This is a genomic window from Novosphingobium rosa NBRC 15208 (assembly GCF_001598555.1).
GTDB lineage: Bacteria > Pseudomonadota > Alphaproteobacteria > Sphingomonadales > Sphingomonadaceae > Novosphingobium > Novosphingobium rosa.
Genome location: NZ_BCZE01000063.1, coordinates 1 through 47,750, shown reverse-complemented (window position 1 = coordinate 47,750; position 47,750 = coordinate 1). Strand labels below are relative to the sequence as shown.

At 65.9% G+C, this 47,750-nt stretch carries 42 protein-coding genes; 20 read left to right on the top strand and 22 right to left on the bottom strand.

All coding sequences use genetic code 11. The features are described from left to right. Positions 1-42: 42 nt before the first annotated feature. Positions 43-870 (bottom strand): type I methionyl aminopeptidase, encoded by an 828-nt coding sequence (map, locus tag SR3_RS21735; protein WP_068090641.1) that lies wholly within the window; start codon positions 868-870, stop codon positions 43-45. A 49-nt stretch (positions 871-919) separates the two neighbouring features. Continuing rightward, the gene (locus SR3_RS21730; RefSeq protein ID WP_245654044.1) at positions 920-1,678 is read right to left on the bottom strand and encodes a DUF4163 domain-containing protein; all 759 of its coding nucleotides are present in this window, start codon (positions 1,676-1,678) and stop codon (positions 920-922) included. Between the two features lie 61 nt (positions 1,679-1,739). Here SR3_RS21730 and SR3_RS21725 point away from each other — a divergent pair, with 61 nt between their 5' ends. The 7 genes from SR3_RS21725 to SR3_RS21700 all read left to right on the top strand — a co-directional run bounded on the left by SR3_RS21725 (position 1,740) and on the right by SR3_RS21700 (position 7,880). Then, positions 1,740-3,170 (top strand): leucyl aminopeptidase family protein, encoded by a 1,431-nt coding sequence (locus SR3_RS21725; RefSeq protein WP_068090639.1) that lies wholly within the window; start codon positions 1,740-1,742, stop codon positions 3,168-3,170. Between the two features lie 84 nt (positions 3,171-3,254). After that, positions 3,255-3,590 (top strand): hypothetical protein, encoded by a 336-nt coding sequence (locus SR3_RS21720; protein WP_068090637.1) that lies wholly within the window; start codon positions 3,255-3,257, stop codon positions 3,588-3,590. Beyond that, positions 3,587-4,513: an N-acetyl-gamma-glutamyl-phosphate reductase gene (gene argC / locus SR3_RS21715; RefSeq protein ID WP_068090635.1), complete on the top strand. Its 927-nt coding sequence runs from the start codon at positions 3,587-3,589 to the stop codon at positions 4,511-4,513. Before SR3_RS21720 ends, argC begins: the two co-directional genes overlap by 4 nt. A 535-nt stretch (positions 4,514-5,048) precedes the next feature. Beyond that, positions 5,049-5,387: a P-II family nitrogen regulator gene (locus tag SR3_RS21710; RefSeq protein WP_068090633.1), complete on the top strand. Its 339-nt coding sequence runs from the start codon at positions 5,049-5,051 to the stop codon at positions 5,385-5,387. Between the two features lie 156 nt (positions 5,388-5,543). After that, a complete protein-coding gene (gene glnA, locus SR3_RS21705; protein ID WP_068090631.1) occupies positions 5,544-6,953 on the top strand; it encodes a type I glutamate--ammonia ligase in 1,410 nt (469 codons plus the stop codon). Positions 6,954-7,121: 168 nt separating this feature from the next. Then, the gene (locus SR3_RS31920; protein ID WP_169805685.1) at positions 7,122-7,280 is read left to right on the top strand and encodes a DUF5670 family protein; all 159 of its coding nucleotides are present in this window, start codon (positions 7,122-7,124) and stop codon (positions 7,278-7,280) included. A 90-nt stretch (positions 7,281-7,370) separates the two neighbouring features. Beyond that, positions 7,371-7,880, top strand: a complete 510-nt coding sequence (locus SR3_RS21700) for a lysozyme (protein ID WP_068090629.1) — start codon at positions 7,371-7,373, stop codon at positions 7,878-7,880. Positions 7,881-8,083: 203 nt separating this feature from the next. Here the strand turns inward: SR3_RS21700 and SR3_RS21695 are convergent, their stop codons facing one another. The 4 genes from SR3_RS21695 to SR3_RS21680 all read right to left on the bottom strand — a co-directional run bounded on the left by SR3_RS21695 (position 8,084) and on the right by SR3_RS21680 (position 17,257). Beyond that, a complete protein-coding gene (locus SR3_RS21695) occupies positions 8,084-12,361 on the bottom strand; it encodes a translocation/assembly module TamB domain-containing protein (RefSeq protein WP_068090626.1) in 4,278 nt (1,425 codons plus the stop codon). Then, positions 12,361-14,670, bottom strand: a complete 2,310-nt coding sequence (locus SR3_RS21690; protein WP_068090625.1) for an autotransporter assembly complex protein TamA — start codon at positions 14,668-14,670, stop codon at positions 12,361-12,363. The genes SR3_RS21695 and SR3_RS21690 overlap by 1 nt, the downstream gene beginning before the upstream one ends. Before the next feature lie 58 nt (positions 14,671-14,728). After that, the gene (locus SR3_RS21685; RefSeq protein WP_084455805.1) at positions 14,729-15,631 is read right to left on the bottom strand and encodes an arginyltransferase; all 903 of its coding nucleotides are present in this window, start codon (positions 15,629-15,631) and stop codon (positions 14,729-14,731) included. Positions 15,632-16,045: 414 nt separating this feature from the next. Next, complete coding sequence (locus SR3_RS21680) at positions 16,046-17,257, bottom strand: threonine ammonia-lyase (RefSeq protein ID WP_068090645.1); 1,212 nt, start codon at positions 17,255-17,257, stop codon at positions 16,046-16,048. A 213-nt stretch (positions 17,258-17,470) separates the two neighbouring features. Here SR3_RS21680 and SR3_RS21675 point away from each other — a divergent pair, with 213 nt between their 5' ends. Both SR3_RS21675 and SR3_RS21670 read left to right on the top strand, forming a co-directional pair. Further along, positions 17,471-18,412 carry an NAD(P)-dependent oxidoreductase gene (locus tag SR3_RS21675; RefSeq protein ID WP_068090624.1) on the top strand — a complete coding sequence of 314 codons (942 nt, stop codon included), beginning with the start codon at positions 17,471-17,473 and terminating at the stop codon, positions 18,410-18,412. Between the two features lies 1 nt (position 18,413). After that, positions 18,414-20,156 (top strand): amidohydrolase, encoded by a 1,743-nt coding sequence (locus SR3_RS21670; protein ID WP_068090622.1) that lies wholly within the window; start codon positions 18,414-18,416, stop codon positions 20,154-20,156. A 244-nt stretch (positions 20,157-20,400) separates the two neighbouring features. Here the strand turns inward: SR3_RS21670 and tatC are convergent, their stop codons facing one another. From tatC to SR3_RS21625, 9 genes are all read right to left on the bottom strand, one after another. Then, positions 20,401-21,207: a twin-arginine translocase subunit TatC gene (gene tatC / locus SR3_RS21665; protein WP_068090620.1), complete on the bottom strand. Its 807-nt coding sequence runs from the start codon at positions 21,205-21,207 to the stop codon at positions 20,401-20,403. 36 nt (positions 21,208-21,243) lie between these two features. Continuing rightward, the gene (gene tatB / locus SR3_RS30770) at positions 21,244-21,663 is read right to left on the bottom strand and encodes a Sec-independent protein translocase protein TatB (protein ID WP_084455804.1); all 420 of its coding nucleotides are present in this window, start codon (positions 21,661-21,663) and stop codon (positions 21,244-21,246) included. A gap of 13 nt (positions 21,664-21,676) precedes the next feature. Further along, complete coding sequence (tatA, locus tag SR3_RS21655) at positions 21,677-21,928, bottom strand: twin-arginine translocase TatA/TatE family subunit (protein ID WP_068090617.1); 252 nt, start codon at positions 21,926-21,928, stop codon at positions 21,677-21,679. 134 nt (positions 21,929-22,062) lie between these two features. Then, entirely contained in the window at positions 22,063-22,668 is a 606-nt protein-coding gene (gene scpB, locus SR3_RS21650) for an SMC-Scp complex subunit ScpB (protein ID WP_068090615.1), read from the bottom strand. Further along, complete coding sequence (locus SR3_RS21645; protein ID WP_068090613.1) at positions 22,661-23,461, bottom strand: segregation and condensation protein A; 801 nt, start codon at positions 23,459-23,461, stop codon at positions 22,661-22,663. The genes scpB and SR3_RS21645 overlap by 8 nt, the downstream gene beginning before the upstream one ends. Further along, positions 23,458-24,516: a beta-N-acetylhexosaminidase gene (gene nagZ / locus SR3_RS21640; protein WP_068090611.1), complete on the bottom strand. Its 1,059-nt coding sequence runs from the start codon at positions 24,514-24,516 to the stop codon at positions 23,458-23,460. Before nagZ ends, SR3_RS21645 begins: the two co-directional genes overlap by 4 nt. A gap of 304 nt (positions 24,517-24,820) precedes the next feature. Beyond that, positions 24,821-25,786: an SPOR domain-containing protein gene (locus SR3_RS21635; protein WP_068090608.1), complete on the bottom strand. Its 966-nt coding sequence runs from the start codon at positions 25,784-25,786 to the stop codon at positions 24,821-24,823. A gap of 3 nt (positions 25,787-25,789) precedes the next feature. After that, a complete protein-coding gene (gene argS / locus SR3_RS21630) occupies positions 25,790-27,532 on the bottom strand; it encodes an arginine--tRNA ligase (RefSeq protein ID WP_068090606.1) in 1,743 nt (580 codons plus the stop codon). Between the two features lie 238 nt (positions 27,533-27,770). Then, positions 27,771-28,430, bottom strand: a complete 660-nt coding sequence (locus SR3_RS21625; RefSeq protein WP_068090604.1) for a hypothetical protein — start codon at positions 28,428-28,430, stop codon at positions 27,771-27,773. A gap of 97 nt (positions 28,431-28,527) precedes the next feature. On the opposite strand from SR3_RS21625, the gene ispH reads away from it, so the two are divergent. Genes ispH through rnhA form a run of 3 tightly spaced genes read left to right on the top strand, consistent with a single transcriptional unit; the run spans position 28,528 to position 30,968 of the window. Next, a complete protein-coding gene (gene ispH / locus SR3_RS21620) occupies positions 28,528-29,502 on the top strand; it encodes a 4-hydroxy-3-methylbut-2-enyl diphosphate reductase (RefSeq protein ID WP_068090602.1) in 975 nt (324 codons plus the stop codon). Between the two features lie 18 nt (positions 29,503-29,520). After that, positions 29,521-30,528 (top strand): homoserine kinase, encoded by a 1,008-nt coding sequence (gene thrB, locus SR3_RS21615; RefSeq protein ID WP_068090601.1) that lies wholly within the window; start codon positions 29,521-29,523, stop codon positions 30,526-30,528. Further along, the gene (rnhA, locus tag SR3_RS21610) at positions 30,525-30,968 is read left to right on the top strand and encodes a ribonuclease HI (RefSeq protein ID WP_068090600.1); all 444 of its coding nucleotides are present in this window, start codon (positions 30,525-30,527) and stop codon (positions 30,966-30,968) included. Before thrB ends, rnhA begins: the two co-directional genes overlap by 4 nt. 239 nt (positions 30,969-31,207) lie before the next feature. Here the strand turns inward: rnhA and SR3_RS21605 are convergent, their stop codons facing one another. Both SR3_RS21605 and SR3_RS21600 read right to left on the bottom strand, forming a co-directional pair. Then, the gene (locus SR3_RS21605) at positions 31,208-32,308 is read right to left on the bottom strand and encodes an NAD(P)/FAD-dependent oxidoreductase (RefSeq protein ID WP_068090597.1); all 1,101 of its coding nucleotides are present in this window, start codon (positions 32,306-32,308) and stop codon (positions 31,208-31,210) included. 31 nt (positions 32,309-32,339) lie between these two features. After that, positions 32,340-33,326 (bottom strand): alpha/beta fold hydrolase, encoded by a 987-nt coding sequence (locus SR3_RS21600; protein WP_068090595.1) that lies wholly within the window; start codon positions 33,324-33,326, stop codon positions 32,340-32,342. Positions 33,327-33,447: 121 nt separating this feature from the next. Here SR3_RS21600 and SR3_RS21595 point away from each other — a divergent pair, with 121 nt between their 5' ends. The 7 genes from SR3_RS21595 (at position 33,448) to SR3_RS21565 (ending at position 40,937) form a co-directional block, all read left to right on the top strand. Beyond that, positions 33,448-33,933 (top strand): A24 family peptidase, encoded by a 486-nt coding sequence (locus SR3_RS21595; protein WP_068090593.1) that lies wholly within the window; start codon positions 33,448-33,450, stop codon positions 33,931-33,933. A gap of 74 nt (positions 33,934-34,007) precedes the next feature. After that, positions 34,008-35,162: a Flp pilus assembly protein CpaB gene (cpaB, locus tag SR3_RS21590; RefSeq protein ID WP_084455803.1), complete on the top strand. Its 1,155-nt coding sequence runs from the start codon at positions 34,008-34,010 to the stop codon at positions 35,160-35,162. Between the two features lie 17 nt (positions 35,163-35,179). After that, positions 35,180-36,925 carry a type II and III secretion system protein family protein gene (locus SR3_RS21585; RefSeq protein WP_068090592.1) on the top strand — a complete coding sequence of 582 codons (1,746 nt, stop codon included), beginning with the start codon at positions 35,180-35,182 and terminating at the stop codon, positions 36,923-36,925. 11 nt (positions 36,926-36,936) lie between these two features. After that, on the top strand, positions 36,937-37,593 hold the full coding sequence (locus SR3_RS21580; protein WP_068090644.1) for a CpaD family pilus assembly protein: 657 nt from the start codon (positions 36,937-36,939) through the stop codon (positions 37,591-37,593). A gap of 3 nt (positions 37,594-37,596) precedes the next feature. Beyond that, a complete protein-coding gene (locus tag SR3_RS21575) occupies positions 37,597-38,889 on the top strand; it encodes an AAA family ATPase (protein ID WP_068090591.1) in 1,293 nt (430 codons plus the stop codon). Between the two features lie 55 nt (positions 38,890-38,944). Continuing rightward, positions 38,945-39,916 carry a type II secretion system F family protein gene (locus SR3_RS21570; RefSeq protein WP_068090587.1) on the top strand — a complete coding sequence of 324 codons (972 nt, stop codon included), beginning with the start codon at positions 38,945-38,947 and terminating at the stop codon, positions 39,914-39,916. Between the two features lie 7 nt (positions 39,917-39,923). Beyond that, complete coding sequence (locus SR3_RS21565) at positions 39,924-40,937, top strand: type II secretion system F family protein (protein WP_068090584.1); 1,014 nt, start codon at positions 39,924-39,926, stop codon at positions 40,935-40,937. A gap of 263 nt (positions 40,938-41,200) precedes the next feature. Here SR3_RS21565 and SR3_RS21560 read toward each other — a convergent pair whose 3' ends face one another. The 5 genes from SR3_RS21560 to SR3_RS31515 form a co-directional block, all read right to left on the bottom strand. Next, positions 41,201-41,944, bottom strand: coding sequence for a peptidase (locus SR3_RS21560; RefSeq protein ID WP_068090583.1), 744 nt, complete (start codon positions 41,942-41,944; stop codon positions 41,201-41,203). A 163-nt stretch (positions 41,945-42,107) separates the two neighbouring features. Continuing rightward, positions 42,108-42,923 (bottom strand): transglutaminase family protein, encoded by an 816-nt coding sequence (locus SR3_RS21555; RefSeq protein ID WP_068090581.1) that lies wholly within the window; start codon positions 42,921-42,923, stop codon positions 42,108-42,110. A 15-nt stretch (positions 42,924-42,938) separates the two neighbouring features. Then, positions 42,939-43,883 (bottom strand): alpha-E domain-containing protein, encoded by a 945-nt coding sequence (locus SR3_RS21550; RefSeq protein WP_068090580.1) that lies wholly within the window; start codon positions 43,881-43,883, stop codon positions 42,939-42,941. Between the two features lie 16 nt (positions 43,884-43,899). Next, positions 43,900-45,333 carry a circularly permuted type 2 ATP-grasp protein gene (locus SR3_RS21545; protein WP_068090643.1) on the bottom strand — a complete coding sequence of 478 codons (1,434 nt, stop codon included), beginning with the start codon at positions 45,331-45,333 and terminating at the stop codon, positions 43,900-43,902. 10 nt (positions 45,334-45,343) lie between these two features. Then, entirely contained in the window at positions 45,344-45,571 is a 228-nt protein-coding gene (locus SR3_RS31515) for a hypothetical protein (RefSeq protein ID WP_157099025.1), read from the bottom strand. On the opposite strand from SR3_RS31515, the gene uvrB reads away from it, so the two are divergent. Continuing rightward, positions 45,555-47,741, top strand: coding sequence for an excinuclease ABC subunit UvrB (gene uvrB, locus SR3_RS21540; protein ID WP_068090579.1), 2,187 nt, complete (start codon positions 45,555-45,557; stop codon positions 47,739-47,741). The genes SR3_RS31515 and uvrB overlap by 17 nt on opposite strands. Positions 47,742-47,750 lie beyond the last annotated feature (9 nt).

Sequence of the window (47,750 nt, the reverse complement as noted above, 5' to 3'; positions counted from 1 at the left end):
CGAGGGCGATGGCCCTCGCATCTTGTCTTCCTTCAAAACCCCTTACGAATAAGGCGGCTTATGCAACCCCTTCGGCGACTGCGTGAAAATCTCGCATCCATCCGCCGTAATCCCGATCGAATGCTCGAACTGCGCCGACAGCGAGCGATCCCGCGTCACCGCCGTCCAGCCGTCGTCCATCATCTTCACGCCGGGTTTACCCAGGTTGATCATGGGCTCGATGGTGAAAAACATGCCCTCGCGCAGTTCCGGGCCGGTGCCGGGCGTGCCGACATGCACCACCTCGGGCGAATCATGGAACAGGCGGCCCACGCCGTGGCCGCAGAAGTCGCGCACCACACCATAGCGATGCGCTTCGGCGTGGCGCTGGATGGCGTAGCCGATGTCGCCCAGAGTGACGCCCGGCTTGGCCATGTTGACGCCGATCATCAGGCATTCGTAGGTCACATCGACAAGGCGGCGCGCCTTCAGCGGCACATCGCCGACAAGATACATGCGGCTGGTGTCGCCGTGCCAGCCGTCGAGCAGCGGGGTCACATCGATGTTGATGATGTCACCGTCTTTCAGCACGCGGTCGCCGGGAATGCCGTGGCAGATCACATTGTTGATCGAGGTGCAGCAGCTATGCGCGTAACCGCGATAACCCAGCGTGGCAGGGACCGCGCCGGCGTCCAGAGTCATCTGGCGCACCACATCGTCGAGTTGGCCGGTGGTGACGCCGGGCACCACCATCGGCGCCAGCGCATCAAGGATCTCCGCCGCGAGGCGTCCGGCCTTGCGCATCCCCTCAAAGCCTTCGGGGCCGTGCAGCTTGATGGTGCCGTCACGCAGAGGGGTCGTGGCGGCGTCGACATATTGGTAGCGGTTCATGAGAGGCGCTTTACCAAAAGCTGTGTTAAAAAGCGAGTACCACGAAAGCCTACCGGCTTACGGCAAAGGCGGAGCGCCAGGCCGGTTTCACCGCCGCCAGCACGTCCGGCGTAACCTTGAGGGTTATATCATAGTCGCCCTCCGCGTAGGGACCGGCCTCATAGGGGCCGATCAGGATGCCGATGCGGGTGAAATGGACGTGGTCGGCGCTGCCGAGGATCAGCACCTCTTTCAGCGGATCGATGCATTCATCGAAGGGATCGGTGCTGCCGGGCGTGATGGGATCGCCACGCCGTTCCTCGCGCTCCTTGTCAAGCGCCGCGCAGAAAGGCGCCTGAATGGCCGCCGAGAGGGCTGCCGTGTCGAACATGTCGAGCGCCTTGACCTGACGGCCCGCCTTCTTGTTCCACAGCAGCGCGGTGGGGCCGTGGTTCGGGTGCGCCCCGCCGGTGAACTCCTCCTCCGTGCCCGACAGGCTGAGCCAGCCCGGCAGATCGGCCACCACCTGCCAGCCGGTGCTGGAATCATAGCTGATGTAGGTGGACTTGTCCTTGCGGGCCTCATCGCGCGCGTCCCTGGCCTGCCCCGCGATGTTGCTGCGGTGATCGGCGGCATCCTTGTCCAGCCATGCCTTCAGGGCCGGGATGCGTCCGGCTGCAGCGGGATAGTCGTAATCGAAGCTGTAGAGCGGATTGGCGATGCTGATCGAACGCCCTGGCGGCAGGATTTTCGCAGGAGCCGCAACGCCCGTGGATGCTGTCAGACAGGCCGTGACCGCGCCCATTGCCAGTGCCTGCCAGACCCGCATCGTCAATCTCCTGATCCGCATGGCTGGACTTGGCCGCCTCTGCCCGGATAGAATGCGATACATGAGCAAACATGCCCCCGCCAGCCCCGCCGAGTCCGCCGCGCCCGAACTGGTCCAGCCGGACCGTGGACAAGCCGCGATCACAATTCATCTGATTGATCAGGCCGGCTTCGATGGCTGGCAGAAAGCCCTGAATGCCGCCCAGCGCGCGGCTCTGACCGGCGCGAAATTCAAGGGCGAGGCCGGGGCGCAGGCGATCATCCCCGATGGCGACAGCTGGGCCGTTGCGGCGGGGGTGTCTTCGCTGAAGGCGCTGAAAAGCTGGTGCCTCGCGCGGCTGGCCGAAACGCTGCCCGCGGGCTGCTATCGGCTGGCGCTGCCCAAGGGGGCGGAAACCCGGGCCGCACCGGCCTTGATCGGCTGGGCGCTGGGGCAATATCGCTTCGATCGCTACCGCAGCGATGCCAAGGCCGAAGGCCCGCGCATCCTGCTGACGGGCGAGGTGAAGCCCATTGCCGCCGCTCTGGCGCAGGCCGATGCGGTGTCGCTGGTGCGCGACCTGGTCAACACCGGCCCCGAACATATGGGCCCCGCCGAGCTGGAGCATGAGGTCGAGTTGCTGGCCAAGCAGTTCCGCGCTCAGGTTCGCGTCACACGCGGCGAGGCGCTGGAGCATGAATACCCCTGCGTCCATATGGTGGGCCGCGCCGCCGCGCGCAGCCACGCCCCGCGCCTGATCGAGCTGGAATGGGGCGATGAGAAAGCCCCGCGTCTGGCCATTGTCGGCAAGGGCGTGTGTTTCGATTCGGGCGGGCTGGACATCAAGCCTGCCTCGGGCATGCTGCTGATGAAGAAGGATATGGGGGGGGCGGCGCATGCCATCGCTCTGGCGCAGCTGGTGATGCAGGCGGGGTTGAAAGTGCGGCTGCATCTGCTGATCCCGGCGGTGGAAAATGCCATTGCCGGCAATGCCTTCCGCCCCGGTGACGTGCTGAAAAGCCGCAAGGGCCTGACCATCGAAATCGGCAACACCGATGCCGAAGGCCGCCTGATCCTGGCCGACGCCCTCCACCGCGCCAGCGAATTCAGCCCCGAGCTGATCGTCGATTTCGCCACGCTGACCGGCGCGGCGCGTGTCGCCTTGGGCCCCGATCTGCCCGCGTTGATGACCCGGCAGGACGCAACCGCTCAGGCGCTGATCGATGGCGGTCTGGCCAGCGACGATCCGCTCTGGCGCCTGCCTTTGCATGACGGTTATCGCGAATGGCTGAAATCGGATGTGGCCGATCTGAACAACTCGCCCGCCAACGGCTTTGCCGGGGCCAGCGTGGCCGGGCTGTTCCTCGACCGCTTTGTGGGTGACGGCATCGACTGGGCCCATTTCGACACCTTCGCATGGCGCCCCGCCGCCAAGCCCGGCCGCCCCAAGGGCGGCGAGGCGCTGGGCCTGCGCGCGGCATGGGCGATGCTTCAGGCGCGCTTTAAAGGCTGATTCCTCACCGCCAACTTGCGAAAACTCCATGTTAGCGCTATGCGCCCGCGCTTTGACGGATCGGGGTTGGGTTCAGGCGTGTTGATGAAGACGGACGGCATTTATCTGGGCGCAAGCTTCGCCCTCTCGGGCCCGGTGGAGAAGCTGGACGCCACGCGCCTGCCGGTGCGCGGCGATCTGGCGCATATCCGTCTGGCCGGGACTGTCTTCGTTCCGCATTATGTTGCGCCTATCACCTATCGCAGCGGGGCGCAGGGCGCCACGCTGCTGAAGACGCCCGGCGGCGAGACGCTGGCCACGCTGGAGCCGGGCGCCGGTTTCGACGTGCTGGACATCGCGGGCACCCATGCCTGGGGTGAGGTGACGGGCGGCGGCATCGTAGGGTATATCACGCTGACTCAATTGGAGGCTTCGGTTTGACGCAGACTGTTTTCATCGACGGTGCCGCTGGCACCACCGGCCTGGAAATCGCCGACCGGCTGGGCGGACGCAGCGAATTTTCGCTGATCATCCTCGATGATGCACGACGCAAGGATTCCGCCGCGCGCAAGGAGGCGCTGCAGGCCGCCGATTTCGCGGTGCTCTGCCTGCATGACGATGCCGCGATCGAGGCGGTCGCCATGGCGCAGGGCAGCAAGGTGCGCATCATCGACGCCTCCACCGCCCACCGCGTGGCTGATGGCTGGACCTATGGCTTCCCCGAGATCGTCGGGCGCGATGCCGTGGCCAATGCCGCGCGCGTCGCCAACCCCGGCTGCTATCCCACGGGCTTCATTGGCCTGATCGCGCCGCTGGTGCGCGCCGGGCTGCTGCCGGCCGACTTCCCCTACACCGTCAATGCCGTTTCGGGCTATTCGGGCGGCGGCAAGGGTCTGATCGAGCGCTTCGAGGACGACACCGACATCGCCTTCCGCACCTATGGCCTGGCGCTTGGCCACAAGCATGTGCCTGAAATGACGCGCTATGCCGGGCTGACCCATCCGCCGGTCTTCGCGCCCAGCGTGATCCCGGCGCATCGCGGCATGGTGGTCGAGGTGCCGCTGCCGCTTTACGCCATGAAGGACGCGGGCAGCCCCGAGGCCCTGCGCGCCGCTCTGGTGGATTTCTACGCCGGTAGCCCGGTGGTCTCGGTCAACACCGATGACACCCCGGCCGAACTGCTGCTGCGCCGCTCCACCGCCCCTAGCGACAAACTTGAGCTCTTCGTCTTCGGCGGGATGAAAGGCACGCAGGCGCGTCTGGTCGCCGTGCTGGACAATCTGGGCAAGGGCGCCAGCGGCGCCGCCGTGCAGAGCCTGAACCTGATGGCCGGTCTGGATGAGAGCGCCAGCCTGGCGTTGTAAGATTGGGCAATGTGCTGACGCACATTGCCCGTGCGGCACCAAATCCGGCCTCCCCGGATTTGTCACAAGACGTAACGCAATTTACCATCTTTATGCATCATAAGGGGCCGGCGAAGTGATTCGCCGGCCTTTTGCATGCGAAAGGTGCAATAAGGCATGTGTTCACCCCTTATGGCGCCTTGAAAGGCGGCATGCACAAAATTGCGGCACGCCTTGCCTGAAATTTGAACAGACCTGCCCAAAGCGTGTCACCTGACCGCCTCATCATCCCCAGCAATTCGCGGTGAAGTGCCGATTCACCCCGATTATCCGGTTTTCCTCAGCGCCGCTTTGCCCTATCCATTTGTTACCGGCCTTGGCACGAAACTTGATAGATCGTTACCGATAGATCAGGTGCCGGGGTGTAAGGGAGTAACGGCCAGTTGCTCTCCTGCCCTTCCCCGGGCCGCAAACCGGGTAAGGGTCGCTACCCATGGGGAAGCGCGGCGGGGCTGATGCCTTGCTGTCGCTTCGCTGAACAAAGGAAGTTTCAGGCGTGAAAAAGATCGAGGCGATCATCAAGCCCTTCAAGCTCGACGAGGTGAAGGAAGCGCTTCACGAAGTCGGCGTTTCGGGCATCACCGTGACCGAGGCCAAGGGCTTTGGCCGCCAGAAGGGCCACACGGAACTGTATCGCGGCGCCGAATATGTCGTGGACTTCCTGCCCAAGGTGAAGCTGGAGGTCGTGGTGGCCGACGCGCTGGCCGAACGCGTGGTGGAAGCCATCGCGGGCGCCGCGCAGACCGGCCGCATCGGCGACGGCAAGATCTTCGTCATGACCGTGGACAGCGCCCTGCGCATCCGCACCGGTGAGCGCGACGACGCCGCCATCTAACGCTTTTGCCGCCCCGCGCCCGGCTCAGGGGGCGTAAGGGTGGCTCTCCCGGCGCAGCAACCCGTCCCGGGGTCCGGGCTGGTGCGCCATGCATTATGATTACCCCTTCATCCGCCGGGCCCCGCGCCTGCGGATCATCTTCGGAGAACAACGGTAATGGCTACTGCATCGGACATCCTTCAGCAGATCAAGGATGAGGAAATCGAGTGGGTCGATCTTCGCTTCACCGACCCCAAGGGCAAGTGGCAGCACCTGACCATGGTCGCCTCGGTCCTGGGTGAGGATGAGCTGGAAAACGGCCTGATGTTCGACGGTTCCTCGATCGAGGGCTGGAAGGCCATCAACGAGTCGGACATGATCCTCAAGCCCGACCTCGACGCCGTTTACGTCGATCCCTTCTCGGCCACCCCGATGCTGATCGTGGTCTGCGACATCGTCGAGCCCTCGACCGGCGAGCTCTACGCCCGTGACCCGCGTTCGACCGCCAAGCGCGCCGAAGCCTTCGTGAAGACCACCGGCATCGGCGACACCGTCTATGTCGGCCCCGAAGCCGAATTCTTCGTCTTCGACGACGTGCGCTTCTACGACGGCTACAACGGCAACGGCTTCTCGATCGACGACATCGAGCTGCCCACCAACTCGAACAAGGCCTATGAAGGCGGCAACATGGCGCACCGTCCGCGCGCCAAGGGCGGCTACTTCCCCGTCGCCCCCGTCGACAGCCTGGTCGACGTGCGCGGCGAAATGGTCTCGACCATGCTGGCCATGGGCCTGCCCTGCGACAAGCACCACCACGAAGTGGCCTCGGCTCAGCACGAGCTGGGTCTGACCTTCGGCACGCTGACGCAGACCGCCGACCGCATGCAGGTCTACAAGTATGTCGTGCATCAGGTCGCCCATGCCTATGGCAAGACGGCCACCTTCATGCCCAAGCCCATCAAGGCCGACAACGGCAGCGGCATGCACACCCACATCTCGATCTGGGACAAGGGCAACCCGCTGTTCGCCGGCAACGGCTATGCCGGCCTGTCGGAAATGTGCCTGTACTTCATCGGCGGCGTCATCAAGCACGCCAAGGCCCTGAACGCCTTCACCAACCCCACCACCAACAGCTACAAGCGCCTGGTGCCCGGTTATGAAGCCCCCGTGCTGCTGGCCTATTCGGCCCGCAACCGTTCGGCTTCGTGCCGCATCCCCTATGGTGCCGGTTCGAAGGCCAAGCGCGTGGAATTCCGCTTCCCCGACGCGATGGCCAACCCCTACCTGTGCTACTCGGCGCTGCTGATGGCCGGTCTGGACGGCATCAAGAACAAGATCCACCCCGGCGACGCCATGGACAAGAACCTGTACGACCTGCCCCCCGAGGAGCTGGCCGAGGTTCCCACCGTGTGCGGTTCGCTGCGTGAGGCTCTCGATGCCCTGAACGCCGACCATGACTTCCTGCTGGAAGGCGGCGTGTTCACCAAGGACCAGATCGAATCCTACGTCGAGCTGAAGTGGCCCGAAGTGTACCGTTGGGAAACGACCCCTTCGGCCGTCGAATTCGACATGTACTACAGCGCCTGATCAGGCTCGCCGGGTGGCGTAACGCCGCCCGGCACTCTGAATCAACGCAGGATCGGCCCGGTGGAAGCAACGCTTCCGCCGGGCTTTTCTTTGTCGACAATCCGCAATGAAACATTTCCCGCTCCCGCGCATTCCTCATCACACAGGTTTTCAAACAGGAGCATTCCCATGTTTCTCGGTCTTTTCGGTCTCCTCCTGCTGGCGTGGCTGATCTCCTTCGTGGTGCTGCACGTCTCCAGCGCGCTCATCCACCTGCTGCTGCTTTTCGCGGTGGCCTCCTTCATCATCCACCTCTTCTCCGGCAGCAAACGCGACGCTTCGGCCTGACACATGACGCGCGGAGGCTGACGGACACGCTGTCCTACGCCCCGCGTCTTGCGATAGATGGTGCTCTCCCATCCCTCAGGGAGACACCCTATGGCTTTGGTTCACACCGACCAGTCCGTTTCCGGGGCCCGCACGCTTGGCGCTGCGGGCCTTGCCTTGATCAAACGCTTCGAAGGCTGCGCCCGCCGCCGCGCGGACGGATCGTTTGCCGCCTACCCCGACCCCGCCACCGGCGGCGCCCCATGGACCATCGGCTGGGGCTCGACCGGGCCGGATATCGCGCAAGGCACCATCTGGACCCAGGCGCAATGCGACGCCCGCTTTGTACGCGACGCGACGGGTTTCGCGACACGTATCGCCGGGCTGCTGGGCCTTGGGGCGACCAGCCAGAACCAGTTCGATGCTCTGGTGGCGCTGGGCTATAACATCGGCATCCGCAATCTGGCAGGCTCGACGCTGCTGGCAAAGCATATCGCGGGCGATCATGCTGCCGCTCAGGTGCAGTTCGCGCGGTGGAACAAGGCTGCAGGTCAGGTCATGGCCGGGCTGACCAGGCGCCGGGCTGCGGAAGCCTTGCTCTATGGGCAGAAAGAAAAGTGATAAAGCAGGGGGCCATCGCCCCCTGCACCCCCTTTACGTCTCCCGACGAAAAGGGAGTCTATGCCGAAACCTTACGCCCAACCTCTCCGCCCCGCAGGGAATGAATGCCTGCGGCGCCGCGACGTTGCTCTACGGCCGAACCCGATGCGCCACATAGACATTCATGGGAGCGCGAGGGGGTAACCCCCTCGCATCTTCCCTTCTTAATAATCCTTGCTCGCCCGGGCATTCACACTCTGCCGCCCGATGGTCGAAGCACTGCCCAACAGCGCCAGCCAGTTTGTGATGCGGAACTCCAGATTGGTGGCAGAATAGCCCTTCCCGTCAGAAACCAGCTCGGCATAGACGTGATGCGTCAGATATTTGCCCGCCGCCACGCCGGTCTGCTGCCCGGTTGTCACATCCGCCGAAACGATGCGCAGGCGATCCAGACCGATCGCCCGGCGCAACTTGTTGATCGGGTCCACGCCGCCGCCGCCATGCAGCGCCGCCAGCGCCGCGCCCAGCTGCACCGCTTCGGGCGCGGAAATCTGCGTGATCGAATTGCCGAACAGCAGGCGGGAGAGCACTTCCTCTTCCGGCAGCGCGGGCACCGAGGAAAAGGCGATGTCCGGATGGTTCGCCGTGCCGCGCACGTTCACGCTGGCGGTGATGCCCGACACCGAGGAACTGGCCACCATATCGAGATGCGGATCGGGCGGCGCGGAGCCATCGAAGGTGATCAGCCCGCGCGACAGCTCGAAACGCTTGCCCGCGAACTCATAGATGCCTTCGACCATGCGCGCCTCGCCCGCGATGGCGGGGTTGTCGAGCATGCCGCGCAGGCGGATGTTCGCGCCCCAGCGGCTGTCGAGCCCCATGCCGACCATGCGGATGTTGCCGGGCCCGGCGGCGTCCACCAGCAGGCGCCAGGGCATGTCGCGGTTGGTGGCCGGGGCGACATCGGCGCGGCGGTTGATCTCCTTGGTGGCGATTTGCGGCAGGCCCGAGGCGGCAGTCGCCTGACCCAGTCGCCAGCGCGCGCCGTCAATGGTCAGGCGACCGGCCAGCGTGCCGCTCAGCCCATCGGACAGGATGCGCAAGGGGCCGGTGGCGACCAGCGCCAGATCGCTGCGGTTGATGAATTGCGCGTGGTTGCCCGCCAGCTTGATGTCGAGCGAGACGCCGCGCGTGCCGCCGCCCGCCACCGGCCCCATGGAGGTGAAATCCACCGCGCCGCTGCCCACCACGCTGCCGCCATTGGCGGTCTGGCCGGAGAGGTTGGCCAGCGTCAGGCGCGATCCGGAAAAGCTGCCGCGCGCCACGATCTGGCGAATATCGGTGCCGGTCACCGCGCTTTGCAGGCGCAGATTGTTGCCCGCCAGCGAACCACGGATGCGCGGATCGGAGAGGTTGCCGGTGATGTCGGCGGCGATATCGATGGGACCAGTCAGATCGAAGGCATCGAGCGCCATCAGCCGCCACAGCGCATCGGCGGGGCCGCCATAGCGCATCTGCCCCACCAGCCGCCCATGGAGCAGGCGGGTTTCCAGATCGCCATCGGGGCTCATCTGGTCGATGCGGATCTGGAGGCGGCCACGCACCTGTCCCTCTTCGCTGGCGACGGCGCGGGCTTCCAGCACATCGCCGCGCAGCGCCCCCGCCACCGCCAGATCGATGGGCCGCGAGGTGAGCGACAGGCCCGAGCGCGTCAGCCCCTTGATGGCCAGCGTGCCTTCCGCGCCGGGCAGGCCCTCGCGCGCGCGATGCCACGCCAGATTGCCCGAAACCTTCCCCCCCAGCCCCAGATCGGCGATCACGATATCGCCCAGCGAGAGCGGCATATCGGCCATGGCGACCTTCATCTCGGAGGCGCCATTGCCGAAGGTGCCCTGCGCCACCACGCGGCCCCCGGCATAGTCGATCTGGCTGGGGGCCAGCTGCCAGCCATTGCCGGTGCCGTCCGGGCGGCTCTGCGAGGTGAAGACGGCGCGACGCGGCATGGCGATGCGCTGCCCGGCAAAGGTGCCGCCCGCAATCAGCGCCACCTTCCCCGGCCCCACATCGGCCAGCAGGTTGAGATCGAAGCTGCTGCCGCGCCGCCCGCCGATGCTGGCCGTCACCCGGCCCGAGCCATCGGTCAGTTTCGCATGGGCATCCAGCTTGCCAACGAACAGCCGCCCCTTGCCGATGCCCTGCGCCGCAACATCCACGCCGATGGTGGTATGGCCGCGCAGCACCAGACCGTTCGCCGTAACCCTGCCATTGGCGATGGAGAGCGGCTGATCCTGCCCGAAGCGCGCATTCTTCAACGTCAGCGCCAGATCGACGCCCTGCCCATTGGCCTGCGCATCCTTCGGCGCCAATTTCAGCGTGCCGCTCACGCCGCCGCCATTGAGCGCGATCTCGCCCTGCGCGCCCGCATCGCCCAGCGCCAGATCGCCGCTCAGCGTGGTCTGCGAGATGGTCATGCGCCTTAGCGACAGCTTCGATCCCTGCCCCGCCGAGTCCAGCGCCAGCAGGCCCGAAAACGGCCCCAGCGCCGACTGGCCGTTCACATCGATGGCATATTGCTCCTCGCCCTGCTGACGCAGCGCCAGTTGCACATCCCTCACCCCGGCATCGGGATAGGGGTCGGCCAGATGGAGTTGCACGGCCAGACCGCTCTCCGCCGCCACGCCCGGCTTGCCGCCAAACTGGACCTGCGCGGTGAAGGAGCCATATTGCTCATGGCTGCCCTGCCCGGTCAGCGCCAGACGGCCATCCTCGCCGCGCTGGCCGGTGAAGCTGGCGGTGGCCAGCGGCGCGGTCAGCGTGCCGCGCGTCAGCACCAGATGGTGATGCGGACCGGCCTCCACCTGCCCGGCAAAATTGGCGCTTTCGCCGAAAATCTTGCGCAAGGCGCTGCCGGTCAGATGCGGCACCACGCCCTTCACCGGCCCGGTCAAACGCCATGGCGGCGCGCCGGGCGGGATCACCACCTTCAGATTGCCGGTGGCATCCGCCGCGCCGATGCCCTGCACCGGCCAGCCATGCAGACGCGCCTGCCCCGTCAGCGTGATGCCCGCGACGGGGCGGCGATCCAGCGCAAAGCGCAGGGCGGCATGGGGGAAGCGCATCTCCAGCCCCTGCCCTTGCAGCACCTTGCCTTGCAGGGTCAGCACGCCCGCTGCCCGGCCCCGCACCAGCTGCGCATTGAGATCGGCATCATCGGTGACAATGCGCGAGGCCGCCAGATCGACCGGGCTGCGCCAGCCCTTCGCGCCCTCGCGCTTCGCCTTGCCCTGCGCGGCGAGGCCGGCGATCAGCACATCGTCGATCGTCAGCCCTTGCGTCACCAGCTTCCACTCGGCGGACAGCGTGGGCGCCTCGCCATCGAGCAACAGATCGAGATGGGCGCCCTTCAGCCCGACATCCTTGTCGATCTGCAAGGGCGCGCGGCCCGTCACCTCGATGGCCATATGGCGGAAGGCCCGCCCGGCGATGTCCGCGCCGCCCTTGGCGTTGATCGTCAGCCTGGCGCTTTGGGCGAAAGCGGTGCCGGTCAGCATGCGCTCGTCCAGACGGGTCTGCACCTTGAGCGCCACCTCGGGCCCGATGCGGGTGCGGTCCTCGGGCGAGAGCAGCGGATCGGTCCACAACCTGCCGCCCAGCGTGTAAAGCCCCTGCCGCGCGGACAGGTTCAGCGCCGCAATGCGCTTGGTCCCTTGCGTGGCGGTCAGATCGCCGTCCCAGCTGCTCCATGTGCCGCGCCCGCGAATATGCGCGCTGCGGTCCATCGTCGAATCGGTGAGCGCCGCCAGCAGCCCGCCGCGCGGCGCGGCATAATCCAGCGCCAGATCGAGCCGATTGCGGTTCTTGTCGATGTCCACCAGCGCATCGAGCCGGTCGCCGCCGCCCAGCCGTCCCTTGATCGCCAGATAGGCCGAAGCGCGCGACAGCCTTGCCGAGGCCCGCAGATCGACGCGCCTTTCGCTGCCCAGCACCTCCTTGGCCACGGTCATGCGTTCGATGGTCAGTTGGTCGATGCGCAGATCGCGGTCGGGCCAGCGCGGGTTGCTGGGGCCGGTGTCGATAAAATGCGGCACGCGGCTGAGCGTGCCGCGCCGGATCGCCAGACGGCGGATGTCGAGCCCGCTCTTCCACCAGTCGAGCGGGCGCCAGTCCAGCTCCACCGCAGGAATGCGCAGAAAGACCCCGCGCGGATCGCGCAACACCACGCCGGAAAGCCGCGCATTGCCATAGACCGAGCCCTCGATCCTTGCGATCTCCACTTTCAGGCCATTGTCGAAGGTGATTTGGGCCAGCAGATCGGCGAGCAGGCGGTGGCCGATGGAGGAATCCAGCACCATCACCGCCAGCGCCAGCGCCGCCACAAAGCCCAGCGGCAGGCCCAGCAGATATTTCAGCCAGATGCGCAGCGGGATTGGCCACCACTTGCGGCGGGGCTTGGCCGCCACGGCGCTGTCCTCCGCCGGAACCTCTGGAACCTCATCCGCCATCAGAAGGCCTGCCCCAGCGCCACGGCGATCGCCACCGGCCCATCGCCCTGCCGCCGGTTGAGCGGCGTGCCGATGTCGAGGCGGATCGGCCCGAAGCTGGTCTTGTAGCGCACGCCCATGCCCGCGCCGTAACGCATGTCACGGAAGCCGGGCAAGACCTGTGGGTCCACGCCGCCGCCATCGAGAAAGGGCACCAGTTGGAAGCCGCCGCCAAACCATGGCGTATCGACGCGCGCCTCCAGCGAGACCTCATAGAGCCCGCGCCCGCCCTTGGGCTCGCCCAGATCGTTGCGCGGGCCGACCAGTTCGTAGCCATAGCCACGGATCGAGGCGCCGCCGCCCGCATAGAAGCGCCGCGAGGGCGCCACATCGTTGAGATCGCCCGCCGTGATCGAGCCAAGGCGGATGCGCCCGGCCAGCACCACGCTCTTGCTCACGCGCTTGTAGGCGCTGGCATCGCCCTGGATCACCCCATAGGTCGCCCTGTCGCCCCGCGCGAAGGAGATTTCCGGCGAGAAGCGCAGCGAGGCCCGCCAGCCCCGATGTGGATCGAGCAGATTGTCGGTGGCGTCAAAGGCCGCGCGCAAGGGCAGCGCGGTGGTGATGTATTGCGTGCGCCCGGTGGTGATGCCGCTGGGCACGCCCTCGCGCTCGTCCGAGATTTCCGATTGCAGCCCCAGCGACCATACCCAGGGCTTCTGGAACAGCAGGGTCGTCTGCCGCTCATAGGTGGCGGCGAAGGCCACCTTGCGCGCGGCATAGGCGGTCAGCGTGGCGTTGTCGGCATAGAGGTCGACGGTCAGCAGCCGGTCGCGACCAAGGAAATTGGAGCGGCGGAAGGTGACGCCCGCCATCTGCTCATGCGTGCCCGCGATGCCGCGCAGGCGCAGCATGCCCTCGGGCGGAAACAGATTGCGATGCTCCCAGCTGGTGGCGAGACGGAAACCTTCGGCCGTGTCATAGCCGATCTCGCCCGAAATGGTGTGCAGCGGGGCGGGCGTCATCGCCACCTGCGTGTTGACGATACCGATGGCGTCGGGCTGCGGCCTGGCCTCCACCTGCGGCGTGACGGTGACGCTGGAGACAAGGCCCGTGGCCAGCACGGCGCGGCGGAAATCCTCCACCTCGCTGCGGCGCCACAGCTGGCCGGGCTTGAAGCGGGCGATGTCCTGCAAATGGCCCGCCGAGAGGAAGCGCGGGCTGCCGCTGATGATCCTGCCGAAGTGGTACTGGCCATCGGGGGTGACCTCCAGCGCCAGATCGCCCGCCTCGCGCGTGTGGTCCACCGTCAGTTCGGGGGCGCCGATTTTCGCGAAGGGATAGCCCATCTCGCCCAGCGCGGTCTGCAGGCTGTTGATGCCTTCGGGAATGGCGTCGGCATGCAGCGGATCACCGGTCTTGATCCCCAGCGACTGGCGCAGGCCGGGGAAATCCTTGCCCGTATCGGCGAGATGACCGGTCGAGACCTCGCCGAAATGATAACGCGTGCCGGGGATGATGTTGAACGCCACCATCGGCACCACGCCCGCCGCCGCCTCGCCGGGGGTGATGGCGCCGATGCTCTGGATCACCTCGCCATCGTAATAGCCATAGACCTGCAGCAGGCGTTCGAGCAGCGCGCGGTCGGTGGTGGCGCGCACGGCGATCTGCGGCAGTTCCTGATCGGGGTTCTTGGGATCGGGCTTCTTGCCCTTTTCCGGCTTGGGATCGGGGGTGGCCAGCGCGGACAGTTCATGGAAGCGGACCTCCAGCGCGGCCCGCTCGGGGATCGCGGCGGCCCATGTCAGCGTGTAATGCGCCTGTTCGGCGCGGCGCAGACTGCGGGCATCCCGCTCCACCGGAACGGGGGGCGGGATGACCTCCTCTTCCTTCTTCGTCAGCTCGGCGAGGGCGGACACGGCTTCCGTTTCCTGCTGCAGGCTGTCGAGCGGCGGCAATTGGAGATCGGGCTTGGGCCAGTCGAGCGAAAAGCCCGGCAGATCGGCCAGAGGCGATGTCGCGCTGAGCGGCGCATTGTCCTGCGGCGATACATCGCTGCCCATCCCGGCGGAAGGCGGACTTTCGGCAGGCGCGGCGGGAGGCTGGCGGGCCCAATCCTCGGGCTTGGCGCGGGCGCTGTCGGGGATCAGGGCGCGCAGTTCAGCATCGGATGAATCGGCAGCGGCAGGGGCGGCACTAGCCGGTTGCGGTGCGGGCTGCGTGGGCGCCGGGGCGGCAGGCTTCACCGGCACGGCGGCGGGGGGCTCTCCGGTCGGAGCCTGATCCTGAGCGAAGGCCGGGCGCGCCGCGCCAGCCAGCAACAGCAGCACGATCCCGCCCGTCAGCGCACCCTGCAGCAGCCATCCACGCGGACTGATTCGCCCCGCGTCAGAACGAATCGAAGGAGGAAGAAAACCCTGACTGGTCGAGCGAGGGCATGGATTCGGCCCGCAGCGCTTCAGCGGTTCTGGGCTCGACACTGCCATCCTTGGCAGGCAGGCCGCCATCGCGCTTGCCGCCCTGCCCGGCCGTATCGGAGATAAGCCGGTCCTGCTCTTCGGCAGACATGCGGCGCCAGCCATCGCGGCCCAATCGCTCAAGCGGGCGATAGCGCACCTTGTACTGCATCCGCTCCGACCCTTCGACCCAATAGCCCAGATACACGAAGGGCAGGTCGTCCTGGGCGGCCCGGCGGATGTGATCGAGGATAATATAATTGCCAAGCCCGGTCCGTGTCGCATGTTCCGGGTCGTAGAAGGAATAGATCATCGACAACCCGTCGCCCTGCCGATCCGTAAGGCACGCGCCGACCAAACGACCCGTTCCCCCGTCCTCGCAAGGCTCCCTGTATTCGATCACATAGCTGGTGACCGGCGTATGTTCCACCATATCGGCAAAATCGACTTCATCCATCGTCGCCATGCCGCCGCCGGGGTGTCGCGCGGCCAAATAGCGCTGGAGTAAGGCGAATTGCTCAGCGGTGGACCAGGGATGGCACACGGTGGCCACCAGATCGGAATTACGCTTGAGATTGCGCTTCTGCGTGGAGGAAGGCTGGAACTCCTGCGAGACGACCCGCACCGAAACGCAAGCCGCGCAATCGGCGCAACTGGGCCGGTAAGCCACCGTCTGACTGCGGCGAAACCCGATTCGGCCCAGCGCGTCATTCAGCGCATCGGCGCTCGGGCCCTTCAGCTCGGTGAAGACCTTGCGCTCCTGCCGCCCGGCCAGATACGGACACGGCGCCGGGCTGGTGACGAAAAATCGGGGGAAACGCACGGGTGCCGTCACGGTTGCTCGCTCGCGATCCTGTTGTTCTGGGGCAATGCTCCCCTCCAAGTCGCGAGTATGCCCAATCGCGCAGATCTGTGAAAGACCCTTAACCACGCTTTCGGAAAGAACGCCCGCAAATGGGACATATCCGCTCCGTTTCAGAACGGTTGAGGCGGGAGAAAGTTAACGGGTGGAGCTTGGGTATTTTTACTGGGCCGGAGACAGTTCAGAAAAGAGAAGATGCGAGGGTCATCACCCTCGCGCTCCCTTTAAGTGTCAGCGCTTGCGCTTCCGGTTCGGCCACAGAGCAACGGCGCCCCAAGGTCACGCAGGTGAAGATCCAAGGCGCAACATTTCGGCGCCACTGCCGCCTCGCCGGAAGACGTCATGGGAGCGCGAGGGGGTAACCCCCTCGCACTTTCCCTTCATTCCTTAATTCGGCTCAGCCTGATTCACCTCATACCCCTTGGCCCGCAGCGCCGCGATCAGCGCCGCGATCTGCCCGCCATCGCGTGCCTCGCATTCGATGTCGGCGGTCAGGCCCTTGGCGGGCAGGTGGGTGAAGATGCGCTGGTGATAGACTTCGAGGATGTTGACCTGATGGCGGTCGAACTCCTCCATCACCTTGAACAGCGCGCCGGGGCGGTCCTGCAGCACCAGACGCAGGCGGGCCAGACGGCCCGAACGCGCCAGATCGCGCAGCAGCACATTGGCCAGCAGGCGCTGATCGATGTTGCCACCGGTCAGCACGATGCCCACATTGCGCCCGGCGAACATCTCGCGGTTCTCAAGGACAGCGGCGAGACCGGCGGCACCGGCGCCCTCCACCACGGTCTTCTCGATCTGCAGCAGCAGCGCGAGGGCATGCTCCATCGCCGATTCGTTCACCAGCACGAAGTCATCGAGCAGCCCGGCCAGCACCTTCTGGGTGAAATGGCCCGGTTCCTTGACGGCGATGCCCTCGGCCAGCGTGTCGCCGCCGATGGGCAGGCTGGCGCCCTTCAGCAGATTGTACATGGAGGGGAACAGCTCCGCCTCCACGCCGATCAGCCCGATGTCGGGCTTGATGGCGCGCGCCGCCGTGCCCATGCCGCTGGCCAGGCCGCCGCCGCCGACGGGCAGCACCAGCATGTCCAGCTCGGGCACATCTTCCAGCATTTCCAGCGCCACCGTGCCTTGTCCGGCAGCCACGGCGGGCTCGTCGAAGGGATGGACGAAGGTCAGGCCCAGCTGCTTTTCCATGCTGCGGGCGAAGGCATAGGCCTCGTCGAAGGTCTCGCCTTCCAGCACCACCTTGCCGCCCACGCTCTCGGTCTGCATCACCTTCACCGTGGGGGTGGTGCGCGGCATCACGATGGTCACGGGCACGCCAAGGCGCGTGCCGTGATACGACAGGCCTTGCGCATGATTACCGGCGCTGGCGGCGATCACGCCGCGATCGCGCTGTTCCTGAGTCAGAAGCAGAAGGGCATTGAGGGCGCCGCGTTCCTTGTAGGCGGCGGTGAATTGCAGGTTTTCGAACTTCAGCCACACATTGCAGCCGCAGATTTCCGACAGTGTGCGCGAATGATCCATGTCGGTGCGCACGACGTGACCGCTAATTCGCATCTGCGCCGCGCGGATGTCCTCGATCGTCAGGCGCATGTCCTGATGAGCGATGGTGCGAGGAGCCTCGGGCGATTGCGTAACGGTGTCGTTCATAACCGCCGGGCCCTACGCCTCTGCGCGGCGCGCTTCAAGCACTTCCGCATGTGCAAAACATGCAAGAAAGCCCCTATTTTGGTGCAGCCGAGGTTCCCATTCCGCCAAAAGCCGCTATCAGAACCTCCACCCCGAACTTCCAGAAGGGACATTGCCATGAGCGGGATCGAGGACATCACGCCCGAGCCGCAGCCCGCAGCCTCTCCGCGCCGCATTTCCGTGGTGGGGCTGGGCGTGATGGGATCGCCCATCGCCCGCCATCTGGCGCAGGCCGGCCATACGCTGACGATCTACAACCGGTCGCCCGACAAGATCTCCGCCTGGCGCGAGAAAAACCCCGATCTGCAGGTCATCACCGCACGCAGCCCGGGGCAGGCCGCCGTGGGCGCCGATGTGGTCATCACCTGCGTGGGCAATGACGACGATCTGGCGGATGTGGTGCTGGGGCCTCAGGGCCTGCTGCGCTCGATGCGGCCGGGCGCGCTGTTCATCGACCACACCACCGCCTCGGCGCGCATCGCCCGCCAGATCGCGGTGGAAGCGCGCGACCGCGAGGTCCACTGCGTCGACGCGCCCATGACCGGCGCCCAGCCCGGCGCAGAGGCGGGCACGCTCACGCTGATGTGCGGCGGCAAGCCCGCCGCCGTGGAGGAAGCCCGCGCGGTGATGAGCGCCTATGCGCGGCGCATCGTCCATGTCGGCAAGCCGGGCACGGGTCAGGTCACCAAGATGATCAACCAGATCTGCATGACCGGCGTGCTGGCGGGGCTTTCCGAAGCCTTGCGTCTGGCGCAGGCCGAGCATCTCGACCTCGACCGCGTGCTGGAAGCGATCAGCGGCGGCGCGGCGCAGAGCTGGCAGATGGACAATCACTGGACCTCCATGGCGCAGGATGAGTTCGATTTCGGCCTCACCGTCGATCTGATGCGCAAGGATCTCGGTCTGGCGCTGGATGAGGGGCGCGGGCTTGGCCTGTCCTTGCCGATCACCGCGCTGATCGACCAGTTCTACGCCGATCTTCAGGCGATGGGCGCTGGCCGCCAGGACATCACCGCGCTGGTGCGCCGCCTGCCCCGCCGGGGCGTGCAGAAGGGATAATATGCGTTTTCGGGTTCTGACTGCCGCCCTGCTTGCCACGGTTCTGCCGGTTCAGGCCCACGCCGACGCGCTGATCGACCATGTGCGCGGCTTCACGCTGGATGACCATGGCGAGATCCAGCACTTCAGCGGTCTGGTCATCGACAAGGACGGGCGCGTCAAGCAACTGCTGCGCGATGGCGACACCCGCCCCACCAAGCTGGATTTCCTCACCGACGGCCATGACGCGGTGATGATGCCCGGCCTGATCGACGCCCACGCCCATGTGATGGGCATCGGCTTCAACGCCCTGACGCTGGACCTGTCGGACACGCGCTCGCTGGCCGACGCCCAGACCAAGATCGCCGCCTATGCCGCCAAATATCCGGGCCGCCCCTGGATCATCGGCAGCGGCTGGAATCAGGAGACCTGGGGGCTGGGCCGCTTCCCCACCGCCGCCGAACTGGACGCCGCCGTCAGCGACCGCCCCGTCTGGCTGGAACGCGTCGATGGCCACGCCGGCTGGGCCAACTCCAGGGCGCTGGCGCTGGCGGGCATCACGGCAGCCACCAAAGACCCGGCAGGCGGCCATATCGAGCGCCTCGCCGCGCCCGCCCCTGCCCCCTCGCGCCCTGCCCGGCCCGGCGCTAAGCCCGCGCCCCGCGCCGCTTTGGCTGCCCCCGCCGGTGTGCTGGTCGATGCCGCCACCGCGCTGATGGCCAAGGCCGTGCCCCCGCCCCGCCCCGAGGACCGCGATCTGGCGCTCTCCACCGCGCAGACCATCCTGCTGCGCCACGGCGTCACCGCCGCCGCCGATATGGGCACCTCCGTCGAGGACTGGCAGACCTTCCGCCGTGCGGGCGATCTTGGCCGCCTGCGCATCCGCATCATGGCCTATGCGCTGGGCACCGATGCCATGGCGCTGATCGGCGGCCCCGGCCCCACGCCATGGCTCTATGACGACCGCCTGCGCATGAATGGCGTAAAACTGTTCCTCGATGGCGCGCTGGGCTCACGCGGCGCATGGCTGAAAGCGCCCTATGCCGATGCCCCGAACACCACCGGCCTGCCCCAGTTGAACGACGCCGCGCTCAAAAACCTGATGAGCCGCGCCGCGATGGACCACTTTCAGGTCGCCGTCCACGCCATCGGCGACGCCGCCAACAGCGAGGTGCTCGACGCCATCACCGAAATGGCCGACACCTACAAGGGCGACCGCCGCTGGCGCATCGAGCACGCCCAGATCATCGCCCCGGAGGACTTCCCCCGCATCGCCGATCTGGACAAGCGCGCCGGCCACATCATCCTGAGCATGCAGCCCACCCACGAAACCAGCGACCGCCTGATGGCCGAAGCGCGCCTGGGCCCTGCACGCCTTGCCGGCGCCTATGCGTGGAAAAGCGCGGCGGCGACGGGGGCGACTCTGGCCTTCGGCTCTGACGCCCCGGTGGAGGTGAGCGATCCCTTCGCTGGCATGGCCGCCGCGATCAGCCGCGTTGGCGCGGATGGTCAGCCCGCTGGCGGGTGGCAGCCGCAGGAGGTAGTATCCCGTACGCAGGCGCTGGCGGGATACACCGTGAAGGCCGCCTATGCCGGTTTTGCCGAGGATCACTTCGGGCGCCTGACGCCGGGCCAGCACGCCGACTTCCTGCTGGTAGACCGGGATGTGATGACCGTTCCACCAGCCGAGATTCGCGGGACGAAGGTGTTGCAGGTCTGGGTCGGCGGATTACCGGTGTTCAAGGCGGATGAAGAGAAGAAATAAGGAGAAGTTGCGAGGGCCATCGCCCTCGCGCTCCCTTTAATGTCTGCGTCGTGCTTCGGGTTCGGCGGCAGAGCAACGTCGCTGCGCCGCAGGCAATTTTCCCTGCGCTGCGCTATTAGATTGAAGGCCTGCGGCGCCTCAGGTGGTGCAGGTGGAGAGCCTAGGCGCCACAATCGGGAACCCCGGCCCTATCGTCGGAAGACGTTATGGGAGCGCGAGGGGGTAACCCCCTCGCTTTTTCCCTTTAACCTTCAGAAGAAACTTCAATCACCGCTTCTTCGGCAGCCTTGGCCTTGGCATCCCGCTTTTCGGTGAACCACATAAACACCATGGTCCCCTCGAACAGGATCAGCAGCGGCACGGCCAGCATCAGCTGCGAGCCAACGTCAGGCGGCGTGAGCAAAGCCGCCGCCGCCACGATCGCCACGATCACATAGCGCCGCGCGCCCGAAAGCTGGGTGCGCGTCACCAGACCGGCGCGGTTCAGCAGCATCAGCAGCACGGGCAGCAGGAAGCTGATCCCGAAGGCAAAGATGAACTGCATCACCAGGCCAAGGTAGTCCCCGGTGGAGGGCAGCGCTTCCAGCTTCAACCCGCCCGTCTGGCCGCCGAAGCTCAGCAGCCAGCGGAAGGCTTGCGGCATCACGACGTAATAGGCCAGCGCGGCGCCCATCAGGAACAGGATCGGCGTGGCGATCAGGAAAGGCAGGAAAGCCTTCTTTTCCTTGGCGTAGAGGCCCGGCGCCACGAAGGCCCAGAGCTGGTTGGCCAGCACCGGAAAAGACAGGATGAAGGCCGCGAACAGCGCCACCTTCAGCTCGACGAAGAAGGCTTCGTAAAGCTTGGTGTAGACAAGGCGGCCCTGCCCGGCGGGGAAAGCAGCGGCCAGCGGCGCCACGAGGAAGGCGAAGATCGGCTTCACGAAGTAGAAGCACACGCAGAAGGACACCGCCAGCGCGGCGATGCAGCGCATCAGCCGCGAGCGCAATTCCACCAGATGTTCGAGCAGCGGCGCCTGCGACTCGTCGATATCCTTGATTTCAAAGGCCATGCTGCGGGGAACTCACCGAGGAATTTGGAGCAAAACTCAGGACAGGATTTCAGGCTGCGAGGGGCTTTTCGCCTCGCCATGCGGCGCCTGATGGTGAGCAACATCCGTGGAAGGCACGTCGCTATGCGCGGCGCCATGGCCTTCATAGCCCACCTCGCCCACATGCAGCGGCTCGGTGGGGGCGTGAACGGTCACTTCGGACGGAAGGGCGGCCACGGGGGCCTGCGCCTTCATGATCGCCTCATTCTGCTCGCGCCATTTCTTTTCCATGTCCTCCAGTTCGGCCTCGCGGATCATGGTTTCGATGCCGGAGCGGAAATGGCCGGAGACGCGGCGCATCTTGGCCATCCATTTGCCTGCCGTGCGCATGGCGCGCGGCAGATCCTTGGGGCCGATGACCACAACGGCCACCACTGCCGTCAGCAGAAATTCCGAAGGTGCGATGTCAAGAAACATGAAGCGGCGCGGCTCAGTTCTGGGTCGTGCCGGTTTCGCTCTGGTTCTTGACAGGCTCCGGACTGGCGGGCGCCTGCGTGATCTGGGCGGGCGGCGCGGTCGGCGTGGGGGCGGCGCGCGGGGTGCCGTCCTCATTCATGCCTTCCTTGAAGCTTTTGATTCCCTTGCCAAAATCACCCATCATTTCGGAAATCCGGCCCTTGCCGAACAGCACCAGCACCACAAGCGCCAGCACGATCAGATGCGGAAGCGACAGACCCATCATTGTTCTTGCTCCAAATATCACGCCGGGCCCCAAGGTTGCACCGGCGCCCTCTCACAAACCCTAGATAGGGACTTTCTGCCTCCTATCTAGGCCCAATCTTGCATGGATGCCAGCACGGAGAGCATTCGGGCGGTTCAGGATGGGTCAGATGCCCCATCATCGGGCCCAACTGCCGGATCGCCTGGGGGTGGTTTTCCGGCCATGGCCTCCTCGAAAGCATCCTCCACCGGATCGAGCAGGCCTGCGGCGCGCAGATCTTCGAGTCCCGGCAGATCGCGGCGGCTGGCGAGGCCGAAATGCGCCAGAAAGGCCGGTGTCGTGGCATAAATCACCGGGCGGCCCGGCACTTCGCGGCGACCGGCAGCGCGCACCCAGCCCGCCTCCATCAGCACGTCGAGCGTGCCGCGCGCGGTCTGCACGCCGCGGATCGATTCGATTTCGGCGCGGCTGACCGGCTCGTGATAGGCGATCACGGCGAGGCATTCGGTGGCGGCGCGTGACAGCTTCCGCGGTTCTTCATGCTCGCGGCGCAGGATATGGGCCAGATCGGGGGCGGTCTGGAAATGCCAGCGCCCGCCGCGCTCCACCAGATGGATGCCGCGCGTGGCGTAATGCTCAGCCAGAGCCGCCAGCGCGGGCTTCACCGCCACGCCGCCGAGGTGAGTGGACAGAGCCTCGGGCGTCACCGGTTCGGGCGCGGCGAAAAGGGCGGCCTCCACGGCGCGCGTGATCTCATCCATGGTCGACGATCCGGCGCATCTGCAGGGGGCCGAAGCATTCCTCCTGCACCAGTTCCACCCGGCCCTGCTTGGCCAGTTCCAGCGCCGCCAGAAAGCTGGAAGCCAGCGCCGAGCGCCTCAGCCGCCGGTCCTCCCATTCGCCGCTGCTGGCGGGCAGGAAATCCTCCAGCACCATCCAGTCGAGCGTCACGCCCAGCATCGCGCTGACCCGCGCCAGCGCCGCATCCAGCGTCATCACCTTGCGGTCGCGCACCATATGGACCACCGGCGCATTGCGCGCCTTCACCTGCCCATAGGCCTGCACCAGCGAGAACCAGTCGCACTGCCACAGCGCCTTGCGGTCCACCCGCCAGCCCTCTGGCGCGCCGCGCTGGAAGGTGTCGCGGCCCAGACGGTCGCGCGCCATCAGGCGGGCGGCGGCCTCACGCATCGCCGCCAGACGTTGCAGGCGCAGATGGAGGCGCAGCGCCAGCTCTTCGGGGCTTGGGTCTTCCTGCTCCTCCCTGGGCAGCAGCATGGCGGATTTAAGATAGGCCAGCCACGCCGCCATCACCAGATAATCGGCGGCGACCTCCAGCTTGAGCGCCTCGGCCTGATCGATAAAGGCCAGATACTGGTCGACCAGATCGAGGATCGGGATCGTCTTGAGATCCACCTTCTGCCGCCGCGCCAGATCGAGCAGCAGATCGAGCGGGCCCTCCCAGCTGTCAAAGGCGAGGTAAAGCGCGCCCTCCTGCGGGGGCCCCGCCAGATCGGGGCCATCGAGCCCTTCCAGCAGGCCGGATTCGTTCATACGGTATAGGCCGTGGGATCGGCGCCAGCGGCCAGATCCTCGCCCGCCAGCGCCAGCAGCGCATCGCGCTTGGCCCATCGCTCTGCCTGAAGCGCGGCGTCCAGCGGCTGCGGCCCGCGATCATCCGCCAGAGCCCGCGCCAGACGCGCCGCGCCCTGCTGCGTGAGCGCAGGCACCGCTCCCGCAATCGCCTGCATATCGGGGATCGTGCCCCAGCAGTTGAGCACCACATCGCAACCCGCCGCCAGCGACAGGCTGGCCTTTTCCGCGATGGTGCCCGAAAGCGCCTTCATATCCAGATCATCGGTCATCAACAGGCCGTCGAAGCCGATGCTCTCGCGGATGATCTGCTGGATCACGGTGGGCGACTGCGTGGCCGGGCGCTCCCCATCCCACGCCGGGTAAAGGATGTGCGCCGTCATCCCTGCCGGCGCTGTGTTGAGAGCGCGAAACGGCGCCAGATCCTGCTCCAGCGCGGCGGCGTCCACCTCGACGCGCGGCAGAGCCTTGTGACTGTCCGCCCCGGCGCGGCCATGGCCCGGCATATGCTTCACGCAACCCGCCACCCCGGCCAGTGCCAACCCATCCAGAATGGCGCGGCCCAGAGCGGCCACCTGCCTGGGTTCCTGCCCCAGAGCGCGGTCGCCAATCACATCATCCGCCCCCGGCACCCGCACATCCACGCAAGGCCAGCAATCCATCGAGATGCCGACCTCCGCCAGATCCATGCCCAGCGCCTGAGCATGCACCCGCGCCGCCTCGATCGCGCTGGCTGGTGCGAGCTGCCACAGCCGCGCAAAAGCCTCCCCCGCCGGATAACGCGACCAAACGGGCGGCTTCAACCGCGCCACACGCCCGCCCTCATGATCCACGGTGACCAGCAGCTGATCACGGCCATGGATCGAGCGCAGATCGTCAGTGAGCGCGCGCAACTGATCCCGATCCGCCACGTTGCGGGCGAAGAGGATATAGCCCGCCGGGTCCGCATCGCGGAAGAAGGCGCGCTCGTCAGCGGTCAGGGTGTGGCCGGAGAGGCCGAAAATCGCGGGAAGCATGGTGAAACCCTCGCAAACTTGGGGGTTTTGCGCAAGTTTTCGGGGGTGTGGATAAGGGGGATTAAAAAGGAAGGTCAGATGCGGGGGCCATAACCCTCGCGCTCCCTTTCATGTCTACGTTGCGCTTAGGGTTCGGCCAAAGCGCTCAGTTTGCCGCGCCGCAGGCAAGAAGGACTGAAAGCCTGCGGCGCCTTAGGTGGTGCAGGTGGAGAGTTTGGGCGCTTCAATTCGGCGCCACCCTCCTCTCGCCGGAAGGCGTCATGGGAGCGCGAGGGGGTAACCCCTCGCATCTTCCTTACTTAATTCAATGCTTAACCTGACAGGGAATCCCTTCAGCCTTCAGCTTGCTGCACAGGGCGCTGCCACCGCCAGCCGAGGCCAGCAGCTGCAGGCGGAACACCGTGCCGATATCCGACTGCCCCTGCACGATGCGGTGGTTCATACCCTTGAGCATCTCATGCTGCTGCACGAGGTGATCCCAGCCCGAGCGTGCCTGACCTTCGTTGGAATAGGCCGCGATCTGCACCACGCCGCCAACCGGACCAGCGTCCTCAGCCGAAGCGGCGGAGGCAGCAGCAGCTGAAGGCTTGGCCTCGGGCTTGGCGTCCGTCTTGGGTGAATCGACGCGCGCATCGACCGGCGCGGCGGGCTTGGGCGCGGAATCGCCTGCCGCCAGCTGGGCCGGGTGATCCTTGCCCTGAGCGGCGGCGAAGCTCGAATCGCCGGTGCCCTCGAACTGCTTGCCGCCCGGATTGGCGGGGGCCTGCTTATAGGGCTGATCCGACGCGCCGATCACGCTGCCATCGGCCACCGGCGCCGCGCCATCCTTGCGATGCGTGAAGGCGAAAACGCCCCCCACCACCACGGCCAGCAGCAGCAGGCCACCAACCACAGCGGCAATCACACGGCGGTGATCGACGGCGTAGTAATCCTCGTCATCCCCGGCATTGTCGAGCCAGGGAAGGCGATCGCGGTCCTGCAGGTTCAGCGTTTCCTCGGTGCCGGCGTAATTGCCGTTCAGCGCGGCCACGGGCTCGGTGCCAGGGGTCGGCCAGCTGTGCTTGTCCCAGCTCTGGTCGATCCAGTTCTCGGCGGTCTGGCCAGCATCATGCGCGGCGTTGCCTGCCCATTCCTGGCCTTGATGGACCTGATCCTGAGCATTGGCGACCCATTCCTGCCCCTGTTCTCCGGCCTTTTTGGCCAGAGCCTCACGGGCATCGTTCAGCCACGGCTCGTTCTGGGGAGGATTGCCCTGATTCTCACCCGACATGAATCACATCTCCTCGACGGCCTCGACGCCCAGCAGAGCCAGGCCATTGCGCACAACCTGCCCGATTTGCGTGCCGAGGAAAAGCCGCGCTGTCGTCAATGCACCATTCTGGGGCAGGATGAAGCGCTTGTCGGGCCGGTCGTTGCCGACATTCCAGTAGGAATGGAAGGCCGAGGCGACATCGGCCAGGAAAAAGGCGATGCGATGCGGCTCGCGCGCCACGGCGGCGGCCTCCACGATGCGGGGGAACTGGGCGATCAGCTTGACCAGCGCCAGCTCTTCCTCGCCCAGCTGCTCGATGGCGTCCGGAGCGGGCGCAAAGCCTTCCGCCGCTGCCTTGCGCAGGGTGGAGCGGATGCGCGCATGGGCATATTGCAGATAGAAGACCGGATTGTCCTTGGAGGCTTCCACCACCTTGGCGAAGTCGAAGTCCATCTGGGCCTCGGGCTTGCGGGTGAGCATGGTGAAGCGCACGACATCCTTGCCGACCTCCTTCACCACATCGGCCAGCGTCACGAAGGTGCCCGAACGCTTGGACATTTTGACGGGTTCGCCATTGCGCAGCAGGGCGACCATCTGCACCAGCTTGACCTCGAAAGGCGTGGGCTTGCCCTTGGCACCGGTCATCGCGGCGACGGCGGCCTTGATGCGCTTGACCGTACCGGCATGGTCGGCGCCCCAGATGTCGACCAGAGCATCGGCGGTCTGCGCCTTCTGGAAGTGATAGGCCAGATCGGCGCCGAAATAGGTCCATGTGCCGTCGGACTTCTTGATCGGGCGGTCCTGATCGTCGCCGAATTTGGTGCTGCGGAACAGCGGCAGGGCGACAGGCTCCCAGTCGTCAGGCAGCTTGCCCTTGGGGGCTTCCAGCTCGCCATCATAGACCAGATCCTGAGCGCGCAGCCAGGCCTCGGCCTCCTCGGGCTTGCCGGCGGCCTGAAGTTCGGCCTCCGACGAGAAGAGGTCGTGCTTGATGCCCAGCAGCGCCAGATCCTCGCGGATCATGTCCATCATGGTGGCCACGGCCTTGACGCGGAAGATCGCCAGCCATTCGCTTTCGGGCGCATCGACGTACTTGTCGCCGAACTCAGCGGCCAGCGCCTGACCCACGGGCACCAGATAGTCGCCAGGATAAAGCCCCTCGGGAATCGCGCCGACCTCGATGCCCAGCGCCTCGCGGTAACGGATATGGGCAGAGCGGGCCAGCACCTGCACCTGAGCGCCCGCATCATTGACATAATACTCGCGGATCACCTTATGCCCGGCATACTCCAGCAGACTGGCCAGAGCATCGCCCACCACGGCGCCACGGCAATGGCCCATATGCATCGGGCCCGTGGGGTTGGCCGAGACATATTCCACGTTGACCGTGGTGCCTTGCCCCAGCGCCGAACGCCCGTAATCCGCGCCCAGCGCAGCCACGGCGCGCAACTCTTCCAGCCATGCGGCGGGCGTCAGACGCAGGTTGATGAAGCCGGGCCCGGCGATCTCGGCGCCTTCCACCAGATCGAGCTTTTCCAGCTCCGCCACCAGCGCCGTCGCCAGAGCGCGCGGATTGGTGCCCGCAGGCTTGGCCAGCACCATGGCGGCGTTGGTCGCCAGATCGCCATGCGTGACATCGCGCGGCGGCTCCACCGTCACGGCGGCGCGGTTGAGGCCCGCGGGCAGCGTGCCCGCCGCCTCCAGAGCATCGAGCGCGGCGGCGACATGGCCGGCAAAGGCGGCATGCAGGGTCTGGGTGGTCATAGCGGAAGCCTGTTCATGAACAATCGGGCCCGAAAGCCCCAAAAACGATCAGCCCCAGCGCCTAAACGGACGCCGGGGCCAATGGCAAGGTGTTATTGGCCATCCGGTCGCGCCGGATGGGGGGCGGCACCGGCCCTCTCCCCCGCCTGGCCACCCAACGGCAGTATCATATGGGTAGCCGGGCGGGGGAGAGGGCTGGTGCCGCTCGGGTCATGTGCGCAAGCACATGACCCAAACATCAACGCGTGGCGTTGTAACCGAGCTGGGCATCCGACAGCTGGAAGCCCACCAGCACCTCGAAGGTGGCCTTGTTGACCGCCGCCAGCACGGCGGGATCAGCCAGCGGATCGATGGCGGCATCGGCCTCGCCCGACTTGCGGGGGCGCACAATGCGGTCGTGGATCGCGCGGTCCAGCGTGGCTTCCTTCTTGTCGATGGTGGCGGTGCCGTCAGCCGTGGTCTCGGCGCGGTCCTGACCGTCAGCGAAATGGACGGTGGCCGAGCCGAGGCTCTTGGCGATCACCACGCGGCCGCCGCGCATCACGGTGAAGAAATAGGGCAGCGTCACATCGCGGGCGCCATGCGTGTCGCTGCGGCGCACCTGCACCTTGAAGGTGACATGCGATTTCACCGGATTGGACTTTTCATCGCATTCCGGGCGCACATCGGTGATCGCGGCGACCAGATCGATGTCCTTGGCATCCGAAGAACCGGGCACGCGGAAGGTGGTCATATCACCGGTGGCATTGGCGATGCCCACCGCCGGACAGGTGGAGCGCACCGCCGTGATGCCCACGCCTTCGTCCACCACCAGCTCACCCTTGCCGGAGCAGCCCGCCAGCAGGGCACAGGCCGTTCCAGCAGCAAGAACAGCCATCATACGGGGACGAAAATGCATTCTCACGTTCCTTGGAAGTCTCCGGCATCTTCGATCCGGCGTGTTATCTTGCACGCTGCCCTAGCGGGCCGCGTCGCAAAGCGCTAGAGGCGGCTTCATGAACGCTTCCTTTCCCGATGCTGAGCAGGCCACTGACCTGCTGCCCCTTCGCCTGCTGATCGCCGCCCCGCGCGGTTTCTGCGCCGGTGTCGACCGCGCCATCGAGATCGTGGAGCGCGCGATTCTCAAATTCGGCGCGCCCGTCTATGTGCGGCACGAGATCGTCCACAACCGCTATGTGGTGGATGGGCTGAAGGAAAAAGGCGCGATTTTCGTCGAAGAGCTGGATGAGGTGCCCGATGGCGCCCCGGTGATCTTCTCGGCCCATGGCGTGCCCAAGTCGATTCCCGCCATCGCCGACGAGCGCGGTCTGGACTGGCTGGACGCCACCTGCCCGCTGGTCAGCAAGGTCCACCGCCAGGCCGAGCGCCAGATCGATGCCGGTCGCCACATCATTTTCATCGGCCACCGCGGCCACCCCGAGGTGATCGGCACGCTGGGCCAGGTGCCCGAAGGCACGATCACGCTGGTGGAAACGGTGGAGGACGTGCTCAACCTGCCCTTCACCACCGAGGATCCGCTGGGCTTCCTGACGCAAACCACCCTCTCGGTCGACGACACCGCCGAGATCGTGCGGACCCTGCGCCAGCGTTACCCCCAGATCAACGGGCCGCGCGCGGAAGACATCTGCTACGCCACCTCGAACCGTCAGGCGGCGGTCAAGGCGATCGCCCCGCAGTCGGACCTGCTGTTCGTGATCGGCGCGCCCAATTCCTCGAACTCGATGCGTCTGGTGGAAGTGTCCACCCGCGGCGGCACGCCCGCCAAGCTGGTGCAGCGCGCCTCCGAGATCGATCCGGCATGGCTGGAAGGCGTCAACACGCTGGGTCTGACCGCCGGGGCCAGCGCGCCCGAGACGCTGGTGCGCGAGGTGATTGATTTCCTCTCCACCTTCCGCTCCGTCACCGAGGAAACCGTGGTGACGACCGAAGAGAAGATGATCTTCAAGCTGCCCCGTCAGCTGACTGAATAAGAGGCTTTCGGGGGACTCATGGCTGTCTACACCCATCTTGGCGCCGAGGCGCTGGGCGAGTTGATCTGCGCCTTCAACGTGGGCGACCTCGTGTCGGCCAAGGGCATCGCCGAGGGCGTGTCGAACAGCAACTGGCTGATCGAAACGACCGGCGAAACAGGTGCTGGTTCAGAAAAGGGGCGCGCGCGCTTCATCCTGACGATGTTCGAGGGCCGCACCGAGATTGCGGATTTGCCCTTCTTCCTCGGCCTGCTCGATCATCTCGCGGACAGGAACTGCCCCGTCCCCCGCACCATCCATGACCGCGATGGCGCGTCCTTTCGCAGCCTGACGGGCCCGGATGGCGAGGACAAGGTCGTCGCCCTGATCGAATTCCTGCCCGGCGTCTCGGTCAGCCTGCCCACGGCGGGTCAGGCCCATGCCGTGGGCATCGCGCTGGCGCAGATGCACCGCGCGGTGGAAGGCTATGGCCAGAACCGCCGCAACACGCTGGCCCTGCCCGAATGGCGCGCGTTGCTGGAGGCCTGCAAGCCGGAAGACCTCGCCACCATCGACCCGGCTCTGGGCCAGACAGTGACCGAGGAACTGGCCTTCCTCGACGCCCATTGGCCGCGCCATCTGCCGACCGGCGTCATCCATGCCGACCTCTTCCCCGACAATGTGCTGATGCTGGGCGAGACGGTCACGGGTCTGATCGATTTCTATTTCTCCTGCACCGACATCATCGCCTATGACGTGGCCGTCACCCACGCCGCATGGTGTTTCGACAACGCCGGGCGCAACTTCGATCCGGCCATCTCGCAAGCCCTGCTGCAGGGCTACGAATCGATCCGGCCCCTCAGCGTCGAAGAACGCGAAGCCCTGCCCGTGCTGGCCCGCGGCGCCGCGATGCGCTTCCTCTCCACCCGCGCCTATGACTGGATCAACACGCCGCAGGACGCGCTGGTGGTCCGCAAGGACCCGCTGGCCTTCGCCCGCCGCCTGGCCTTCTACGCCGACCCCGCCAACGCCGGGATCTTCGCGTGAAGCAGGTCGAGATCTTCACCGATGGCGCCTGCAAGGGCAACCCCGGCCCCGGCGGCTGGGCCGCCTTCCTGCGCATGGGCGAACATGAGAAGGAACTCGTCGGCGCGGAAAAGGAAACCACCAACAACCGCATGGAAATGACGGCGGTGATTCGCGCTCTGGCGGCGCTGAACCAGCCTTGCGCGGTGCGCCTCAGCACCGATTCGCGCTACGTGATCGACGGCATCACCAAATGGGTGTTCGGCTGGCAGAAGAAGGGCTGGGTCAACGCCAAGAAGGAACCCGTCGCCAACGAAGACCTGTGGCGCGAGATGCTGATCGTGGCCAAGCCGCACAAGATCGACTGGCAATGGGTGAAGGGCCACGCCGGCCATGCCGAGAACGAGCGCGTGGACAAGCTGGCCAGCGATGCGGCGGTTTCGGTGGGGAAGAAGAAGTAAGGTGAAGATGCGAGGGCCATCGCCCTCGCGCTCCATTTATTTGTCAGCGTTGCGCTTCGAGTTCGGCCATAAGGCAAGGTCGCCGCGCCGCAGGCAGGTTGCTCTTGGATTGAAGGCCTGCGGCGCTTTAGGTGGTGCAGGTGGAGAGGCTGGGCGCTCCATTGCGGCACCACTGCCGCCTCGTCGGGAGACGTAAAGGGAGCGCGAGGGCGATGGCCCTCGCTTTTCTCTCTTCCTTCTTACCCCTGAACAAACCTTCCCGGCCTATAAGCCTCAGGCGCCACCGCCCCAGCCTCCAGCCCTAGCAACAGACGTGCCGCCAGATCCGCCCCCGCAGGCGCTGTCTGGATACCGAAGCCGCCCTGCCCCGCGCACCAGAAGAACCCCGGCACGGCAGGATCGAAGCCATAGACCGGCAGTCGATCCGGCGCGAAGCTGCGCAGACCGGCCCAGCGATGCTCGATGCGCTCGACGCGCCAGTCGGTGATGTGCTCCAGCCGGTCGATGCCCAGCGCCACATCGATTTCCTCGGGGGCGGCATCGCAGGGCGGCGTGGGGGTTTCATCGTGAGGGGTGAGCCAGAGGCGGCCCGATTCGGGCTTGAAATAAAAGCTTTCGTCCAGATCGAGGACGAGGGGCAGATTATCGGTGGGCGCGGGATCGACGCGGGCCTGAATCATCGTGCGGCGATAAGGCGTGATGCCCAGCGGCGCGGCACCGGCCATGGTGGCCAGCCCATCGGCCCATGCCCCGGCTGCGTTGACGATCAGTCTGGCCTGAACGGTGCGCCCGTCGGCCAGAGTCAGCGCCCAGTCCTCCCCCTCGCGCGCCGCGCTGGCGACGCGGGCGTCGCAGAGCAGGTCCACCCCTCCCTGCCGCGCTTCGGCCAGATAGTGCTGGTGGAGGGCCGCGACGTCGATGTCGCAGCAGTCTTCCTCCAGCGCGCCCAGCACGTAATCGGGGTTCAGGCCGGGGATGTAATGGGTGATCAGCGCGCGGTCGGCCACCGAGATGCGCACGCCCAGCGCGGCGAAGCGCTCGACGAAGGCATGCAGCTCGGCTTCCTGCCCCTTGCGGGCCAGGGTCAGGCCCCGGCGCTTGTGAAGCACGCCCAGCGCCCATAGCGCCGGGCCGGAGGCCTGCGACAGCGGCTGCACGCCGGGCCCGCCATAGGTCTCGTGCCAGAAGGCCGCGGAACGGCCCGTGGCGTGATAGCCGGGGCGATCCTCGCCCTCCAGCATCACAATGCGCCCGCCAGCACCATGCGCCACCAGAGCGGCGGCCAGCGAGGCCCCGGCCATGCCCGCGCCGACGATGGCGATATCGCAGGAGAAACTCATGCGGGCTCCCTTGGCCCCTCAGCCACGCCCGTCAAGGGTTTGCGTTAAGGATTTTGGGAGCGCTTTCGTCAAGAAAGCCGTGAATCGCCGCCACAAGCGGCGCGCGCACCGCGTCCACCTCGCGCAGCACTTCGTGGCGCGACTCGCGACCCAGCGCGATCAGCCGGGCATTGGGCAAACGCTTCGCCGCCGCCAGCACCGCGCCATGGCTGACCAGCCGGTCCGCGCTGGTGGAGATCAGCAGCACCGGGATGCTCACCCCCTCCAGCACGCCCGGCGCGAACAGCGCCTTGCGCGAGGCGACCGCCCGCTCCATCCAGCGCCAGCTGGCCGCGCCCGTGCCCAGATCGGGGCGCTGGGCGCGCCACCACAGCTCGTCATCATGGCGGCGCCGGTCATGGGTGAGCAGATGCATGCGCAAGTCGGTGGTAGAGCCGGGCTTTTCCCCGCCCTTCCAGGCCGGGCGACGCGAATCGCCCATCCTTGCCATCAGGCAAGCGTAAACATGCTGTAACCATACCGGTAGACCGGGAGCAAAGAATCCCAGCATCGGGGCCGAGAGAATCAGTGCGTCGGGGTTAACTTTGTGCTCCGCCACGGCGCGCAGGGCCAGATGGCCGCCCATCGAATGGCCCGCCAGCACATGGGGGCCCTCACCGGGCTGGAACCACGCGTTCCAGAAGGCGGAAAGGTCGTTAACCCAGACCGAGAAGTCATCGATATGGCCGGTGGTGGCATCCAGCCCCAGACGCCCGGAACCGCCCTGCCCGCGCCAGTCGAAACTGGTGACATGCCAGCCGCGCGCCTGCATTTCCGCGAAGAATTCCAGATGCTTCTCGAAAATGTCGCCGCGCCCCGGCACGAACAGCAGCCGCCCGCGCGGCGGCACGCCGGGCAGCGCCGGGATGGTCAGGCGGCGCAGCCTCCAGCCATCGGGCGCGGCCCACTGATCCTCATGCGCGAAAGGGGGCAGAGAGCGGGTCGGAAAGGCCGGATCGGCGTGCTCATACTCCGGCATATGCCTGATTTCCGACCTTCTCGTTGGTTACCGTTTGGTAAGTGATTCCAAGCTAAAACCTTCCCCAGGTCGCCCTAGGGATTCCACTAGGGTTTTCACGTGGTCTTCCCTGGGGGGTTTCATGGGGGTTTGGTTGTCCTACGGTTTGCTTGGCGGCTTGGCAATTGCCCTGCTCGTCGCGGCCGTGACCGACACGCGCCGCCGCCAGATCGACAATGGCCTCAATCTGGCCATTGCGCTGGCCGCGCCCCTCTTCTGGTGGGCTCAGGGGCTCACGCTCGCGGCCATCGGCTGGCAGCTGGGCTGCACGGTGGGGGTTTTCGCGGTGCTGGCGGGTCTCTTCGCCTTTGGCGCGATGGGCGGCGGCGACGTCAAGCTGCTGACGGCCCTGGCGCTGTGGATCAAGCCCATGTGGTTCCTGCATCTGCTGATGGTGATGGGGCTGGCAGGCGGCGTGCTGACCGTGGGTCTGGCGCTCTGGCATGTCGCCCGCCGCCACAAGGAAAGGCCGGTGGTGCCTTATGGCATCGCCATCGCACTGGGCACCTTCTGGGTGCTGGCGGTCGATTACCTGCCTCTGCTCCACGCGGGCGGACCGGCAGGGTGACCGGATATTAACCATTTTCGCGCATCAGCGCGGTTTACTGCGGTGATTTGCGCGTTTGAGGGGCTGATTGAGCCATGGACAAGAAGAAGGTCATGATCATGCTGGGGCTGGGGTTGGTGGCGGTCGTCACCGCTCTGGCCGCTATGAGCATGCTGAAGGGCAGCCCTGCCCCGCAGGTCCAGGCCGCCCTGCCCGTCATCGTGGTGCCCAAGGGTCCGCGCGTGCTGGTGGCGCAGCGTTCGCTGCAGCCCGGCACGATCATCACCAATGACGCCATCAACTTTCAGGAATGGCCCAAGGACATGGTGAACGGCGCCTATTTCGTGGACGGCAAGACCGACATGAACAAGCTGCTGGGCACCGTCGTCCGCTTCCCGATCACCGCCGGTCAGCCGCTGACCACCGGCGCGCTGGTGGCTCCCGGAGACCGGGGCTTTCTGGCCGCCGCGCTGGGGCCGGGCATGCGCGCGGTGACGATCACCGTTTCGGAAAAATCCGGCGTGGCCGGTTTCGTCTTTCCCGGCGACCATGTCGACCTGATGCTGACCACCGCCGTCAAGATCCCCCAGACCCAGAATCAGGGCCCTGCGGCCGACACCCGCGATCTCTACGCCACCGAAACCATTCTGAAGAACCTGCGCGTGCTGGCCACCGACCAGTCGACCGAGCAGGAAACCAACAATGGCAAGACCATCGTTCACACCTTCCACACCGCCACGCTGGAAGTGACCCCCAAGATCGCCGAAAAGATCGAGGTGGCGCAGCAGGGCGGCGCGCTCAGCCTGGTGCTGCGTTCGCTGGCGGACAATCAGAGCGATCTGGATCACGCCATCGCCAATGGCTCGGTGAAGCTGCCCGAGGGCGCCACCAAGGCCGATGAGGCCCGCGCTCTGGCCAGTGCCGGAAACAATGGTCCGGCCTCCGCCGCCGGTTCGCGCGCCACGCTGATGGGCGGCCGCCTCAGCGAGGGCCGGTCGAACGACGGAGCGGCGATCCAGCCCGGATCGACCTTCGCCACCGCCGGCGATGTGTCGCGCTTCCAGCGGCGCGCCCTGCCTTCGGGCGGCGGCTCGGTCCGCGCGCTGGCCAGTGGCCCCCAGGTGCGGGTGATGCGCGGCAGCGACACCAAGGACGTTGATATCGGCAGCGGATCGGGCGGCAGGTCGCCCATGTCCGCCAACGCAGCGCAGGGCATGCCGCCCGCGCCTGCGGCCAATCCGGTGAATTGAGAAGGGTGGATCATCCCATGAAGAACCGTTTCCTCTCCCTTCTCCTGTCGGCAGGCGCGATCAGCGCCCTGTCGCTGGGTGTGGCGGGCACGGCGCAAGCCGCGCCGCGCAAGGCCCATCATCCTGTCCGCAAGGCGGCGGCCCCGGCCGTGCATGTCGGCACGCGGGCGCCCGATTACGGCGTTCCGGCCAGCGGCACGATCAGCAACCCCACCGGCCAGATCGTGCTCTCGATCGGGCGCGGCCAGCTGGTCAATCTGCCCGGCACGATGAAGGATGTCTTCATCGCCGATGACAAGATCGCCGATCTTCAGGTCAAATCGAACCACCAGCTCTACCTTTACGGCAAGAGCAGCGGCGAAACGACGATCTACGCCAGCAATGCCGAAGGCCGCGTGGTGTGGTCCGCCAACATCCGCGTGGGCAACAACATCGACAACGTCGACCAGATGCTGCGCGTGGCCATGCCCGAGGCGCATATCGCCACCTCGACGGTGGGCGCAAGCTCGGTCCTGCTGACCGGCACCGTCGCCGCGCCGGAGGACGCCGCCGAGGCCACCCGCCTGGTGCAGGCCTTCATGGGCAAGGACGCCAACATCATCAGCCGCCTGCGCACGGCCACGCCCTTGCAGGTCAGCCTGCATGTGCGCATCGCCGAGGTCAGCCGCACGCTGACCCGCACCATCGGCACCAATCTGACCGGCGCCTCGTCCAGCACCAATGGCGTGCAATTCGGCATTTCGCGCGGGGACAATCAGGGCACGATCACCAATCCGCAGGGCTATCTGTCCTCGGGCCTCGCCAGCGGCACCTACACCCGCGCGCCCACGGTCTACAATTTCCCCGGCAATCTCACCGGCTCCACCGCGATCTCGCTGGGCACCAAGTTCCTTGGCCTGTCGCTGCTCAGCTCGCTGGATCTGGGCGAATCGATCGGTCTGGTCACCACGCTGGCCGAACCCAACCTGACCGCGCTCTCGGGCGAGACCAGCACCTTCCTGGCGGGTGGCGAATATCCCATCCCCATGTCGAGCGGGCTGGGCACCGTCTCGGTGGAGTTCAAGAATTACGGCGTCTCGCTGGCCTATACGCCCACCGTGCTGTCGGACGGGCGGATTTCGCTGCGCGTGCGGCCTGAAGTGTCGGAACTCTCCTCGCAGGGGGCGGTCAGCTTCGGGGGCTATTCGGTGCCCGCGCTCACCATCCGCCGCGCCGAAACCACGGTGGAGCTGGGCTCCGGCCAGAGCATGATGATCGCCGGGCTGCTGTCGAACAATGCCCAGCACACCATCACCAAGCTGCCGGGCGCGGGCGATCTGCCGGTGCTGGGCTCGCTGTTCAAATCGACGAACTTCCAGCGCGGCGAAAGCGAGCTGGTGATCGTGATCACCCCCTATCTGGTCAAGCCGGTCAACGCCGCGGACATCAAGCTGCCCACCGACGGGTTGCAGAACCCCACCACCACGCAGGAGGTGCTGGGCAACATGCTGACCGACGGCAAGAGCGGCGCGGCGCGCCCCGGCCCGACCTCGGGCGACAATGGGTTGCCGCCGCGCGTGGGTCTTGGCGCTCCGGCGCAGCAGGCCCCGGGCGCTGCTCCGGCAGCGGCGCAGACCTACGCCGATCCGGCCCCTGCCCCGCTGACCAAGCGTCAGGCCAAGGCGGCAGCCAAGGCCGCGAAGCAAGCCCAGCAGGCTTCCAACGCCGCGCCCGCGCCATCGCCCAAGGGTGATGCGCAGGCCCCCGGCTTCTCCCTGAATTGAGCGAGGCCACGATGCGTTTCATTCCTCACGCCGCGACGAAAGCAACCGCAGGGCTGGCTCTGACCCTTGGCGCCCTGTCTCTGGCCGGTTGCGGCGGCACCGCCACCAACCGCCTGATGGTGCCGCAGCACCAGCCGGTCGTCACCCATGCCAGCTTCTCGCTGGATCTGGCGCAAGGCAATGACGGGCTGGCGCCCGCCGAAAAGGCCCGCCTCTCCGGCTGGTTCGACGCGATGGGCCTGCGTTATGGCGACCAGATCGCCATTGACGATCCCGCCGCCAACCCCCGCACCCGCGCCGCTGTCGCCGATCTGGCCTCCGCGAAAGGCCTGATGGTCTCGACCCAGCCGCCGCTGGCGCAGGCCGCGCTGGAACCGGGCACGCTGCGCATCGTGCTGACCCGCGCCAGCGCCACCGTGCCGGGCTGCCCGGACTGGTCCGCCAATTCGGAAACCAACACGATGAACGCCCTGCATCCCAATTTCGGCTGCGCGGTGAACAGCAATCTGGCCGCCATGGTCGCCAATCCCGACGATCTGCTGCACGGCGCCCATTCCGACAGCAATCCGGTCGCCACCAGCAACAAAGCGATCGCGTCCTATCGCGACGTGAAGCCCACCGGCGGCGGCGGCGGCGCGTTGCCGGCAACCAGCAGCAAGGGGAACTGAGCCATGAACGCGCCGTGGAAAGTCGGCCAGCAGGCCCGCGAACCCTTTGCCGCCTTTTTGAGCGACGATGCCAGCCTCGATGTGCTGCGCCCGCTGGTCGCTGATCTGGGCTGGACCCCGGAAAAGTGCCAGCGCGGCGGATTGCGCAATGCGGTGCAGGCGCTGGCGGTTTCCTCCAGCCCGCATATCCTGATGGTCGACCTGTCGGAAAGCGGCGATCCGCTCTCGGACATCAACGCCCTGGCCGAGGTTTGCGAACCGGGCACGGTGGTGCTGGCGATCGGCCAGCTCAACGATGTGCGGCTCTATCGCGATCTGCTCTCCAGCGGCATTCACGATTATCTGCTCAAGCCCTTGCAGCCCCATGCCGTGCATGAGGCGCTGCTGAGCGCGCAGGCCTTCTTCTCGCAGCCGCGCCACGAGGAAGGCGGCGAGGCCCGCCATATCTCCACCGCCGTGATCGGCACGCGCGGCGGCGTGGGCGCCTCCACCCTGGCCACCTCGCTGGCCTGGCTGTTCGCCACCGACCACAACCATCCCACCGCCCTGCTCGATCTGGACATCCATTTCGGCACCGGCGCGCTCAGCCTGGATCTGGAGCCGGGCCGGGGCCTGACCGACGCCATCGAGAACCCCAGCCGCATCGACGGCCTGTTCATCGAGCGCGCGATGATCCGCGCCAATGACAATCTGGCGATTCTTTCCGCCGAAGCGCCGATCAACCAGCCGCTGATGACCGATGGCAGCGCCTTCCTCCATCTGGAGCAGGAGTTCCGCAACGCCTTCCAGATGACGGTCGTCGATCTGCCGCGCAACATGCTGATCAACTTCCCGCAGCTGCTGGCCGACGCCAATGTGGCGATCGTCGCCACCGAGCTGACGCTGGCCGGCGCGCGCGATTCGATCCGCATCCTGTCCTGGCTGAAGGGCAATGCCCCGCATATCCATGTGATGGTGGTGGCCAACAAGGTGCAGGTCGGCACGATCGAGATCAGCAAGGCCGATTTCGAGGCCAGCATCGAGCGCAAGATCGATATGCTGATCCCCTATGACTTCAAGGCCGCCACCCACGCCGCCAAGCTGGGCCAGACCTTCGCCGAAGCCAACCGCGCCACCAAGGCGGGCATGGCCATGCGCGATCTGGCTCAGGCGGTGCGCGCTGTCGGCTTCGTGAGCGAGGGTGCGCCCGCCGCCAAGAAGGAAGAGAAGAAGTCTCTGCTCGGCAAGTTCGATCTCAAGTCGATCCTGCCGAAAAAGGGCAAGGATCAGGGCAAACCCGCCAAGGCTTCGGCCTGATCCGCGGCGGGGCGCCTTGTAGGCCAGATGCTTGTTAAGAAAGTGATGCCTCACGATGGATAGCGTGCAGATCGTTCTGATCGTGCTGATCGTGGCCCTGCTGGGGGGCATCGCGGTGCTGGCGCTGGGCGGCCCCGATCCGGGCAAGGAAAGCGCGCGCCGCCTGCAATCGCTGCGCCTGCGCCATTCCGACAGCGCCAACGCCCGCATGGAGGCGCAGATGCGCCGCGCCGTGGCCGCGCGCAAACCCAACATGCCGCGCATCGCCGGTTCCGCCAGCCGCAGCGAGGCGCTGGCCCTGCGCCTGCACCGCACCGGCCGTGACTGGACCGTGCAGCAATATCTCTATGCCTGCGGCGGCATCACCGCGGTGATCGGCCTGCTGGTGCTGCTCAAGAGCGGCAGTCTGGTGCTGGCGCTGGCGGTGGGCCTGATCGTGGGGGCGGGCATTCCGCATATGGCGGTGGGGATGCTGATCGGCAAACGCCTCAACCAGTTCGTGTCCAAATTCCCCGACGCCATCGAACTGCTGGTGCGCGGCCTGCGCTCCGGCCTGCCCGTCACCGAGACGCTCAATGTGGTCTCCACCGAAATCCCCGGCCCGGTGGGTCAGGAGTTCAAACTGGTGACCGAACGCATCAAGATCGGCCGCACCATGGAGGACGCCCTTCAGGACACCGCCGACCGGCTCAACATGCCCGAATTCAGCTTCTTCTGCATCACGCTGGCGATCCAGCGCGAAACCGGCGGCAACCTTGCCGAAACACTGGCCAATCTGGCCGACGTGCTGCGCAAGCGCGCCCAGATGAAGCTGAAGATCAAGGCCATGAGCTCTGAATCCAAGGCATCGGCCTATATCGTGGGCTGCCTGCCCTTCATGGTCTTCATCATGATCTGGACGGTGAACCCCACCTACCTCTCAGGCTTCTTTTCGGACCAGCGCCTGATCGTCACCGGCGTGGGCGGCCTGATCTGGATGGGCATCGGCGCCTTCATCATGGCCAAGATGGTCAATTTCGAGATCTGAGGGGCGCATGGACCATCAAATTCACAATGGCATGCTCTTCGGCGTGGATGTGGTGTGGCTCGGCACGATCCTGGCCGTGATCGCCGCCGGGCTGGTCGTCGCCGTGATCTACATGGCGCTGACCATCCGCGACCCCATGGCCAAGCGCGTGAAGGCCCTGAACGAAAGGCGCGAGGAGCTGAAGGCGGGCATCGTCGCCATCAACCCGAAAAAGCGCGCCCAGCTGGTCCGCCGCTCGGAAACCACCGACCGCATCCGCACCATCCTCAACAAGCTGAACGGCCTGCAGGACAGCCAGATCCAGGAGGCCACGCAGCGCCTGGCGCAGGCGGGCATCCGCAACAAGGAACTGGCCGTGGTGGTCATCCTTGGCCGCCTCGTCGCCCCCATCGTGCTGGGCGGCATCGCGGCGTCGATCATCTATTGGGCGAACTACTTCCCCGAATGGTCATCCTTCAAGCGCTTCATGGGCTTCGCCGCCGCGCTGGGCGCGGGCTACAAGGGGCCCGACATCTATCTCAACAACCTCATTTCCAAGCGCACCGCCGCCATTCGCAAGGGCCTGCCCGACGCGCTGGACCTGCTGGTGATCTGCGCCGAGGCAGGCCTGACCGTGGACGCCGCCTTCAACCGCGTGGCCCGAGAACTGGGCCGCGCCTACGCCGAGCTGGGCGACGAATTCTCGCTGACCGCCATCGAGCTGTCGTTCTTGTCGGAGCGCCGCCAGGCGTTTGAAAATCTGGCCTATCGCGTGCAACTTGACGCCGTGCGCGGCGTGGTCACCACCATGATCCAGACCGAGCGCTATGGTACGCCGCTGGCCTCCGCCCTGCGCGTTCTGTCGGCGGAGTTCCGCAACGAGCGCATGATGCGCGCCGAGGAAAAAGCCGCCCGCCTGCCCGCGATCATGACCGTGCCGCTGATCCTGTTCATTCTGCCGGTGCTGTTCGTGGTGATTTTGGGTCCGGCAGCGTGCTCGATCGCGGATGCATTCTCGAACGGGTCGACCAAGCCGCATTAAGGGGTTCAGAAAAGGTAAGGTGCGAGGGCCATCGCCCTCGCGCTCCCTTTAATGTCTGCCTTGCGTTTCGGGTTCGGCAGCAGAGCAAGGTCGCCGCGCCGCAGGCTTTAAAATGCCCGCGCACCTTCTCGATCATGGGAAACTGCCTGCGACGCCTTGCCTTGCGCAGGTGGAAAGTTGGCGCGCTACGACCGGGCGCCGCAGCCCTATCGCCGGAAGACGGAATGGGAGCGCGAGGGGGTAACCCCCTCGCATCTTCCTTTTTATCTTGCGTGAAACGGATAATCCGGCAGCCCGTCCAGCGCCGCGCGCAGGGCGTCGCTCCACCCGGCGGAGAGGCTGCGATACCATGGGTCGGCATCGGTGATCCGTATCTCGTGCAGCGGCTCGAACTTGTCTTTCGCCACCACCAGCAGGTCCAGCGGCATGCCGACCGACAGGTTGGCTTTCAGGGTCGAATCGAAGCTGACCATCATCAGCTTCACCGCATCCTCGAAGCCCATCTTGCGGTCGTAGCCGCGCAGGATGATGGGGCGGCCATATTTGGTCTCGCCAATCTGGAAGAAGGGCGTGTCGAAGCTGGCCTCGATGAAATTGCCTTCGGGGTAGATCAGGTAGAGGTGCATCCCCATGCCCTTGATCTGCCCGGCAAGGATCAGCGTGGCGCCGAACTGGCCGGAGGCTTCGGGGCCATTGTCCTCGTCGCGGTCGGCGATGGTTTCGCGCAGCAGCTTGCCGACGTGTTCGGCCATGGCGAACATGGTGGGCAGCTGGAGCAGGTCGTTCTTGCGGTCGGCGCGGGCCTTATTGCGTTCTTCAAGGCGCGCGACGACGGCCTGCGTGGTGGCGAGATTGCCGCTGGTCATCAGCGCGACCATGCGCTCGCCGGGCACCGACCAGCTGTGCATCTTGCGGAAGGTGGAGATGTTGTCGACGCCCGAATTGGTCCGGGTGTCGCTCATCAGCACGAGCCCGGCCTCCAGCATCATGCCAACACAATAGGTCATTTCGTGTTCCTGTTGCCGCCAGTCACGACCCGGCGTCGATTCGTTTCGCCGGGTTGCTGGGCATTCGCTCTTGCCGCGTCAAGCATAGTGTCGCGCATTTAACACCGCTTGCCGTGGCTGGATCGGGCAATGTACAGAGGTGTCAGCAGGTTAGAGCCGTCGATTATTGGGCCATCAATTGCTGGGCCACATCCAGCGCCACCGAGAGGCCAGCGCGGCCCCCGCCGGGCACAAGGCTGGTGACGGGCGCGGCCTCGGCATAATCGGCGCCAAGGGCGACGCGGACATAGCGGCTGTCCGGGCAGATTTCGTTGGAAGGATCGAAGCCCACCCAGCCAAGGCCGGGAATATGCGCCTCGGCCCAGGCGTGGCCGGCATCCTGCGCGGTGCCGGTGTCCATCAGCAGATAGCCCGAAACGTAACGCGCGGGCACGCCCAGCAGCCGCGCCGCGCCGATAAAGACATGGGCATGGTCCTGACAGACGCCCTTGCCCAGTTCCAGCGCCTGTTCGGCGGTGGTGGTGGCATCGGTGGCGCCCTTTTCATAGGTCACCATCTCACCCACCGCGCGCGACAGGGCGTGCAGCGTATCGAGCACATTGACATCTTCCAGCGGAAAGTCGCGGGCCAGCGCCTTCAGCTTCGGGCCAGGTCTGGTCAGCGCGGTCTGGTTGGTGAAGAGCCAGAGCGGCATGAAACCGGCATGCGGGCCGACCATCCCCGCCGTATCGCGCACCTCGACCAGAGCGCTGGTGGTGATGGCCACTTCTTCCACGTCATTGCCGAAGGAAATCAGCGTGGTGGCATTGCCGTTGTGGTCGTCATAAGCCGCCTCGATCACACCGCCATCCACGGCCATCTGCCATTCCAGCACATCCTGCACCGCGCATTGGCGCGGCCGCAACCGCAGGCGCTGCACCCCGTAACGCGCCGGATCATCGAAGCGATAGCGCGTGGTATGGCTGATGGCGATGCGCATGGGGCGGCTCCTGCCTTACTCGGTGAAGCGATAATCGGCGGCGATGGCGTCGGCGATCTGGCGGTTGGTGTTGATGAACTGGGTGATGAATTCGTGCAGACCGAATTCGAAGATCTGCGCGATGCCGGTCTGCTGCAAGCGGGCATTCGCCTGACGCAGCAGCTCGTGCGAGGGCGCGGCCTCGCCATAGCCATAGGCCAGGCTGGCCATGTTGCTGGCCAGCTTGTCATAGCAAAAGGCCAGAGAGCGCGGGAAACGCCCGTCGAGGATCAGGAATTCGGCGATGCCCTTGGGATCGAGCGCGCCGGCATTCATCCAGCGGAACGCCCGCTCGCCCGAGACCGAGCGCAGCACCATCTCCCACTGCGCATTGTCCAGCCGCGAACCGACCCAGGCCAGCGAGGGCAGCAGCACATGATATTTCACATCGAGGATGCGCGCGGTGTTGTCGGCGCGCTCGATATGGGTGCCCATATAGGCGAAATTGTAGATGTCGTTGCGCAGCATGGTGCCTTCCATCGCGCCGCGCACCAGCATGGTCTGGCGGCGGATGGTGTCGAGCGCCTCGCCCAGATCGGCCTCTCGCACCGGGCGGGAGAGCACCTCTTTCAGGATCATCCAGCTTTCATTGGTGGCTTCCCAGACCTCACGCGTGATGGCGGTGCGGACCATGCGGGCATTGGTGCGCGCATTCTCCATCATGGCCAGCACGCTGTCGGCATTCTCGGGTGAGCGCAGCACGAAATTGGTGATGATATGGCCGCTATGCTCAAGGCCGGTGGCGGCGAAAGCCTCCTCCAGCCCCAGCGTGATCAGCACGCTGCGCCATTCATCGCTGGCAGCGGAGAGCCCGCGGGTCAGCGCCATGCGGAAACCGGCATCAAGCATGCGCGCGGTGTTCTCGGCCCGCTCCAGATAGCGGAACATCCAGAACAAGCCCCAGGCGGAACGACCCAGCATCAGACGTTATCCCCCATCATTCCGCCAGCACCCAACTGTCTTTCGTGCCCCCGCCCTGGCTGGAATTGACCACCAGCGAGCCTTTCTTGAGCGCCACGCGCGTCAGCCCCCCCGGCGTGATGTTGATTCCGTTGGGCGACACCAGCACAAAGGGCCGCAGATCCACATGGCGCGGCGCCAGCCCCGCCTTGGTGAAGATCGGCACGGTGGAGAGCGACAGCGTGGGCTGGGCGATGTAATTTTCCGGACGTGCGCGCAGCTTCTTCTCGAAGGCCGCGATCTCGCTCTTGGACGAGGTCGGGCCGATCAGCATGCCATAGCCGCCGCTGCCGTGAACCTCCTTCACGACCAGTTCGGGCAGATGATCCAGCACATAGGCCAGTGAATCCGCCTCGGCGCAGCGCCATGTCGGCACGTTCTTCAGGATCGGCTTCTCGCCGGTGTAGAACTCCACGATCTCGGGCATGAACGAGTAGATCGCCTTGTCGTCCGCAATGCCCGTGCCCGGCGCATTGGCGATGGTGATCCCGCCCGCGCGATAGACATCCATGATGCCGGGCACGCCCAGCACGCTGGAAGGATTGAAGGTCAGCGGATCGAGGAAATTATCGTCCACGCGCCGGTACAGCACATCGATCGCCGTCCAGCCCCGCGTGGTGCGCATGCAGACGCGGCCATCGACAACCCGCAGATCGCCGCCCTCGACCAGTTCGGCGCCCATCTGGTCGGCCAGAAAGGCATGTTCGAAATAGGCGGAGTTGTAGATGCCCGGCGTCAACACCGCCACGGTGGGGCGATGGCCATTGGCGGCAGGCGGCGCGCAGGCGGCAAGGCTGCGGGCCAGCGCGCGCGGATAGTCCGACACCGGCTGAACCTGCACCTTGCTGAACAGTTCCGGAAACATCGCCATCATCGTTTCGCGGTTCTCCAGCATATAGGAGACGCCGCTGGGCGTGCGCGCATTGTCCTCCAGCACCATGAACTCATCGGGCCCGGTGCGCACCAGATCGACGCCGACGATATGGGTGTAGACCTCTCCGGGAGGCGTGAAGCCCACCATCTGGGGCAGAAAGGCCTCGTTCCCCTTCAGCACGCGCTCGGGCACCTTGCCGGCCTTCACGATCTCGCGCTTGTGATAGAGGTCATGCAGGAAGGCGTTGATCGCGCGCACCCGCTGCTCGATGCCGACGGAGAGCTTCTTCCACTCATCCGCCGTGACAATGCGCGGGATCATGTCGAAGGGGATCAGGCGCTCCTGCCCGGCATCCTCGCCATAGACGTTGAAGGTGATGCCGGTGCGGCGGAAGAAGCTTTCGGCCTGCTTGCCCTGCTTCATCATCCAGCGCGGGTCCTGCGCATCGTACCACTCGCGATAGCCGGCATAGGCGGGGCGGACCTGCCCCTGGCCATCGATCATCTCGTCATAATGCGAGAAGGTGGTTGTTGTCATCGGCACCCCATCAGGCAGCAAAACCGCACGCCGCCTCGTTGCCAGGAAGCTGCATGAAACCAAAGGCCTTGCCAAGCGTCATTGCTGCACTTGCGAAACTTATTTTTTCGGGGCAGGCTCCCGCGCAACTTTCGGTCACCCCGTGCATTTCGCCTTCGGAAATCCGCGCCGCCGCCCCGGCCACTCTTGCGGAACGATAGGCGAACGCCCATAACCTCCCCATGGCCGAACTGATCATCCGCCGCGGGCTGGAAGAGCCCGACACCTCGGGCAATTTTGTCCCCCACCGCCCCGCGCGCCCCGAGAAGGTGGAGCCTGGCAAGGCGCTGCGCATCGTCAGCGAATATTCCCCCGCAGGCGACCAGCCCACCGCCATCGCCGATCTGGTGCAGGGCATCAGCGCGGGCGACGACACGCAGGTGCTGCTGGGCGTGACCGGCTCTGGCAAGACCTTCACCATGGCGCAGGTGATCGAGGCGACTCAGCGCCCGGCGCTGATTCTGGCCCCCAACAAGATTCTCGCCGCGCAGCTCTATGGCGAGATGAAAAGCTTCTTCCCCGAAAACGCGGTGGAATATTTCGTATCCTACTACGATTATTACCAGCCCGAAGCCTATGTCGCCCGCTCGGACACCTATATCGAGAAGGAATCCAGCGTTAACGAGGCCATCGACCGGATGCGCCACTCCGCCACCCGCGCCCTGCTGGAGCGGGACGATGTGATCATCGTCGCCTCGGTCTCCTGCCTCTATGGCATCGGCTCGGTCGAAACCTATTCGGCGATGATCTTCGATCTGGAGGCGGGCAAGGATCAGGACCAGGGCGAGATCATCCGCAAGCTGGTCGCCATGCAGTACAAGCGCAACGATGTGGCCTTCGCGCGCGGCAATTTCCGCGTGCGCGGCGACAATCTGGAGATCTTCCCCAGCCACTATGAGGACATCGCCTGGCGCATCAGCTTTTTCGGCGATGAAGTGGAAAGCATCGTCGAATTCGATCCGCTGACCGGCAAGGCGGGCGCCAAGCTGGACAAGATCCGCGTCTACGCCAATTCGCACCACGTTACCCCCGGCCCCACCATGCAGCAGGCGATGCACGCCATCCGCTTCGAGCTGGAGGAGCGCCTCAAGGAGTTGAACGCCGAGGGCAAGCTGCTGGAAGCCCAGCGGCTGGAGCAGCGCACCAACTTCGATCTGGAAATGATCGCCGCCACCGGCTCCTGCGCGGGGATCGAGAACTACAGCCGCTTCCTCTCGGGCCGCCTGCCCGGCGAGCCGCCACCGACGCTCTTCGAGTACCTCCCCGAAAACGCGCTGCTCTTCGTGGACGAAAGCCACCAGACCATCCCCCAGATCAGCGCCATGGCGCGCGGCGACCACCGCCGCAAGATCACCCTGGCCGAGTACGGCTTCCGCCTGCCCAGCTGCATCGACAACCGACCTCTGCGCTTCAACGAGTGGGAGGTGATGCGCCCGCAGACCGTCGCCGTCTCCGCCACGCCGGGCAGCTGGGAAATGGAGCAGGCAGGCGGTGTGTTCGCCGAGCAGGTGATCCGCCCCACCGGCTTGATCGACCCGCCTGTGGAAATCCGCCCGGTGGAAGATCAGGTGCAGGACTGCATCGCCGAATGCCGCAAGACCGCCGCCGCCGGTTATCGCACGCTGGTCACCACGCTGACCAAGCGCATGGCCGAAGACCTCACCGAATTCATGCACGAAGCGGGCGTGAAGGTCCGCTACATGCACTCGGACGTGGAAACGCTGGAACGCATCGAGCTGATCCGCGACCTGCGCCTGGGCGTCTATGACGTGCTGATCGGCATCAACCTGCTGCGCGAGGGCCTCGACATTCCCGAATGCGGCCTCGTCTGCATCCTCGACGCCGACAAGGAAGGCTTCCTGCGCAGCGAGACCTCGCTGGTGCAGACCATCGGCCGCGCCGCGCGCAACGTCGATGGCCGCGTGATCCTCTATGCCGACCGCATCACCGGCTCCATGGAACGCGCCATGGCCGAAACCGACCGCCGCCGCGAGAAGCAGCAGGCGTATAATCTGGAACACGGGATCACCCCCGCCACCATCAAGCGCAACATCCATGACATCGTCGCGGATACGGCCTCACGCGATGGCGTGCTGGTGGACATCGAGGACGATGGGATCAACAACCTCGTCGGCCACAATCTGCGCGGCTATATCGAGGATCTCGAAAAGCGCATGCGCGCCGCCGCCGCCGATCTGGAGTTCGAGGAAGCAGGCCGCCTGCGCGACGAAATCCGCAAGCTGGAGGCGACCGAGCTGGGCCTGCCGGATTCGGAGCATAAGGCGCCGATTGTCGGGCGGTCGAATGAAGGAAAGCCGGGGACCAGAAAGACCCGGTATGGGAAGATTCAGAAGAAGTGGGGGAAGTAAAAGGAAGAT

Coding starts and splice junctions, on each gene's coding strand:
- map (WP_068090641.1), bottom strand. CDS start 870: ATGAACCGCTACCAATATGTCGACGCCGCCACGACCCCTCTGCGTGAC.
- SR3_RS21730 (WP_245654044.1), bottom strand. CDS start 1,678: ATGCGGGTCTGGCAGGCACTGGCAATGGGCGCGGTCACGGCCTGTCTG.
- SR3_RS21725 (WP_068090639.1), top strand. CDS start 1,740: ATGAGCAAACATGCCCCCGCCAGCCCCGCCGAGTCCGCCGCGCCCGAA.
- SR3_RS21720 (WP_068090637.1), top strand. CDS start 3,255: ATGAAGACGGACGGCATTTATCTGGGCGCAAGCTTCGCCCTCTCGGGC.
- glnA (WP_068090631.1), top strand. CDS start 5,544: ATGGCTACTGCATCGGACATCCTTCAGCAGATCAAGGATGAGGAAATC.
- SR3_RS31920 (WP_169805685.1), top strand. CDS start 7,122: ATGTTTCTCGGTCTTTTCGGTCTCCTCCTGCTGGCGTGGCTGATCTCC.
- SR3_RS21700 (WP_068090629.1), top strand. CDS start 7,371: ATGGCTTTGGTTCACACCGACCAGTCCGTTTCCGGGGCCCGCACGCTT.
- SR3_RS21695 (WP_068090626.1), bottom strand. CDS start 12,361: ATGGCGGATGAGGTTCCAGAGGTTCCGGCGGAGGACAGCGCCGTGGCG.
- SR3_RS21680 (WP_068090645.1), bottom strand. CDS start 17,257: ATGCGCCTGACGATCGAGGACATCCGCGCGGCGCAGATGCGAATTAGC.
- SR3_RS21675 (WP_068090624.1), top strand. CDS start 17,471: ATGAGCGGGATCGAGGACATCACGCCCGAGCCGCAGCCCGCAGCCTCT.
- SR3_RS21670 (WP_068090622.1), top strand. CDS start 18,414: ATGCGTTTTCGGGTTCTGACTGCCGCCCTGCTTGCCACGGTTCTGCCG.
- tatC (WP_068090620.1), bottom strand. CDS start 21,207: ATGGCCTTTGAAATCAAGGATATCGACGAGTCGCAGGCGCCGCTGCTC.
- tatB (WP_084455804.1), bottom strand. CDS start 21,663: ATGTTTCTTGACATCGCACCTTCGGAATTTCTGCTGACGGCAGTGGTG.
- tatA (WP_068090617.1), bottom strand. CDS start 21,928: ATGATGGGTCTGTCGCTTCCGCATCTGATCGTGCTGGCGCTTGTGGTG.
- scpB (WP_068090615.1), bottom strand. CDS start 22,668: ATGGATGAGATCACGCGCGCCGTGGAGGCCGCCCTTTTCGCCGCGCCC.
- SR3_RS21645 (WP_068090613.1), bottom strand. CDS start 23,461: ATGAACGAATCCGGCCTGCTGGAAGGGCTCGATGGCCCCGATCTGGCG.
- nagZ (WP_068090611.1), bottom strand. CDS start 24,516: ATGCTTCCCGCGATTTTCGGCCTCTCCGGCCACACCCTGACCGCTGAC.
- SR3_RS21635 (WP_068090608.1), bottom strand. CDS start 25,786: ATGTCGGGTGAGAATCAGGGCAATCCTCCCCAGAACGAGCCGTGGCTG.
- argS (WP_068090606.1), bottom strand. CDS start 27,532: ATGACCACCCAGACCCTGCATGCCGCCTTTGCCGGCCATGTCGCCGCC.
- SR3_RS21625 (WP_068090604.1), bottom strand. CDS start 28,430: ATGCATTTTCGTCCCCGTATGATGGCTGTTCTTGCTGCTGGAACGGCC.
- ispH (WP_068090602.1), top strand. CDS start 28,528: ATGAACGCTTCCTTTCCCGATGCTGAGCAGGCCACTGACCTGCTGCCC.
- thrB (WP_068090601.1), top strand. CDS start 29,521: ATGGCTGTCTACACCCATCTTGGCGCCGAGGCGCTGGGCGAGTTGATC.
- SR3_RS21605 (WP_068090597.1), bottom strand. CDS start 32,308: ATGAGTTTCTCCTGCGATATCGCCATCGTCGGCGCGGGCATGGCCGGG.
- SR3_RS21600 (WP_068090595.1), bottom strand. CDS start 33,326: ATGCCGGAGTATGAGCACGCCGATCCGGCCTTTCCGACCCGCTCTCTG.
- SR3_RS21595 (WP_068090593.1), top strand. CDS start 33,448: ATGGGGGTTTGGTTGTCCTACGGTTTGCTTGGCGGCTTGGCAATTGCC.
- cpaB (WP_084455803.1), top strand. CDS start 34,008: ATGGACAAGAAGAAGGTCATGATCATGCTGGGGCTGGGGTTGGTGGCG.
- SR3_RS21585 (WP_068090592.1), top strand. CDS start 35,180: ATGAAGAACCGTTTCCTCTCCCTTCTCCTGTCGGCAGGCGCGATCAGC.
- SR3_RS21580 (WP_068090644.1), top strand. CDS start 36,937: ATGCGTTTCATTCCTCACGCCGCGACGAAAGCAACCGCAGGGCTGGCT.
- SR3_RS21575 (WP_068090591.1), top strand. CDS start 37,597: ATGAACGCGCCGTGGAAAGTCGGCCAGCAGGCCCGCGAACCCTTTGCC.
- SR3_RS21570 (WP_068090587.1), top strand. CDS start 38,945: ATGGATAGCGTGCAGATCGTTCTGATCGTGCTGATCGTGGCCCTGCTG.
- SR3_RS21565 (WP_068090584.1), top strand. CDS start 39,924: ATGGACCATCAAATTCACAATGGCATGCTCTTCGGCGTGGATGTGGTG.
- SR3_RS21560 (WP_068090583.1), bottom strand. CDS start 41,944: ATGACCTATTGTGTTGGCATGATGCTGGAGGCCGGGCTCGTGCTGATG.
- SR3_RS21555 (WP_068090581.1), bottom strand. CDS start 42,923: ATGCGCATCGCCATCAGCCATACCACGCGCTATCGCTTCGATGATCCG.
- SR3_RS21550 (WP_068090580.1), bottom strand. CDS start 43,883: ATGCTGGGTCGTTCCGCCTGGGGCTTGTTCTGGATGTTCCGCTATCTG.
- SR3_RS21545 (WP_068090643.1), bottom strand. CDS start 45,333: ATGACAACAACCACCTTCTCGCATTATGACGAGATGATCGATGGCCAG.
- uvrB (WP_068090579.1), top strand. CDS start 45,555: ATGGCCGAACTGATCATCCGCCGCGGGCTGGAAGAGCCCGACACCTCG.
- SR3_RS31515 (WP_157099025.1), bottom strand. CDS start 45,571: ATGATCAGTTCGGCCATGGGGAGGTTATGGGCGTTCGCCTATCGTTCC.